Origin of the sequence: Coprococcus sp. AM11-30B, assembly GCF_027674365.1 — a bacterium.
Taxonomy (GTDB): Bacteria; Bacillota; Clostridia; order Lachnospirales; family Lachnospiraceae; genus Allocoprococcus; species Allocoprococcus comes.
This window is the reverse complement of sequence record NZ_JAQDVB010000004.1, coordinates 57,932-115,602: the sequence shown is the minus strand read 5'-3', so window position 1 is coordinate 115,602 and position 57,671 is coordinate 57,932. Positions and strand designations below refer to the sequence as shown.

The 57,671-nt window shown below is 42.5% G+C and carries 60 protein-coding genes and 2 pseudogenes (2 of these 62 running past the window's edge); 59 read left to right on the top strand and 3 right to left on the bottom strand.

The window, feature by feature from the left end:
* The 25 genes and pseudogenes from PGU50_RS03470 to PGU50_RS03350 all read left to right on the top strand — a co-directional run.
* A protein-coding gene (locus PGU50_RS03470; protein ID WP_118217743.1) for a hypothetical protein crosses the window boundary here: on the top strand, positions 1-671 show its 3' portion. It extends 91 nt beyond the left edge of the window; only the last 671 of its 762 coding nucleotides appear in the window; the start codon falls outside the window, past its left edge; its stop codon occupies positions 669-671.
* Between the two features lie 47 nt (positions 672-718).
* On the top strand, positions 719-1,618 hold the full coding sequence (locus PGU50_RS03465; RefSeq protein ID WP_022219915.1) for a MurR/RpiR family transcriptional regulator: 900 nt from the start codon (positions 719-721) through the stop codon (positions 1,616-1,618).
* Positions 1,615-2,847 (top strand): NAD(P)/FAD-dependent oxidoreductase, encoded by a 1,233-nt coding sequence (locus PGU50_RS03460; protein ID WP_118217744.1) that lies wholly within the window; start codon positions 1,615-1,617, stop codon positions 2,845-2,847. Before PGU50_RS03465 ends, PGU50_RS03460 begins: the two co-directional genes overlap by 4 nt.
* 168 nt (positions 2,848-3,015) lie before the next feature.
* On the top strand, positions 3,016-3,672 hold the full coding sequence (cmk, locus tag PGU50_RS03455) for a (d)CMP kinase (RefSeq protein ID WP_055247106.1): 657 nt from the start codon (positions 3,016-3,018) through the stop codon (positions 3,670-3,672).
* A 282-nt stretch (positions 3,673-3,954) separates the two neighbouring features.
* Positions 3,955-5,376 (top strand): sugar transferase, encoded by a 1,422-nt coding sequence (locus tag PGU50_RS03450; protein ID WP_118217745.1) that lies wholly within the window; start codon positions 3,955-3,957, stop codon positions 5,374-5,376.
* 605 nt (positions 5,377-5,981) lie between these two features.
* Positions 5,982-7,103 (top strand): glycosyltransferase family 4 protein, encoded by a 1,122-nt coding sequence (locus PGU50_RS03445; protein WP_118217746.1) that lies wholly within the window; start codon positions 5,982-5,984, stop codon positions 7,101-7,103.
* Between the two features lie 20 nt (positions 7,104-7,123).
* Positions 7,124-7,246, top strand: a pseudogene (locus tag PGU50_RS03440) (sugar phosphate nucleotidyltransferase); the annotation flags it as partial.
* 129 nt (positions 7,247-7,375) lie between these two features.
* Entirely contained in the window at positions 7,376-8,107 is a 732-nt protein-coding gene (locus tag PGU50_RS03435; protein ID WP_207662825.1) for a CDP-alcohol phosphatidyltransferase family protein, read from the top strand.
* Between the two features lie 17 nt (positions 8,108-8,124).
* Complete coding sequence (locus PGU50_RS03430; protein WP_118217747.1) at positions 8,125-8,850, top strand: IspD/TarI family cytidylyltransferase; 726 nt, start codon at positions 8,125-8,127, stop codon at positions 8,848-8,850.
* A 10-nt stretch (positions 8,851-8,860) separates the two neighbouring features.
* Complete coding sequence (locus PGU50_RS03425; protein ID WP_118217748.1) at positions 8,861-9,916, top strand: NAD-dependent epimerase/dehydratase family protein; 1,056 nt, start codon at positions 8,861-8,863, stop codon at positions 9,914-9,916.
* A gap of 25 nt (positions 9,917-9,941) precedes the next feature.
* Positions 9,942-11,135 carry a glycosyltransferase gene (locus tag PGU50_RS03420; RefSeq protein WP_118217749.1) on the top strand — a complete coding sequence of 398 codons (1,194 nt, stop codon included), beginning with the start codon at positions 9,942-9,944 and terminating at the stop codon, positions 11,133-11,135.
* A gap of 7 nt (positions 11,136-11,142) precedes the next feature.
* Entirely contained in the window at positions 11,143-12,048 is a 906-nt protein-coding gene (locus tag PGU50_RS03415) for a glycosyltransferase (RefSeq protein ID WP_118217750.1), read from the top strand.
* Positions 12,049-12,068: 20 nt separating this feature from the next.
* Entirely contained in the window at positions 12,069-13,322 is a 1,254-nt protein-coding gene (locus PGU50_RS03410) for an O-antigen ligase family protein (protein ID WP_182450921.1), read from the top strand.
* Between the two features lie 68 nt (positions 13,323-13,390).
* Positions 13,391-14,620 (top strand): polysaccharide pyruvyl transferase family protein, encoded by a 1,230-nt coding sequence (locus PGU50_RS03405; RefSeq protein ID WP_118217752.1) that lies wholly within the window; start codon positions 13,391-13,393, stop codon positions 14,618-14,620.
* Positions 14,613-15,593: a nitroreductase family protein gene (locus PGU50_RS03400; RefSeq protein WP_118217753.1), complete on the top strand. Its 981-nt coding sequence runs from the start codon at positions 14,613-14,615 to the stop codon at positions 15,591-15,593. The genes PGU50_RS03405 and PGU50_RS03400 overlap by 8 nt, the downstream gene beginning before the upstream one ends.
* A gap of 18 nt (positions 15,594-15,611) precedes the next feature.
* Positions 15,612-17,015, top strand: coding sequence for a lipopolysaccharide biosynthesis protein (locus tag PGU50_RS03395; RefSeq protein WP_118217754.1), 1,404 nt, complete (start codon positions 15,612-15,614; stop codon positions 17,013-17,015).
* Positions 17,016-17,092: 77 nt separating this feature from the next.
* On the top strand, positions 17,093-17,326 hold the full coding sequence (locus PGU50_RS03390) for a hypothetical protein (RefSeq protein ID WP_270246129.1): 234 nt from the start codon (positions 17,093-17,095) through the stop codon (positions 17,324-17,326).
* A gap of 52 nt (positions 17,327-17,378) precedes the next feature.
* Positions 17,379-18,320 carry an acyltransferase family protein gene (locus tag PGU50_RS03385; RefSeq protein ID WP_270246128.1) on the top strand — a complete coding sequence of 314 codons (942 nt, stop codon included), beginning with the start codon at positions 17,379-17,381 and terminating at the stop codon, positions 18,318-18,320.
* A 40-nt stretch (positions 18,321-18,360) separates the two neighbouring features.
* A pseudogene (locus tag PGU50_RS03380) lies at positions 18,361-19,047 on the top strand (phosphoglucosamine mutase); the annotation flags it as partial.
* 219 nt (positions 19,048-19,266) lie between these two features.
* Complete coding sequence (locus PGU50_RS03375; protein WP_118217756.1) at positions 19,267-20,169, top strand: sugar phosphate nucleotidyltransferase; 903 nt, start codon at positions 19,267-19,269, stop codon at positions 20,167-20,169.
* 131 nt (positions 20,170-20,300) lie between these two features.
* Positions 20,301-21,233 carry a hypothetical protein gene (locus PGU50_RS03370; RefSeq protein WP_118217757.1) on the top strand — a complete coding sequence of 311 codons (933 nt, stop codon included), beginning with the start codon at positions 20,301-20,303 and terminating at the stop codon, positions 21,231-21,233.
* Between the two features lie 64 nt (positions 21,234-21,297).
* Positions 21,298-21,627 (top strand): hypothetical protein, encoded by a 330-nt coding sequence (locus PGU50_RS03365; protein ID WP_118217758.1) that lies wholly within the window; start codon positions 21,298-21,300, stop codon positions 21,625-21,627.
* 141 nt (positions 21,628-21,768) lie between these two features.
* Positions 21,769-22,152: an SMU1112c/YaeR family gloxylase I-like metalloprotein gene (gene gloA2 / locus PGU50_RS03360; protein WP_118217759.1), complete on the top strand. Its 384-nt coding sequence runs from the start codon at positions 21,769-21,771 to the stop codon at positions 22,150-22,152.
* A gap of 1 nt (position 22,153) precedes the next feature.
* Positions 22,154-22,924 carry a hypothetical protein gene (locus tag PGU50_RS03355; RefSeq protein ID WP_243034349.1) on the top strand — a complete coding sequence of 257 codons (771 nt, stop codon included), beginning with the start codon at positions 22,154-22,156 and terminating at the stop codon, positions 22,922-22,924.
* Between the two features lie 111 nt (positions 22,925-23,035).
* The gene (locus tag PGU50_RS03350) at positions 23,036-23,359 is read left to right on the top strand and encodes a hypothetical protein (RefSeq protein WP_147357692.1); all 324 of its coding nucleotides are present in this window, start codon (positions 23,036-23,038) and stop codon (positions 23,357-23,359) included.
* A gap of 59 nt (positions 23,360-23,418) precedes the next feature.
* On the opposite strand, the gene PGU50_RS03345 is transcribed toward PGU50_RS03350, so the two are convergent.
* Both PGU50_RS03345 and PGU50_RS18105 read right to left on the bottom strand, forming a co-directional pair.
* On the bottom strand, positions 23,419-23,610 hold the full coding sequence (locus PGU50_RS03345; RefSeq protein ID WP_055247149.1) for a DUF6219 family protein: 192 nt from the start codon (positions 23,608-23,610) through the stop codon (positions 23,419-23,421).
* A gap of 57 nt (positions 23,611-23,667) precedes the next feature.
* Positions 23,668-23,847, bottom strand: a complete 180-nt coding sequence (locus PGU50_RS18105; RefSeq protein WP_334294844.1) for a Fic family protein — start codon at positions 23,845-23,847, stop codon at positions 23,668-23,670.
* A gap of 734 nt (positions 23,848-24,581) precedes the next feature.
* Here PGU50_RS18105 and PGU50_RS03340 point away from each other — a divergent pair.
* The 22 genes from PGU50_RS03340 to greA all read left to right on the top strand — a co-directional run bounded on the left by PGU50_RS03340 (position 24,582) and on the right by greA (position 44,431).
* Entirely contained in the window at positions 24,582-25,979 is a 1,398-nt protein-coding gene (locus tag PGU50_RS03340) for an ATP-binding protein (protein WP_118217762.1), read from the top strand.
* Between the two features lie 103 nt (positions 25,980-26,082).
* Positions 26,083-26,325, top strand: coding sequence for a hypothetical protein (locus tag PGU50_RS03335; protein ID WP_182450933.1), 243 nt, complete (start codon positions 26,083-26,085; stop codon positions 26,323-26,325).
* A 271-nt stretch (positions 26,326-26,596) separates the two neighbouring features.
* Positions 26,597-27,343 carry an IS1096 element passenger TnpR family protein gene (locus tag PGU50_RS03330; protein ID WP_182450923.1) on the top strand — a complete coding sequence of 249 codons (747 nt, stop codon included), beginning with the start codon at positions 26,597-26,599 and terminating at the stop codon, positions 27,341-27,343.
* A 172-nt stretch (positions 27,344-27,515) separates the two neighbouring features.
* The gene (locus PGU50_RS03325) at positions 27,516-28,379 is read left to right on the top strand and encodes a glycoside hydrolase family 25 protein (protein ID WP_118217764.1); all 864 of its coding nucleotides are present in this window, start codon (positions 27,516-27,518) and stop codon (positions 28,377-28,379) included.
* Positions 28,380-28,475: 96 nt separating this feature from the next.
* Complete coding sequence (locus tag PGU50_RS03320) at positions 28,476-29,993, top strand: Y-family DNA polymerase (RefSeq protein WP_117556634.1); 1,518 nt, start codon at positions 28,476-28,478, stop codon at positions 29,991-29,993.
* A complete protein-coding gene (locus PGU50_RS03315; protein WP_270246127.1) occupies positions 29,990-30,409 on the top strand; it encodes a hypothetical protein in 420 nt (139 codons plus the stop codon). The genes PGU50_RS03320 and PGU50_RS03315 overlap by 4 nt, the downstream gene beginning before the upstream one ends.
* A 73-nt stretch (positions 30,410-30,482) precedes the next feature.
* Positions 30,483-31,529, top strand: a complete 1,047-nt coding sequence (hydE, locus tag PGU50_RS03310; RefSeq protein ID WP_270246126.1) for a [FeFe] hydrogenase H-cluster radical SAM maturase HydE — start codon at positions 30,483-30,485, stop codon at positions 31,527-31,529.
* A gap of 666 nt (positions 31,530-32,195) precedes the next feature.
* Positions 32,196-33,626: a DUF512 domain-containing protein gene (locus tag PGU50_RS03305; protein ID WP_118217766.1), complete on the top strand. Its 1,431-nt coding sequence runs from the start codon at positions 32,196-32,198 to the stop codon at positions 33,624-33,626.
* Between the two features lies 1 nt (position 33,627).
* Positions 33,628-34,302, top strand: a complete 675-nt coding sequence (locus PGU50_RS03300) for a YoaK family protein (RefSeq protein WP_055158490.1) — start codon at positions 33,628-33,630, stop codon at positions 34,300-34,302.
* Positions 34,293-34,967: a tRNA (N6-threonylcarbamoyladenosine(37)-N6)-methyltransferase TrmO gene (gene tsaA, locus PGU50_RS03295; protein WP_118217767.1), complete on the top strand. Its 675-nt coding sequence runs from the start codon at positions 34,293-34,295 to the stop codon at positions 34,965-34,967. Before PGU50_RS03300 ends, tsaA begins: the two co-directional genes overlap by 10 nt.
* On the top strand, positions 34,964-35,899 hold the full coding sequence (locus tag PGU50_RS03290; protein WP_270246125.1) for a tRNA dihydrouridine synthase: 936 nt from the start codon (positions 34,964-34,966) through the stop codon (positions 35,897-35,899). The genes tsaA and PGU50_RS03290 overlap by 4 nt, the downstream gene beginning before the upstream one ends.
* 313 nt (positions 35,900-36,212) lie before the next feature.
* Positions 36,213-36,734, top strand: a complete 522-nt coding sequence (locus PGU50_RS03285; protein WP_118217770.1) for a CarD family transcriptional regulator — start codon at positions 36,213-36,215, stop codon at positions 36,732-36,734.
* A 42-nt stretch (positions 36,735-36,776) separates the two neighbouring features.
* The gene (locus tag PGU50_RS03280; RefSeq protein WP_270203066.1) at positions 36,777-36,908 is read left to right on the top strand and encodes a hypothetical protein; all 132 of its coding nucleotides are present in this window, start codon (positions 36,777-36,779) and stop codon (positions 36,906-36,908) included.
* A gap of 2 nt (positions 36,909-36,910) precedes the next feature.
* Entirely contained in the window at positions 36,911-37,639 is a 729-nt protein-coding gene (locus PGU50_RS03275) for an amino acid kinase family protein (protein WP_008372369.1), read from the top strand.
* Positions 37,640-37,650: 11 nt separating this feature from the next.
* Positions 37,651-38,571, top strand: a complete 921-nt coding sequence (locus PGU50_RS03270) for a DMT family transporter (RefSeq protein ID WP_270246124.1) — start codon at positions 37,651-37,653, stop codon at positions 38,569-38,571.
* A 167-nt stretch (positions 38,572-38,738) separates the two neighbouring features.
* Complete coding sequence (pyrH, locus tag PGU50_RS03265) at positions 38,739-39,434, top strand: UMP kinase (RefSeq protein WP_117834527.1); 696 nt, start codon at positions 38,739-38,741, stop codon at positions 39,432-39,434.
* A 27-nt stretch (positions 39,435-39,461) separates the two neighbouring features.
* Complete coding sequence (gene frr / locus PGU50_RS03260; RefSeq protein ID WP_008372365.1) at positions 39,462-40,013, top strand: ribosome recycling factor; 552 nt, start codon at positions 39,462-39,464, stop codon at positions 40,011-40,013.
* A gap of 90 nt (positions 40,014-40,103) precedes the next feature.
* Positions 40,104-40,823 carry an isoprenyl transferase gene (locus PGU50_RS03255; protein ID WP_055248260.1) on the top strand — a complete coding sequence of 240 codons (720 nt, stop codon included), beginning with the start codon at positions 40,104-40,106 and terminating at the stop codon, positions 40,821-40,823.
* Entirely contained in the window at positions 40,816-41,613 is a 798-nt protein-coding gene (locus PGU50_RS03250) for a phosphatidate cytidylyltransferase (RefSeq protein ID WP_008372362.1), read from the top strand. Before PGU50_RS03255 ends, PGU50_RS03250 begins: the two co-directional genes overlap by 8 nt.
* Before the next feature lie 18 nt (positions 41,614-41,631).
* Positions 41,632-42,777 (top strand): 1-deoxy-D-xylulose-5-phosphate reductoisomerase, encoded by a 1,146-nt coding sequence (locus PGU50_RS03245; protein WP_118199430.1) that lies wholly within the window; start codon positions 41,632-41,634, stop codon positions 42,775-42,777.
* 3 nt (positions 42,778-42,780) lie between these two features.
* Positions 42,781-43,809, top strand: coding sequence for an RIP metalloprotease RseP (gene rseP, locus PGU50_RS03240; protein WP_055248262.1), 1,029 nt, complete (start codon positions 42,781-42,783; stop codon positions 43,807-43,809).
* Positions 43,810-43,927: 118 nt separating this feature from the next.
* Complete coding sequence (gene greA / locus PGU50_RS03235) at positions 43,928-44,431, top strand: transcription elongation factor GreA (protein ID WP_008372359.1); 504 nt, start codon at positions 43,928-43,930, stop codon at positions 44,429-44,431.
* Positions 44,432-44,488: 57 nt separating this feature from the next.
* On the opposite strand, the gene PGU50_RS03230 is transcribed toward greA, so the two are convergent.
* Complete coding sequence (locus tag PGU50_RS03230; protein ID WP_118199431.1) at positions 44,489-45,211, bottom strand: hypothetical protein; 723 nt, start codon at positions 45,209-45,211, stop codon at positions 44,489-44,491.
* 387 nt (positions 45,212-45,598) lie between these two features.
* On the opposite strand from PGU50_RS03230, the gene PGU50_RS03225 reads away from it, so the two are divergent.
* The 12 genes from PGU50_RS03225 to PGU50_RS03170 form a co-directional block, all read left to right on the top strand.
* Positions 45,599-46,354, top strand: a complete 756-nt coding sequence (locus tag PGU50_RS03225) for a nucleotide-binding protein (protein WP_118199432.1) — start codon at positions 45,599-45,601, stop codon at positions 46,352-46,354.
* A 5-nt stretch (positions 46,355-46,359) separates the two neighbouring features.
* Positions 46,360-47,640, top strand: coding sequence for a nitrogenase component 1 (locus PGU50_RS03220; protein ID WP_173825065.1), 1,281 nt, complete (start codon positions 46,360-46,362; stop codon positions 47,638-47,640).
* A 1-nt stretch (position 47,641) separates the two neighbouring features.
* A complete protein-coding gene (locus tag PGU50_RS03215) occupies positions 47,642-48,682 on the top strand; it encodes a nitrogenase component 1 (protein WP_118199434.1) in 1,041 nt (346 codons plus the stop codon).
* A complete protein-coding gene (gene hypF, locus PGU50_RS03210) occupies positions 48,683-51,013 on the top strand; it encodes a carbamoyltransferase HypF (protein WP_270246123.1) in 2,331 nt (776 codons plus the stop codon).
* Between the two features lie 113 nt (positions 51,014-51,126).
* Positions 51,127-51,336 (top strand): HypC/HybG/HupF family hydrogenase formation chaperone, encoded by a 210-nt coding sequence (locus PGU50_RS03205; RefSeq protein ID WP_118199436.1) that lies wholly within the window; start codon positions 51,127-51,129, stop codon positions 51,334-51,336.
* On the top strand, positions 51,336-52,388 hold the full coding sequence (hypD, locus tag PGU50_RS03200; RefSeq protein ID WP_022220583.1) for a hydrogenase formation protein HypD: 1,053 nt from the start codon (positions 51,336-51,338) through the stop codon (positions 52,386-52,388). Before PGU50_RS03205 ends, hypD begins: the two co-directional genes overlap by 1 nt.
* Positions 52,389-52,488: 100 nt before the next feature.
* Positions 52,489-53,508, top strand: coding sequence for a hydrogenase expression/formation protein HypE (gene hypE, locus PGU50_RS03195; protein ID WP_243263129.1), 1,020 nt, complete (start codon positions 52,489-52,491; stop codon positions 53,506-53,508).
* Between the two features lie 52 nt (positions 53,509-53,560).
* Positions 53,561-53,833: a TM1266 family iron-only hydrogenase system putative regulator gene (locus PGU50_RS03190; protein WP_008372338.1), complete on the top strand. Its 273-nt coding sequence runs from the start codon at positions 53,561-53,563 to the stop codon at positions 53,831-53,833.
* Positions 53,830-54,597 (top strand): nucleotide-binding protein, encoded by a 768-nt coding sequence (locus tag PGU50_RS03185; protein WP_118199438.1) that lies wholly within the window; start codon positions 53,830-53,832, stop codon positions 54,595-54,597. The genes PGU50_RS03190 and PGU50_RS03185 overlap by 4 nt, the downstream gene beginning before the upstream one ends.
* Entirely contained in the window at positions 54,591-55,931 is a 1,341-nt protein-coding gene (locus PGU50_RS03180) for a nitrogenase component 1 (protein WP_270246122.1), read from the top strand. Before PGU50_RS03185 ends, PGU50_RS03180 begins: the two co-directional genes overlap by 7 nt.
* Positions 55,928-57,043, top strand: a complete 1,116-nt coding sequence (locus PGU50_RS03175; protein WP_270246121.1) for a nitrogenase component 1 — start codon at positions 55,928-55,930, stop codon at positions 57,041-57,043. Before PGU50_RS03180 ends, PGU50_RS03175 begins: the two co-directional genes overlap by 4 nt.
* A gap of 309 nt (positions 57,044-57,352) precedes the next feature.
* On the top strand, positions 57,353-57,671 hold the 5' portion of the coding sequence (locus PGU50_RS03170) for a type II secretion system protein (protein ID WP_270246120.1). Its footprint extends 9,488 nt past the window's final position; only the first 319 of its 9,807 coding nucleotides appear in the window; it begins with the start codon at positions 57,353-57,355; its stop codon lies off the right edge, out of view.

The window sequence follows — 57,671 nt, the reverse complement described above, 5'->3', positions numbered from 1 at the left end:
AATGCGAGCTTGTGCCGATTACGTTTCCGGCAGGAGAAAATATTTACATGTTGTGGAAACAATTAAAGAAGGACGAGTTTGAGACCGATGTAATTGAAGTACTAAGGGAGTCGAATAAAGAGGCGAAAAAAGTACTGGAAGGTTTTGAACGAAATGATTTTATGGAAATATATTTGTTTTTTGATTATGATGGCCATAATAATAATCTGAAAGCGAAAGAAAAAGATGTAGATATTCTGGAAGAAATGTTAAATACATTTAATGAAGAGACAGATTTGGGAAAGCTGTATATTAATTATCCAATGGTGGAGTCGTTAAGGGATCAATACGCATTTGAAGAAGAAAAATGTTATCGCAGATGTATGCTTGATATTGATGATATCAAAAAATATAAGAAAACAGTTCATGAAATAAAAAAATATCAGGATTTCAGACATTTATCGAAAAATGACTGGTATGATTTATGCCGAAACAGTTTACGCAAACTAAACTGTATTATAAAAGGAAGATATGAATTGCCTGAAAGAAATGATTTATTTAATGAGCTGACTCAGGACAGATTATATGATTTTCAAAAGACTAAATTTATAAAAAATGGAAAAATAGGAATTATCAATAGTTTTCCATTGTTTATTTATGAATATTTTAGAGAGTCTATATGGGAAGCTTAACAGGGGACGAGGAATCGTCCCTTGTCAAATGATACTGGAGGCAAATTGTGAGCACAAAAAATGAGTTACTGATTAGAATTGATGAGAAATATCCGAAGTTCAGCAAGGGACAGAAGCGACTTGCGGATTACATCAAAGAAAATTATGATAAAGCAGCCTTCCTGACGGCTGCAAAGATGGGAGAGGCAGTCGGTGTCAGCGAATCAACGGTTGTCCGTTTCGCAACACAGCTTGGATATAAAGGCTATCCCGAATTCCAGAAAGCACTGGGAGAACTGGTGCGTACCAAGCTGAATTCTATCCAGCGTATGGAAGTGACCTACGGACGGATCGACCGGAGCGAGATCCTGGCGACGGTTCTGCAGTCTGATATCGAGAAGATCAAGCAGACATTGGAATCCGTGGACAATCATGCATTTGAGCTGGCGGTGGATACGATCCTTGCGGCAAAAAAGGTTTATGTGATCGGAATCCGAAGCTGCGCACCGCTGGCAAAATTCCTGACTTTCTATCTGAATCTGATCTGTGAGGATGTGGTAGAGGTCGATACCAACAGTTCCAGCGAGATTTTTGAGCAGCTGATCCGGATCGGGGAAGAAGATGTGATCATCGGGATCAGTTTTCCGCGATATTCCATGCGTACATTAAAAGCACTGGAATTTGCCAGCAACCGGAAAGCAAAGGTAATAACCTTGACCGACAGTGTGAATTCACCGATGAATCTCTATTCCTCCTGCAATCTGATCGCCAAGAGTGATATGGCATCTATCGTAGATTCCCTGGTTGCACCGCTCAGTGTGATCAATGCACTGGTGGTTGCACTCTGTATGAAGAAGCAGGATGATGTCATCGAGACGCTGGAGACACTGGAGGACATCTGGGACGAATATCAGGTTTATTCCAGAGATGAACTGGAGCCTGTAGAAGATGAGGTAAGGATCAAATGAGTAAAGTACTGATCGTAGGGGGCGGAGCTGCCGGTATGTTCGCATCGATCTTTGCGGCGAAAAATGGCAATGAAGTCCACGTATTTGAGAAAAATGAAAAACTTGGAAAGAAGCTTTTTATCACGGGAAAAGGCAGATGCAACGTCACCAATGCTTGTGATGTAGAAGAGCTTTTCCAAAATATGGTATCCAATGAGAAATTCATGTACAGCAGTTTTTACGGATTTACCAACCAGGATGTGATGGATTTCTTTGAAAATGCAGGATTGCGTCTGAAGACAGAGCGTGGCAACCGTGTATTTCCGCAGTCGGATCATTCTTCGGATGTTATCCGCACACTGGAGCTGGAAATGAAGCGAAATGGAGTACACATCCATCTTTATTCCAATGTAGAAAAGGTTGTGGCAGAGGATGGAAGATTTTCCTATCTTGTCATGGCAGATGGAAGCAAAGAAGAAGGGGATGCCTGCATTATCGCAACCGGTGGTGTCAGCTATCAGACAACAGGTTCCACCGGAGATGGCTATCGCTTTGCAGAAGCGATGGGACACAAGATCACCGATCCTGCACCTTCCCTGGTTCCGATGAATGTCAGAGAAGAGTACATTCCGGCACTGATGGGGCTTTCCCTCCGGAATGTCCAGGCAACGGTCTATGACGGAAAGAAAGAGCTGTACAGTGATTTCGGAGAAATGTTATTCACCCACTTTGGAGTAAGCGGACCACTGATCATCAGTGCGAGTGCCTATGTAGGTAAAATCCTGCAGAAAAAGCATGAGTTAAAGCTGGTCATCGACCTGAAGCCGGCACTTTCCGAAGAGCAGCTGGATGCGAGAGTGCTGCGGGAATTTGATGCAAACCATAATAAACAGTTTAAAAATGCAGTTACCGGACTGTTTCCGGCAAAATTACTTCCGGTCATGATCCACTTAAGCGGCATTGATCCGGAGAAGAAGGTCAATGTGATCACAAAAGAAGAGCGGATGAATTTCGTCCATCTGATTAAACATTTTACTGTGACACTGACCGGGCTTCGGGATTTCAAAGAGGCAATTATTACACGGGGCGGTGTAAAAGTCAAAGAAGTCAATCCGTCTACGATGGAGTCAAAGCTGGTACAGGGACTGTATTTTGCAGGGGAAGTGCTGGATCTGGATGCACTGACTGGTGGATTCAATCTGCAGATCGCATGGTCGACTGCATATGCGGCAGGAAGTAATATCTGGTAGTTTTTGGATTATAGATATCGCACAGCAATCCAGAGATGGCGTAAACAGGAAATGATCCGGATGGAAGGTGAGAAAAGCTGAGGATGAGAATATCAGCGGAAAGCCGGAAAAGGAACCGTCAGATCTGGACAGGAACAGAAAATGTGAGTGAAACAGGGAGGATATAAAATGGGATATAATATCGCAATTGACGGACCGGCAGGTGCCGGAAAGAGCACGATCGCAAAACTGGTTGCAAAGGAACTGGGATTCATCTATGTAGATACCGGGGCAATGTACCGCGGACTTGCCGTACATTTTCTGAAAAAGGGGATCGTACCGGGAGAAGTAGAGAAGATCGAGGCAGCATGCGAGGATGCAAAGGTAGAGCTTGGTTATGAAAATGGTGTGCAGCAGGTCTATTTGAATGGAGAAAACATCACTTCACAGCTTCGTGAGGAAGCGGTTGGAAATATGGCATCCGTAAGCTCGGCAGTACCGGCAGTCCGTGCAAAGCTTCTGGATCTGCAGAGGAATCTTGCAAAAGAAAAAGATGTCGTTATGGACGGAAGAGATATCGGAACCAATGTACTTCCGAATGCGGATGTTAAAGTGTATCTGACTGCAAGTGTAGAATGCCGGGCAATGCGCCGGTTCAAAGAACTGGAAGGAAAAGGAGAAGCCTGTGATTTTGAACAGATCAGGCAGGATATCCAGGAAAGAGACGAGCGCGATATGACAAGAGAGATCGCACCGCTTAAGCAGGCTGAAGATGCAACGCTGATCGACAGCTCTGAGATGGGAATTGACGATGTGGTGAAAGCAATTATTGCACTGACAAAGTAGAAAATCTGTCAGAAATCAGATTGCAGCAGCAAAAAAAGATGATTATTGTATGGAAAGGTAAAAATCTATAATTGAAAATACAATAATCGATAAATAATTAAAAAGTCATTAGTTTTTAGGAAAAAAGTACACAAAACTAATGACTTTTTTGTGCGAAAAGTCGATAAAATGTTAAAAAAGAGAATTGTACATGGAGATTGCTTTACCTTTTATATGAAATATGTTATAAATGTTAGAGAAAACGAATTACGAAAGTAATGTTTAAGAGGGTCGGGTTTAATTATGTACAGAAAGAAAACATCCAGTTGGTTAAAACACTGGGATTTTATTTTGTTAGATTTAATATTGTTGGAAGTATCTTATTTACTTGCTCAGTGGTTACGTCATGGGACTGCATATTACAGGGAAGCACCGCTTTATCGGAATGTATTTTTTGCAATTGCGGCGATCGATCTGGTTGTTGGCCTGACGATGGGAAGCTACAGAGGAATCTTGAGGAGAGGATACTGGTTGGAGGCTAAGGCAGTCGCAAAGCACGCGATCATCGTGACCGTGTGTGTGATTGTCTATTTGTTTGCAATGAAAGAGTCGAGCAATTACTCACGAGTTGTCACATTTGCATTCCCAATCATATCGATCTGCGTATTATATATAGGAAGGATTTTGTTGAAAAAATGGCTTTCCAAGCACAGAGGCCCTGCATCAGGGAAAAGAGCGATCCTTCTGGTCGGTGGAAAAAAGAATTATAGAGAAATTGTGGAGGCATTTACCGGCAATCCCTACAGTGAGTTTCATGTAATGGGAATTGGAATTATTGATGCAAAAGAAAATGAAATTCCAAATTATCATGGATTCCCGGTATTTTGTGGAGAGAGTGCGATTGAAGATTTTGCGCAGTTGAACTGGGTGGATGAAGCACTTTTCAGCATTCCGACAGAGCTTGCGCTTCCGGATAAAATGATCAAAAATTTCGGTATCATGGGAATTACCATACATATCAAGCTGGCAAGAGTTGCGGATGATTCTTCCAACCAGATTGTGGAAAAGCTGGAAGGATATACGGTGCTTTCGACCAGCATCAATATGGTAAGCGCCGGTCAGCTGATCTTCAAAAGGACGATGGATATCTGCGGAGGACTGGTTGGAATGCTACTGACAGGTATCATTTTTATCTTTGTAGCACCAATCATTTATATTAAGTCACCGGGACCGATCTTCTTTAAGCAGGTGCGAATCGGAAAAAATGGCAAAAAATTCAACATTTACAAATTCCGAAGCATGTATATGGATGCAGAAGAGCGGAAGAAAGAGCTGATGGCGCAGAACGATATCAAAGATGGTATGATGTTCAAGATGGATAACGATCCGCGTATTATCAAAGGAATCGGAAACTTTATCCGTGATTACTCTCTGGATGAATTCCCGCAGTTCTGGAATGTGCTCAAAGGTGATATGAGCCTTGTGGGAACCAGACCGCCAACAGTGGACGAGTGGGAGAAATACGAGATGCATCACCGCTCCAGACTGGCATTCAAGCCGGGACTTACCGGTATGTGGCAAGTCAGCGGAAGAAGTAATATCACAGACTTTGAAGAAGTTGTAAGACTGGATACCGAGTATATTAAAAAGTGGAGTCCGGGGTTGGATATTAAGATTCTGTTTAAGACCGTGGCAGTTGTGCTTGGGAAGGTCGGATCGAAGTAGGATTGTTGTAAAAGGTCAATAAAAAGCATACGAAATGCTGAAAAGGCTACTTCTTTTAAGTATGTAGAGTGCAGAAATGTCTACTCAACAAAATCAGTTGAGGTCTGATGGTTGTATGGATGGTGGGAGATACATAGCAAAAATGCTGTTTTTCTCAATAACGTGAAGAAATTCCACTATTGGCAGTACAAAAAGTAAAACGAGGGTACATATAGAAACGCTAAGTGTTGAAGCGTTGAGCAAAGGTGGTTGCAATGATCATATCATACAAAAATAACGATGATATGATAAATTAAAACTAAGTGCTGATGTATTGCGTAAAGGTGCGAAGATGTTGACTTGAGGTTAATGGTTGAAAATGAACATCACACTACAAAGCAACACTTAGAAAAAAGATGATAACACTTCGGTTATAGAGGAATAGAGACGAGTGTACTCAACGGATGTTTTATGAAGTAGAAAACATGATTGCTGGGGTAATTGGATACGACAGCATAAGAAAACATTTAGCCGCGTGAGCGGTAAGAGGAAAAAGAAATACTATCTGCGATGAGCGGATGTGTGCATAGATTTGCGGAAGAAAAATGACGAGGAGTATTTGAGGGATGAGGAAGAATAAAATCAGAATACTGCATGTGGCGCAGGCCGCAGGTGGCGTGGATCGCTACATCCGAATGCTTCTCAAGTATTTGGACAAAGAAAAGTTCAAGAATATATTGGTTTGCTCACAGGATTTCCATGAAAAAGACTACAGAGGTTTGGTTGATTCTTTTGAACAAGTCGAGATGACGCGAGCCATTGGTGGCAATGACTTAAAGGCGATTAGAGAGGTTAGAGCACTGATAAAGAAATATAACCCCGATATCGTCTATGCTCATTCCAGCAAGGCGGGGGCTATTGCTCGTATTGCAGATATTGGTTTAAAGAACCACTGTGTATACAACCCACATGGCTGGGCGTTCAACATGCGCTGCTCGGCAAAGAAAAAAGCAATATACACAATGATAGAAAAAATTGCAGCACCGTTCTGCGATAAAATCATCTGCATTTCAGATGCAGAAAAACAGTCAGCACTGGATAAGAAAATATGCAAAGAGGATAAACTGCAAGTCATTTTTAACGGTGTGGATATCGAGGCCTATGAAAATGGAGCGCATGGTGCAGTAAAAAGGCAAGACCTGAACATTCCAGAAGATGCATTTGTTGTCGGTATGGTTGGGCGAATAAGTCAGCAAAAAGCACCAGATGTCTTTATTAAGATGGCAAAGCAGGTGAAAGATGAAGTTCCAAATGCACACTTTATTATCGTTGGTAATGGAAATCAGGAAGACGAAATCAGAAAGTATGCGAAGGACAATGGCTTTTCGGATAGTTTACATATTACTGGATGGGTTGATGATCCGATGAGTTATGTGGAGCTTTTCGATGTTGCATGTCTACTGAGTCGCTGGGAGGGCTTTGGACTGGCACTGCCTGAGTATATGATAGCAGGCAAGCCTATTGTAGCAAGCAGAGTGGATGCCATTCCGAATATAATCCGAGATGGAGAAAATGGCTTACTTGTTGAAGTGGATGACGATACTGGAGCAAGTAATGCTGTGTTGCGAATCTATCAAGAAGATGGATTGAAAGATAGATTGGTGACACAGGGATTTGAAGATGTGCATAACAGGTTTAACGCTCGGAGAGTTTCAGAAGAACACGGGAAACTGTTTGAGAGATTATAAATGACGGAGGAATAGATGTTATGAAAGGCATTATTTTAGCAGGTGGATCGGGCACTCGTCTATATCCATTAACGAAAGTAACGAGCAAGCAGCTCTTACCTATTTTTGATAAACCGATGATTTATTATCCGATGTCCGTTCTGAGATGATTTTCATATCTCAGAACAGTAGGATACACACCGAAAGAAAGTGCGGCACTGATTTTGAGAGAGGAAAATCAGAATTAGATAGATTGAAGACTACTTTTAAATTTTAAGGGAGAAATAATAAAAATGATTACACCTAAAGATATTGAAAATAAAACGATGAGTCCAGAAAAGAGAAAGTCAGCAAAAAATGACTATTTTGCTTTTTATATTGGAAGACCATTATCGTATATCTTGACTATTCCATTCTTGTATACAAGCATTTCTCCCAATACGGTTTCTTTGATTTCTATTATTCCGATAATTGTTGGATTTGTGCTCATGTGTATTGGAAGTACAAAGAAAGTCCTAATTGTTGGATGGTTGATGTTTTTTCTGTGGAATCTTCTAGATGGAGTCGATGGAAACATTGCAAGGTATAAAAAGCAATTTTCGAAGATGGGCAGTGTATATGATGCAATGAGCGGCTACATCGCTATGGTTTTATCCTTCTTTGGCTGGGGTGTGGCAGCAGCACACAATCCTGGATTATTCCAAAGTATTGTGCAGTTGCCGCCAGACTTCTATATTATTCTCGGAGCATTATCTGGAATATTTGTGATATTTCCTCGCTTCGTCATGCATAAAGCGATTACGACACTGGGCGATCAAGGTTCAATGAAATCTGTAAAAGACAAATCAGAATATGGTTTCGTTAAATTGGTTGCCCTGAATTTAACATCTATAGCAGGGTTCGTTCAGGTCTTAATGCTGATTGCGGTAATTTTCAATATTATGGATTTGTTTACCATAGGCTATTTCGTTTTGAACTTTATGGTTATGGTAGTTTCTTTAAAAAGTATTTTTAATGTGAAGTAAAAAGGAGATTAAGCAGTATGGCAAACATTGCAATTATTATCGCGGGTGGTTCAGGACATCGTATGGGGCAGGACATTCCAAAACAGTTTATTAATGTATATGATAAGCCGATTCTTATTTATACGTTAGAAAGTTTTCAGAAGCATCCTCAAATCGATGCTATTGAAGTAGTTTGTATTGACGGCTGGCATGATATTCTGTGGGCTTATGCTAAGCAATTTAATATTGATAAATTGAAATGGGTTGTTTCAGGCGGAAGCACGGGTCAAGAGTCTATTAGAAACGGTGTTTACAACTTGGAGGGAAAGGCAAATGCGGATGATACGATAATTATCCACGACGGCATTCGTCCTCTTGTTGAGCCGTCTGTACTTACAGATGTTATCAGTAAATGCAAGCAATATGGAAATGCTGTAACATCTATGCCGTACAATGAGCAGATCTTTGTTGTGGATAAGGAGAATGAAGCCACGACCACGCAGTATATCCCGCGTGAAACTCTGCGTCGTGTTTCCACACCGCAGGCTTACAAATTTGATTTACTGGATCGTAAATACCATGAAGCATTTGAAAAAGAAATCGGTATTTACGGATCGTCCTATACGAACACAATGATGGTTGAATTAGGAGAACGCCTTTACTTTGCAGCCGGATCCGATAAGAACATCAAATTGACGACTAAAGACGATCTTGAAATGTTCAAGGCTTACTTAAAGGCAGATAAAGACAGCTGGCTGAAATAAGGAGAGTACTATGATAGATAATTCAATTTATAGAGAAGACATTAAATATGTAGCTAGTTTGGAATTGCCATGGGAAAAACTGGACAATAAGAGCATTTTAATTACTGGAGCCAGCGGTTTGATTGGCAGCTTTTTGATTGATGTTTTAATGGAAAAAAACCTGCATGGATTGAATTGCAAGGTATATGCATTGGGACGGAATCTTGACAAGGCAAAGAATAGATTTGAGAGGTACTGGGCATCACCTCTTTTTGAATTTGTGTCACATGATATCAATGAGCCGCTCGAGTTGGATAATGCTGATAGGGTAGATTTTGTGGTTCATCTCGCAAGTAATACGCATCCAGTGGCATATGCAACAGACCCGATTGGAACTGTGACTGCAAATATTATCGGAACAAATAATCTTCTGAAATTTGCGGTAAAACATCATGCAGAACGTTTTGCATTCGCATCCTCAAATGAAATTTATGGAGAAAACAGAGGAGATGTAGAATTCTTCGACGAGAGGTACTGTGGCTACATTGATTCGAATACACTGAGAGCTGGTTATCCAGAAAGTAAACGTTGTGGTGAAGCTCTATGTCAAGCATATAAAAAGCAGGAAAATTTGGATGTCGTTATTCCTAGGTTTACCCGCTCTTATGGTCCAACTATGTTAAAAACTGATACAAAAGCAATTTCACAGTTTATTAAAAAGGCAGTGGACGGCGAAAACATTGTTTTGAAGAGTACTGGAACACAGTACTACTCTTACACCTATGTGGCAGATGCAGTGGCAGGATTTTTAACAGTTATTCTGAAGGGTGAAAGTGGTGAGGCCTACAACATTGCGGATGAAGCGTCTGATATTATGTTGAAAGATCTTGCAAAGATTATTGCTGATTTTGCGGGTAAAGAGGTTGTATTTGAATTGCCTGACGAAACCGAAAAAGCTGGATACAGTAAGGCAACAAAGGCTAGACTTGATGGTTCTAAACTGAAAAAACTTGGTTGGACAGCTAGATATGATATTAAACAAGGCCTGGAAAGAACTATGAAAATGCTGACTGAAATAAGCGAGTAAAAAATGTTTAATGTGAGGAATAGTAATGAATTTATTGTTTATACAGGGTGGATCTAGGTGGAAATATGATTCAGAAGGAACACTTTATACAGACCCAAATTTTAATTCGCAGATTTGGAGCCGATATAAAGGATACTGTGACGAGTTAACTGTAGTATTGCGTAGAGAGGATCGAATTTACACAAAGGAAGAAGCGCGGATAAAATTTAATGAAATTGGTAATTCAATTGATCACTGTGTGGCACTCCCTGATATGTATAGACCTCTTTCAAATGCATTGTCGTGTCAAAAGAGAATGTTGGCAAAAAGAACCATTGAATCTGAAGTGAAAAAAGCAGACAAAGTGATTATTCGATCCTTAGGAAATATCTATACTAATACGGCGTTAAAATACGCACAAAAGTATCATAAGCCGTATTTGGTTGAGGTTACTGGTTTTGCATGGGAATCATTGTGGTATCATAGCTTGCACGGAAAATTTGTTGCAGGATTCAAAGAAAATCAATATAAGCGATTAATGAAAAATGTAAAGTATGGCGTGTATGTGACAAATGAAGCCTTACAAAAAAGATATCCATGCAAAGGAGAAATGTTGGGATGCTCTGATGTTGAGCTTATGCCTTCAGACGATAAATTGCTTGAAAATCGTATTCTGAAAATACAAAAGCATACAGGCAGGATTGTGCTAGGAACAGCTGCTTTTTTGGATGTTGGCTGGAAGGGGCAGGAGTATGTTATTCGTGCCATGGGAGAGTTAAAAAATAGAGGGCTAAATAATTTCAAGTATGAAATGATTGGAAATGGATCAGGAGATAAACTGAGAAAGTTAATCGCTGAATTGCATCTGGAAGATTGTGTTTCTATCTTGGGAGCGAAGCCGCACAGTGAAGTTTTTTCATGGCTTGATTCAATCGATATTTATGTGCAGCCTAGTTTTATGGAAGGTTTGTGCAGATCTATTGTGGAGGCAATGAGTAGAGCATGCCCAGTGATTTGCACGAATGTTGGCGGAAACTATGAATTAGTTTCAGATGAGTGCCTGTTTGAAAAAGCTGATTATGTTAGACTTGCTGACATACTCGAAAAAATGATGAAACCAGAACTGCAAATTGAAGAAGCAAAACGGAATTTTGAGAAATCAAAAGAGTATAACAAAGAAGACTTAAATAAGAAGAGAGATGCTTTTTATCGAAACTTTATTGAGTCTGGAGTAGAGTGAGGATGTTATGATTTCATTAGTGATGACAACATATAATGGATTAAAGTATATTTCTGAACAGCTTGAGTCAATAAAAAATCAAACAGTGTTACCGGATGAGGTTTTAATCTACGATGACAGATCCACTGATGGAACATATGAGTATGTGCAGGAGTATATCAAAACAAACAAATTAGACAAATGGAATGTCGTAAGAAACAAAGAGAATAAAGGGTATTCTTTGAATTTTAGCGATGCAATGAAAGAATCGCATGGAGATATAGTCTTTCTTTGCGATCAAGATGATATATGGCATTTAGATAAAATTAAGGTAATGTCAGAAATAATGAATTCGCACCCGGAAATTCAACTGCTAGCATCTAATGTTCACCCATTTTATGATGGGGAACATCCACAAAAAGTTAATTTTGAGAAATTTTATGGACAATTGGTAAAGATTAATCGTATTGGAAGTTGGATAAAACCAGCAAGACCTGGATGTTCAATGTGCTTTCGTAGATGTTTGCTAGAGAATTATGATGATGTGTGGTTTGAAAATTATGCACATGATTGCCTTTTATGGGGAAAAGCTGTTTTGTCTGAAACTGCATATATATATAATGAAGACACTATAGAATTTAGACGGCATGATAAGAACGCATCTAGTAGAGGTGGAGGAAGTCTAAAATATAGACTGGAAGGACTAAATACCGAAATTGATATAATTTCAAGGATGCTTCTTTTTTGCAAAAAAGATATACGACATGAAAAATATATAAGCTTTTTAAGTGAGCAATTAGTGGTGTATAAAAAAAGAAAAAATATATTAGAAACCAAAAATGTGATTCGGGCTTTCCTTGCTTTCCCATATATAAAATATTATGGCCGGAGTAGATTTTGGATGACGGATATTTTCTATTGTTTAAAGAGATGAAATTTGACTGGAGGTATTTTATGATTAAAAAAACACAGATAAATGAAAGTTTGCTTCTGTATTGCATAATATATTTGTGTTCTTTTAATTTTTGGGATACAAAGTTTGGAATGGTTTTTAAATATTTTTTTTTCTGCGTAATACTTATTGGATTGATCGGCTACGGAAAGAGGTTATTAGTAAATAAGGGAAAAATACAGACAACTGCAAAAGACAGTGTGATTCTGTACATGTTTTGTATTGAATTATTTTTGATTCAAGTAATAAATGTTGAAAATAGTAGCCAAAGAAATCTTGCTTTTTATCAGTATGTTTTTTTTATGATGATGATACCATCTATTCTGTATTTATTGGAATACTGTGAAATTAGGAAAATACTAAATTTATTCAAGACTATTGGAGTGGTTCTCTCTATATTTGCCATATACGAGGTGTTTTCTGGCTCATATATTATTCAAAATGAATATTTAGGAATAATGTATAATGGTTCGCGTGTGATAAGAGCAATGGTATTTTCAGGGTCATTCCTTACATTTGGAACAATAATGGCAATGATTTCGGTTGTTTCGTTTTATGATTTTTATACAAATACAAGCAAACTTAATCTAATTTGTTTGATTATAAATGTAGTTGGGTTGCTTATGTCTTCATCAAGAGGACCATTAGTAGCGTTTGTCATAAGTGCAATAGTTATTTATGTTTATATTGGCGGAAGAGTGAATCTTTTAAAGGTTTTTAAAGTTATATTGATAATGTTTATCATTGGAATGTTGTTAGCGATTTTGGGAACTACCTTGAGTAGAAATAATTCGACTATTGCTTTTTATTTGAATAGACTACAATCCATTTTTGACTGGTCTGAGAATAGTGCATCTAATACGGGTAGAATAGATTGCTGGCTTTATTCCATAGAAAAATTTAAGGAGAAGACAAATTGGATATTCGGAATTGGACCGGCCGCAACAGGTGCTAGAGCAAAGGCGAATTGGGGAGGATTTGTCACAGAGAGTGGGTTACTTAAGAGATTTCTTGAATTAGGAGCTGTTGTAGCGGTTGTATACTACATGTTCTTTTTTAGTACAGTACATGCTGGATTGCGAAAAGCCCGTAAAGAAGGCAATCAATATATTGCTCTAGCTTTGGGCATTGTAATATGTATTCTTATTGAAGATACTATTTTACAGATTACAGAAGAGTTGAGTGTCACTTTCTTGCTTTGGATGTTTATATGCATACTGTTAAGAAAAGAGAAACAAAATGACGAGAGGATATGAGGCAGAGTTAGATTCCTTATCCAATAGAAAGTAAAGAAAAGACAGTTGACTATAGAGGAGGTAATATTGTGAATATACTTGTTATTCATTCACATAACGCAAATAGAGGAGATGAAGCTGCTGTTAAAGCAATGGTTGACGAACTCCTTATAAAATATCCGGGAGCCACGATTACGATTTCTAATAATGGATTTACACCATATCCTGGTATGCCGGAAAATGTAATCCAAATTGATCGCTTTCCGAAGCTTGAATCGAGAATGGCGCAATTGGAATTTTTCATTGTTCTGTTGTTTAAAGGGAAGTTTGCATTTACAAAAGAAGCAAGAAAATTTATTCGTGCATTAAAAGAAGCGGATGTTGTCTTACATGCACCAGGAGGTCCATCCATTGGCGATACATATTTTAAAGCGGAAAAACTGTATTTATGGCGTTTGAATTTAATCCGTCGAATGGGGATTCCATATATTTTTTATGCTCCATCAATGGGACCTTTTAATTGCGCATCTAGAAATAAACTTAGAAAAGAAGTGATTTCTGGTGCAGAAAGAATTGTTTTACGAGATCCTATTTCGGTAAAATATGTTAAGGACTTTTTGCCGGGTGTTGAGGTTGAACAGGCGTTGGACTCAGCATTACAGCATGATATTGATATTGATAAAAACGAAACGAAATACAATAACTATCCAGAGCTCAAAAATTTTATTGAGAACCACGAAAAATGTATAGGCATCACAATAACGGATTTAAAGTGGCATCCAGTACATAAAAATGAAAAGATAATAGAACAGATTCCAACAGCATTCAAGGTATTTATAACTCAAAAAGTCAAAGAAGGATATGGCGTTATTTTTATTCCACAGCTATATGGTAACTTGAATGATACAAAGGTCATGAATGATTACATGTTAGACTCTGATACGTTTATGATTGATGCTTTTTCGGAAGAACGAGATACTTACTTTCAGCAATATGTTATTGGCAAGTTATACGCTGTAGTCGGTATGAGATATCATAGTAATATTTTTTCGGCAAAAATGGGAATCCCATTTGTATCAGTATCGTATGAGCAAAAAATGAAGGGATTTATGCAATCTATAGGTTTGAGTGAGTACTGTATTGATTTGAATGAGTTGTCAGAGAAAACATTATTTGCAAAGTTTGGGCAACTGGAAGCAAATCATGATGCTTATAAAAATAGGTTGAAAAATATTCATTCGGATATGAAGCAACAGGCGTATAAAACAACGGAAATTGTAGTTAATTTCTTGCAAGAAAAAGGAGCAACAAATGCCTGAATTAAAGAAAAAAATTAAATTCATCATTGATAGATTTTCGATGATATATGAATTTTGGCGTGATTACTGTAATTATAGGAGATGGAATTATAATAATCCTAAAGTCGTTACAAGAGCAGCACAGGAATCGAAAATACTGCGTCAGACCCATATGATTGAAAAAGGTATGTCACTGTCAGAACCACGTAAAGGCTTCGGACAGCAAAAGATTGCAGTGCTTTTTGAAATGATGGATCAATACTTGAAAATGGGATACCCTTCCGATGGTATGCCATTTCAAGATGCAATTATTGTCTTGAATGCTTATGTTGACATGCAAAAAGGACTTGGCTATGAAAATGCTGCTATGGTGGAAAAACTGAAAACATATGATACATATCGGATTGATGGTCTTACAGCAGGCATCAAGTATGATACACGAGCAAATCTAATGAGTAATATAGACAAGCCTTTTCCAGAGTTTTTTTATAGTCGACATTCAATGCGGCAGTTTGAAAGTAAATCCCTTATCATTGAAGATGTGGAAAAAGCTATTAAAATCGCGCAAAAAGCTCCAACTGCATGTAATCGGCAAGCTAGTAAAGTTTATTTGTATAAGGATAAGGCAACAAATGATGCTCTAGGAGAATTGATTGCAGGAAATACTGGTTTTCAGCAAGAGGTACCAAATTATCTTGTTGTTACGGCAGACGTCTCTGCGTTTTATGACACGTTTGAGAGAAATCAAGTATATGTTGAAGCCGGACTGTTTTCAATGGCTCTTGTTGAGGCATTACATTATTATGGAATTGGAAGTTGTATTCTCCAAAATGGCGAATACTATAAGAAAAATAAAAAATTCAAGGAAATTTGCAAAAATATTCCGGAGAACGAGCGTATTATTTTGTTTGTTGCAACTGGATATTATAAAAATGAATTTTCCTATGCGATGTCACTACGAAAGAATGTTGAGGATGTGTTTATTGTAAAATAAGAAGGAACATTTGTTAATATGGTAGATAGAAATAAAGAACTAGCTATAAATACAGTTATACTTGGAATTGGACAGCTAATTCCTAAATTTTTGGCAATTGTGTTGTTGCCGCTGTTAACATCATACTTAACAACAGAAGAATATGGAAATTACGATCTGATTTTAAGCATTGCGAGTTTATTGATTCCGGTTGTAACCATGCAAATACAGCAAGCAGTATTTCGTTACTTGCTTGCATCGAAGAGCGCTGAAAATAAAACGCTTTATGTGACAGGGTCGCTGGTTTATATTGGCATATCGTCTGTAGTATGTTATCCGATTGTGTATTTGATTTTGAGACTATTCAAAATCGATTCATTATCGGCAGTTTTAATTTGTTTGCTTTTTTTAAGCGAAGCTCTTTATTCACTTTTGGGGCAAATCGTTCGTGGTTTAGGATACAATGCTAAATATTCTGTAAGTGTTGTGGTTTATTCAGCGGTCAATCTTGCTGCAACAGCCGTTATGCTGATGGGATTTCATTTGGGTCTTCAAGGGGTGATTATATCTCTAACAATAGGCTACTTGAGTTCAGATCTCTATATGGTATTCGTATCTGGTATGCTTGCCTATTTTAAACTGGACGAGTTTTCCAGAAAGGCGCTTAAGGAACTGCTTGATTTTTCAATGCCTATTGTTCCTAGTTCTATTGCATTATGGGTTGTAAACCTGTCAGATCGTTTGATTATCATTAACTTTATGGGCGCGGCGGCAAATGGAATCTATGCTGTTGCCAATAAAATACCTTCGTTATATAGTACTGCGTACGGTATTTTTAATTTGGCGTGGACAGAAACCGCTTCAAAAGTTTCTGATGATGGGGATCCCGCTGAATATTACACAAAACTCTTTTCTGGTTTATTTAAGTTTTTGATTGGAGTTATGTTAGCTTTGATAGCAGCGACCCCTATTATTTTTAAAGTGCTGGTTAAAGGCGATTATGGAACTGCTTTTTTTCAGGTGCCAATATTGTACTTTGGAATATTCTTTAATAGTCTTGTTAATTTTTACAGTGGAATCTATATTGCATTAAAAAGAACAAAACAGGTGGGATATTCATCGGTTGCCGGTGCTGCAATCAATGCATTAATTAATATTTTTCTTATTGGGAAAATTGGGCTGTACGCTGCATCCATTTCAACTGCGGTATCTTTTTTGGTGATTGCGGTTTATAGAGCAGTTGATCTTAATAAGGTTATTGAAATCAAATATAATAAAAGAGAAATTGTAATTGGAATGAGTTGTTTCCTTGTAGCTGCAGTTTGTTTGAATCAGTCTAATATGCTAACAATAGCGACTTGTTTTCTTTTTGCCATTGTTTATAATATTACTCAAAATATTCAAATTATTAAAAAAATTGTGCGTAAATTTTTAAAGAAGTGACTACTGAGAAAAAAGGACTGCGAAATTTGTAATGTGAAATATAAACTGTTGACATAAAGTGAAAGAGGAATAAAATCTTGAGAGCAGAGCAGAGCAGAGCAGAGCAGAGCAGAGCAGAGCAGAGCAGAGCAGAGCAGAGCAGAGCAGAGCAGAGCAGAGCAGAGCAGAGCAGAGCAGAGCAGAGCAGAGCAGAGCAGAGCAGAGCAGAGCAGAGCAGAGCAGAGCAGAGCAGAGCAGAGCAGAGCAGAGCAGAGCAGAGCAGAGCAGAGCAGAGCAGAGCAGAGCAGAGCAGAGCAGAGCAGAGCAATTGATGTTGTAAAGTTCTTGATGGCTATATGTGTTGTTGCTATACACACAGAACCCATGATAGGAGTGGTAGGATGGAAAAAAGATTTGTATGATACGGTTGTTGCGTTATCGGTTCCTTTCTTTTTTACATCTACAGGGTATTTAGTGTTCGGAAGCCTGCTTGTACCGTATGAATGCGTTTTCAACCAAAATAAATTGAAAAGACAAATAAATAAATTTTTGAAGACTTACCTGTTATGGAGTTTCATATATTTGCCTTTAGCTATATATGGATTTGTAGTTGTTGAGAAGTGTGGCATTGTCAAGGCGTTAGTTCTATATATTAGAAATATCCTGCTTCAAGGACAAAACTATTTTTCATATCCTTTGTGGTATCTGCTTGCGGCCTTGTATGCTTCAATGGCTTTTTATTTTGTTGTTAAAAAGGGATTCCCAAAAAAAGACGTTTTTCTTGCAATTATTGTATCATTTATAGCTACTAAGGGCACTAACTTTTTAATAGAAAGCCAAGATTCTCTACAAGGAACCTTGAAAACTGCTGCTTTTCTTCTGCAAAAGACTATTGCTGATGGAAGAGTGTTTTCAGGGATATATGCCATGCTTATAGGAGCTCTTATCAGGAAATATAAGGAAAAGATTGATTTGATTGGAAAACAGTATCTTATTCTATGTTTCATTGTTTTGTTTACGACAGATGTGTTTTTTGATAATACTTTCTTAAGAGTAGCTGTTTGTGTGTCTTTTTTTTGCTGGATTCAGAGTCTGAAATTCAAATTTGTAAAAGCTGAATGCGGACTATACTTGAGACGATTGAGTGCTGTTTTGTTTTACACTCATATGATTTTCTTCTTTATATTTGGCATGCTTGTTGGTAAAGAACCTGCATATGGATTAACCGGATTTATAGTTAGCCTAGTGGCTGCGATAGTGTTTGGAATATTTGTTAATAGAGAAAAAAAGATAAATAACGGTATCATTCGGTTTCTGTTTGGGTGAAACTATATGAACAATTGAACAATAAAAAGGTAAACTAAAAATGTCAAAATACTTTGGAACAGACGGCTTCCGTGGTGAAGCTGGTATTACACTAACAGCAGATCATGCCTATAAGGTTGGGCGTTTTCTGGGGTGGTATTACAATGCGCTGCGTGAGCGTAATGGTGACAGTAATCCTGCTCGTATCGTCATCGGCAAGGATACTCGCCGCAGTTCTTATATGTTTGAGTACAGTCTGGTTGCTGGTCTGACCGCTTCTGGTGCAGATGCTTATCTGCTCCACGTCACCACCACGCCGTCTGTGGCTTACATTGCTCGTGTAGATGATTTCGACTGCGGCATTATGATTTCTGCCAGCCACAATCCGTATTATGATAACGGTATCAAGCTGATCGACTGCTATGGTGAGAAGATGCCGGAGGAGACTCTGTTGCTGGTAGAGGATTACATTGACGGCAAGCTTCATGTTTTCGATAAGGACTGGCCGGAGCTGCCTTTTGCTCACCGTGAGCATATCGGCTGCACTGTGGACTATGTAGCAGGACGTAACCGCTACATGGGTTATCTGATTTCTCTGGGCGTTTATTCTTTCAGAGGAGTTAAGGTTGGTTTGGACTGTGCTAACGGCAGTTCTTGGAATATCGCAAAGTCCGTGTTCGATGCTCTTGGTGCAGATACTTATGTTATCAACAACCAGCCCAACGGTCTGAACATCAATAACAATGCATAGACCATATTGAGGTCAGACCCTATGAAATACCGATAAAATGAGTGAACATATCCTAAAAGTTTTCTAAAGAAAGTATAATATGAATTTTCAGCGGGTACTTGAGTCAGAACCTATGAATATAGCTGGTCGGAACAAATAATCATAAGATAAATATACGAATCTGTATGTATTAAGGGATACCCAGTTAAAGCAATGTAAGCACAGTAAGGAGAGAGTATGAAAACAACATTACTTATCATGGCGGCCGGAATCGGCAGCCGATTTGGAACAGGAATAAAGCAGTTGGAACCGGTCGATGATGCTGACCATATTATCATGGACTACTCAATCCATGATGCGATTGAGGCTGGATTCAATCATGTAGTATTTATCATCCGTAAGGATATTGAGAAGGAGTTTAAAGATGTTATTGGTGACCGCATTGCCTCCATTTGCTCTTCTCATAATGTAACTGTTGACTATGCTTTCCAGGATATCAACGATATTCCGGGAGAACTTCCGGAAGGCCGTATAAAGCCGTGGGGAACCGGACAGGCCGTGCTTGCAGCGAAGAAGGTAATCAAGACCCCGTTCATTGTAATCAATGCAGATGATTACTATGGCAAGGAAGGCTTTAAGGCTGTCCATGAATATCTTGTGAATGGCGGCAAGTCCTGTATGGCAGGCTTTGTGCTGAAGAACACCCTGTCTGATAATGGCGGTGTGACCCGTGGTATCTGCAAGATGGACGAGGATAACAACTTGACTGAGGTTGTGGAGACCAAGAACATCGTGAAGACTGCAGGTGGAGCAGAGGCAGACGGCATAGTTGTGGATGTGAACTCTCTGGTATCCATGAATATGTGGGGCTTGACTCCTGATTTTCTGGATGTGCTGGAAAATGGTTTCAAGGAGTTTTTCGAGAAAGAAGTACCGAGCAATCCTCAGAAAGCCGAGTATCTGATCCCAATCTTCATCGGTGAGCTGCTGGAGCAGGGAAAGATGTCCGTAAAGGTCCTGAAGACCAACGACACCTGGTACGGCATGACCTACCATGAGGATGTCGCAACAGTAAAGGACAGCTTCAAGAAAATGTTGGCGGATGGCGTGTATAAGGCTGATCTATTTGCAGACTTGTGATATAATGGGAGCGGTAGCTCCCCACGCTGCTCGTAATAATCACACACCTCTCCGTGGTGAGCAGCAGGCAACGATCTTATGATCGGCTGAGATGTGAGAAAAGAAATCTGTTAGATTGGAGGGATTTCGTAATGACAAGTCTTGAAATGAGAAATTTGATATTTGAAGCTCTTGCAGAAAAAAATCCAGAAAAGACTCCTTGGAAAAAGACATTTGAAATGTACGGCTATAGGGGAACTGTTTCAGCTCTGCGAGCATTAGTCGAGTATATCGGCATTGAACATGGCGTGATAGAAAAAGTGGTAGAAATCCCGACAATGGCATGGGGAGTTCCGGGTGAATATCCATATTATCTGAGCAATACAAATTTAGATAATGATAATCTGGATTTGTTTAATGAAGAAGCTCATTTGATGACATATCATAATATTTTATCTCCTGGTGCAATTGGTGGTTACGGAGATAGCCTTCCATATTTTCATGTTACGAAATATGGATTGAAATGTATAGAAGAACGCGATATTTTTCCATATGACCCAGATGCCTATATGCAGAAGATTTCTTCGATTTCATCTATTAATGAATGGGAAAAATTCTATATTGAACAAAGTTTAAAATGCTATAATGCAGATGCGTTTGAATCAGCACTTATTATGCTTGGATTGGCTGGTGAGTATTTGGCAACGCAACTTATAGAAAAAATGGAAAGCTTTCTTGCTAATAAAGAACCGACATTACAAGCAACTTATGTAAATGCTTTACAGGGGAAGAATGTGGTTTCGCAGCGGTATGCGGAATATGAAAACATATTGCTAGAAGTTCTTAAGTTGAAAGATGCGACTACAAATCAGATTAAATATCCGACAGTGAAGGGTTTGTCGCCTTCGCTTGATAATGCGGCAAAGGCAATATATGCTACATATTTAAGATTAACTCGCAATGAACTGGCACACCCGTCTGGATTAAAAGTAGACAGAGTGCAATGCCTTTCTTTGATGACAAGCTATATCAAATACTGTGAGACACAGCATAAATATTTGGATTTTTATACTGCGAATTCATGATATTGCCCGTCCCCCAACACAGTGCTATACTTAAACCACTATAAAAGGAAAGAGGTTATCACCTATGCCCAGAACAAAAGGCAGCAAAAACCGTCCCAAAACTACCCGTACCGACTACGCATCTCAGATCGCGGAGAAGCAGGAATCTATCACTTCCCTGACTGCTGAGATTTCATCCATCACCGCAAACATTGACACTTTGAAGGCTGATCTGAAAGAGAAGAAGACTGCTCTGAAGAAGGCCGAAAAAGAAGTGGCATCCCTGGAATCGAAGAAGGCAAAGGCAGATGCTAAGGCCGCTGAAGAAGCGAAGAAGACCGAAGCAGAGGCTGTGCTGAAGAGGCTGCTGGCAAGCGGGATGAGTGCGGATGAGATTCTCGAAAAACTGAAATAAACAAGAACCCAAGAAAAAAATAAATGCCGTGTGGACAAACTGAACTCCAGGAGTTTACACGGTATTTTTTGAAGGCTGTCATATAGCTTGTGATGGAAATAAAAGAAGGACAAAATTAAAAGAAATGGAGTGTGATATAAAATGAACTTATCAAAAATACATCATATTGCAATCATCGTATCTGACTACGAAGCTGCAAAGGATTTCTATGTGAACAAGCTGGGATTCTCTGTTATCAGAGAGAACTACCGTCCAGAGCGTAAGGACTGGAAGCTAGATCTGCGTGTTAACGAACACACAGAGCTGGAGATTTTTGCAGAAGAAAACCCACCGAAGCGTGTGAACCGCCCGGAGGCCTGTGGGCTGCGTCATCTTGCATTTTGTGTGGAGAGCGTGGAGCAGACAGTGAATGAGTTGGCAGAGGTAGGAATTGAATGTGAACCAATTCGTGTGGATGATTACACCGGCAAGAAGATGACTTTCTTCCATGACCCGGACGGACTGCCGTTGGAGCTGCATGAATAAAATGAAGAAAACAAGAAAACCAGGCGGTGGCCGGAAGAAGTTGAAGCCAGAGTACGATGCCGGGAAAAATCTGAAAGAGCAGATGGAAAGTGCTGTGGCACTTTATGATTCTGAGATGTCCTTGCAGGCCATCGGCGAAGAACTGGGATTAAATCCAATCAAAGTAAGAAAGCTGCTCATCACGGCCGGTGTGTATGAATCTGAAGTGGCAGAGAAGGTGCAAGGTACCTTTCAAGAATACCGTGAAACACAAGACTACAAAACCTCCATACTCTCAACATCCTCTACTCTTCAACTCTCCAAAGCCTCCGTTACCTCGTACCTGCCATATCAGAAAGGCGTGTATTTTCCAAGTACAGAGAAAGAAAAAATCAGTGTTGGAGCAGAGCGGCAGCGGAGATACAGAGCGATGAAGCGGTGGAGGGCTGATCCGACAGAAGAGAACTTCTGGGGAGTGGTTCTGGCCTATGCCGGTGTGAAATTCAAAACCTACTCCGGGTTGCCATTTACTTATGAGGTGAGGAAAGGAAGAAGCGGCGAGTACACGAAAGAGCTGTGGATCGACCGCCGGGAGAAGAGTAAAAGTTTAGCGTGGAGTTCAGTGCTGCTGGCGCTGAAGAATATTAAAGGAGAAGTGGTAGACCGCCCGAAAGCTTTGGGCGATATCCGGGGAGTGACCTACATATACGGAATGTTCTATCGATTCGGGCTGATCGATGTGCCGGACAAGGTAAAGGAGAAGATGGGCCGTCCAAAAGACCGCAAAAAATAGGTTGCTATGTACAGAAGTGTGCGGTAATATGTGCCATAACTGAGGATGTGAATCTCAGTTGGGAAGGATGGTAGCATTATAGAAAAACTGAAGGAAATGCTGGAGGAGTATTTGAAGAAAACAGAGCCGGAGTATTACCCGCCGGTAGAGAACCTGCTGGATCTGATCTACGAGCATTACACGGAGAACAACCCAGTAGAGAAAAACACAGATGCCGGGAAAGCAGCAAAGGCCAAGGAAAAAGAACTGGAAGAGTGGCTGCGTAGCTTGAACGGAATGAATAGACTCGTAGATGACTATGTTGGAGATAAGATTCCGCTATGGGAAAAGATCATGGACCGGCAGGGGACGGTGTGCTGTGCATGGGAGAAGACCGCTTTTGAGGAAGGCCTGAAAGTCGGAATTCGGCTCATGATGGAAGCGTATAGTTTGTGATGGAAATAAAGTGAACTTCTGGAGTTCAAAAAAGCCCTCGCTTGTTGCGGCGTGTGTTCTTATTTTTCAGGCTTTTCAGCTTTTTTCTTCTTCGGTGCAATTTTGTGGCCTGAGTAGATTGCCATGCCCATGCAGACCAGAGAGCCACAAGCAAAATACTTGTGAGCCTGCATCAGTTTCTTGCAGCCTGTGTAGAAGCACCCTGCCATGCAGGCAAGTGCGCCGAGTGACCAATATTTATGTGCTTTCATTTTGTGTGTCCTCCTATATGTTTAGATTTCTCCGTGGTGGTGTGCCGCGGAGTTTATTTATGTCTTGACGTACTTTTGTAGTCGGCTGTTTGGCTTGTCTGGAATAGTCATTTTCAGTTTTCCAGAAGCTAAGAGTGGTTTTAAATATTTATCATTAAAGTTGTTTCTTCCGGTGAGACCAAGATATGCTTGAATCTCTTTCCTGGAACGTGGAATAGAACAAAAGTCAAGTATCACTGCAACCTTATCATCCTGTACGGTCGAGTTTGTGACTTGCCCTCTGACTTGCTCTGCCTACTGATGCGCGGCAAGCAGAGTGAGAATTACCTGAATAAGCCAACGCATTCTCTCATCGAACTTAGTATGCAGAAAATTGTCAACGAGTGTATCCGTTTGGTGTACCACGCTTTGATATTGTGATTTGACCCGATTGTCAAATCCATCAATTTCTGTGGTGTCATCAAAAGGGAGATTTAATCCGTGTGAAACCTTACATGCACGATAGTCTGATGTATTGCCACCAAAAGTCTTTCCGACTGAAGGCTGCTGGAAGGATGGTACGATAAGTTGAATAAGTGCTTCAAGTGGGCAATGCCGTTGGATGTTGTTGGTACACACCGTCTGGATCATAACAGCGACAGCCGCGAACAGAGCCACAGCGATTTCAGCCTGAGCAACGATGGTACGGACTGGGAGAATAAAGCACCCCGCTCTTTTTGCTGCGCTGTGTACAGCTCGGTATCAGCATCGCCGACCTCGACCTGCCGACCATCGGGTTGGTCAACGATATGTTCACGGAACGGCAGAATGACGACTATTCGTACAAAGAGCTGGCAAGTCAGTCGGACTTCGATTGATTCTAAAGGTTCGACTTATTTTACTTGACTTTGTAGACTATCTGATTTATTATACTCGTAAAGAAGTAACTTACGAGTTACTAACTCACGAGTATAATTATTGGAGGTGAGCAGATGAGTCAATTCTATTGCCGTGAGGATGAGCTGCGGAAACTGAATAAACGGTACGCAGGTGATAAGTTTGAGTGCATTGTCATCTACGGCAGACGGCGTGTTGGTAAAACGGCACTGATCAACGAGTTCTGCAAAGATAAGCCTACCATTTTCTTTTCTGCATTGAACACGACAGGAAAGGGAAATCTGGAAGCTCTCTCAAAGTCGATTATGAGTTTTGAGCGGCCGGATATGGAGACTGCACCGGAGTTCAGGTCCTATGATGCAGCTTTGGATGAGCTGACAGCACTTTCAAAGGAAAAGAGGATTGTCTTTGTCATTGATGAGTATCCTTATCTTGCAAAAGCAAAACCAGCTATTTCAGCGATGCTGCAGCACATCATCGATCACAAATGGACAGAGTCCAAGATGTACCTGATTCTTTGCGGCTCCTCTATGAGCTTCATGGAGAGTCAGGTGCTTGGCAAAGAAAGTCCGTTGTATGGCAGACGTACTGGTCAGTTTAAGATTGAGCCGCTAGACTATAAAGAAACCGCTGTGTTCCACCCAAATCTGTCTGCAGAAGACAATTCCCTGATTTATGGAATCACGGGAGGAGTTCCCCACTATATCAATAAGTTGGATGTGCGAGATAGTGTGGATGAAGCTCTGTTGGATAATTTCTTTGACCGCTCCAGCTATCTGTATGAGGAACCGGGAAACTTACTGAAGCAGGAACTCCGGGAGCCGGCTATTTATAATGCAATCATTAAAGCGATTGCAGAAGGTGCTTCCCGAATGAACGATATCAAGATGAAGGTCGGCGAGGAAAACTCGGTCGTATCGAAGTACCTGAAAACGCTGATCGACCTTGGCATTGCTAAGAAAGAAACACCGATTACAGAAAAACCGGGTAAGAAAACCATCTATCTGCTGGCTGATAACTTCTTCCGTTTCTGGTATCGGTTTGTGCCAATCAATATGAGTGCCATTGACTCTGGCAGAATTGCAAAGACCTATCCACACGCTGTAAAACAGTATCTTCCTGATTACATGGGTCTAATTTATGAGAAGATGTGTCAGGATTACCTGCTCTATTATTCGGATAGCCTTCCTATTGAGCTGAGTGAAATCGGCCAGTGGTGGGGGACAGACCCGAAGAAGAAAAAGCAGATACAGATTGATATCGTTGGAACTCCTGTTGAGGGCAAAGACTATATCATCGGTTCATGCAAATACCGGAATGAGAAAATCGGTGTGGATGAACTCGATTTGATTCGGGATTATGCCTCAGTTTTTGGAAAGGGCAACAACTATCACTACTATATCTTCTCGAAAGGCGGATTCACAGATGGACTTCTTCAGGCACAAGAGCGAGGTGAAGTTCGGCTGATAACGTTGGAAGACCTTTACAAGTAAAAATTCTAATCAACCTTGCTGGTGAAAGCTGGCAGGGTATTTTTATCCCCATTTTTAGTCTGTCTGCTCCGTGCAGATGGGCTTTTCTTATGCCTGTGAGGAGGTGGTTACGCAAATAGCATCCAGAATCCAGGGCATCACCGTTGAAATCGGCGGCGATACCACAAAGCTCTCCAAAGCACTGGAAAGTGTAAACAAGTCAATCGAGGGGACGCAGTCCGGACTGAAGGATGTCAACAAACTCCTGAAACTGGACCCTTCCAATGAGAAGCCTGAACGATATCCTTGCGGACTGCCGTGTGGAACTGCACGAATAATCATGGGAATTGTTCTCTCCAATCTATAGCAGATTCTCTAGACTTAAATCCAATCAAAATAAGAAAACTGCTCATCACGACAGGTGTGTACTTCCCAAGTACAGCAGCCAAATTATTCTGCTGTTCAAGCAAAGGTAAACGAACTTTTACATTAGTAACCTGATAGAAACAAAAGAGTGACAAACACATCAGAAAGCCTTACAATATAGGAAACACAGTTATCTTGGAACTATCAAAACAGTAATTTGGATTATAAATTACAGTAATATGGGTTACAAAAGTTGTGAAGGAGAACATCAAATGGGAAAAAGTACGAGAGGCTATTGTAAATATTGCGGTAAAGAATATACCAGAACAGGCATGGTAAAACATTTGCAAACGTGTAAGAAAAGAGTTGATTTATACGAAAAGGCAACAGAAACAGAGAAGTATTTTGAACTGCTGTTATATGGAGCGTACAACAAAGATTACTGGCTTAATATACAGATCAAAGAGAATGCAACATTGGATGATCTGGATCAGTTTATCCGTGATATCTGGGTAGAATGCTGTGGACATTTAAGTGCGTTTGAGATTAATGGCGTAAGCTATGAAAAGGAACCAGATGATGATTTTTGCTGGGATGAACCGGCAGAAAGTACGGAACACAAATTAAAAGAAATACTTGAATCGGATATGTTGTTTGGATATGAGTATGATTTTGGATCTACTACGGAACTTGCGATCAAAGTATTGAATTATTATAATGCACCAAAGCAGAGTAAAAAAGTGGTGATATTATCCAGAAACAATCCACCGGAATTTCAGTGTTCGATTTGTGGGGAACACAGAGCATCCTGGATAAATGCTGTGGATATTTATGGTGAAGAACCATTTTGGTGTGACGAGTGCGCAGACAAGCTTGAAGAGGGCGAATTTGATGAAGAAATTGACAGTGAAGAGGTGTGGTTACTTCCAGTTACGAATTCGCCAAGGATGGGAGTCTGCGGATATGAAGGAAGCAGTGTGTATCCGGAGCAGTTTGAACCGGATGAAATAGTTGGATAAATGAAAGTATGACAGGATGGCTTGATAAACAATAACATGAGATGTTTTGAAATAAAAAAATTGCACTTGCAGGTTTGAAGAGAAAAGAGATAAATAATAACCTTTTGTGGAGCAATACACAGTTTACATTTTAGAATCTGTGGAAAATATAACGAAGAAAAATGGAGAATAGATGAAAAAAGTAAGATGGATTATTTTCGGAATGTTAGTAGCTTTGCTTGCAGGATGTTCTGGAAAGAAAACAGCAGAAACTTCTGCGGATGCAAAAAATGCGGAAAGTACAGATGAGAAAAATACGCTTGATTTTGTAGATGCACACGGAGAGCGTTATACGGTGGAAATCAATGAAGCAGTTGCGAAGAATCCGTATGATAAAGCACTTTTTGTAAAAAATGAAAATAAGATGAGTTATGAGGATAAAAAATATACTTCAAGGCTTGGCGTAGACGTATCTGTTTTTCAGGGAGATATTGACTGGGAGCAGGTGAAAGCAGCAGGCTATGAGTTCGCAATTTTGCGGATCGGATATCGTGGCTATGGTGAAGAAGGTACGTTAAATGCAGACGAGAAGTTTGAACAGAATCTGGAAAATGCCCGAAAAGCTGGAATAGATGTGGGTGTTTATTTTTTCTCGCAGGCGGTAAATGAAGAAGAGGCAAAGGAAGAGGCTGATTTTGTCCTGGAACATTTGAAAGGGCAGGAGCTTCAGATGCCGGTTGTGTACGATCCAGAGCATATTCTGGAAGACGAAGCACGGACGGATGATGTAACGGGAGAACAATTTACACAAAATGCGAAGGTATTTTGTAAAGAAATAGAAGAAGCGGGATATGATGCCATGATTTACAGCAATATGCTGTGGGAAGCGTATGAACTGGATCTGGAAAAGCTGTTGGATTATCCGGTTTGGTATGCAGATTATGAAGAACTTCCGCAGACGCCGTATAGGTTCAGTATGTGGCAGTATTCCAGTACAGGAAGCGTGCCGGGGATTGAAGGAAATGTGGATCTGAATATCCAACTGCTTAAAAAATAAAAAATCTATAGTTGTAATCTTGTGGTCGGCGAAAAAATATAGTATAATTGAAAAAGAACATATGTTCTCTTGCGAAAATGTTAGGAGGTGCAGCGAATGCCGGAGCAGACACGCAGTTATGTAGCAATTGATCTGAAATCTTTCTATGCTTCGGTGGAGTGCAAGGAACGGAATTTGGATCCGCTTACGACGAATCTGGTTGTAGCCGATCCGGAGAGGACAACGAAGACGATCTGTCTTGCTGTTTCTCCTGCGCTGAAAGCATATGGGATTCCGGGAAGGGCAAGACTTTTTGAGGTTGTCCGGAAGGTGAAGGAGATCAACGGCGAGCGAAAGCGGAAAAATGGAGGACATGAATTTACCGGGCAATCCTGTGACACCGGGGAATTAAAGGCAGACCAGAGCTTTGCACTGGATTATATCACGGCGGTTCCGAGGATGGCACTCTATATGAAGTACAGCACCCGGATTTATGACATTTACCTGAAGTATGTTGCACCGGAAGACATACATGTCTATTCAATCGATGAGGTTTTTATGGATGTTACCGATTATCTGCATACTTACCGGCTGACACCGGAAGAACTTGCAGGAAAGATAATGCGGGAAATCTATGAGCAGACCGGGATTACGGCGACAGCTGGAATTGGTACGAATCTGTATCTGGCAAAGATTGCGATGGATATCATGGCAAAGCATAGCGAACCGGATGAGAATGGTTTCCGGTTTGCAAGTCTGGATGAGATGAGTTATCGCAGATCTTTGTGGAATCACAGACCGCTTACGGATTTTTGGCGTGTGGGAAGAGGCTATGCGAAAAAGCTGGAACAATGTGGACTGTATACCATGGGAGATATTGCCAGATGTTCGGTTGGAAAAGAGAATGAATTTTATAACGAAGAGCTTTTGTATAAAATGTTCGGTGTGAATGCAGAACTTCTGATCGATCATGCCTGGGGCTGGGAACCGTGTACGATTGCAGATGTAAAAGCGTATCAGCCGGAGCATAACAGTGTTGGTGCAGGACAGGTACTACATTGCCCGTATGATGCCCAAAAGGCGAAAATTGTGGTTAAAGAGATGCTGGACCTTTTGACACTTGATCTTGTAGAAAAGCATCTGGTTACGGATCAGATCGTGCTGACTGTCGGATATGATATCGAGAATCTGACAAGTGGAAAAGGTTATACAGGGGAGGTGACAGTGGACCGGTATGGAAGAAAGATTCCAAAGCATGCACATGGAACAGCGAATCTACGAGAGTATACAGCTTCTGCGAGAATGATAACGGATGCGGTGATGAAACTGTATGATCGGATTGTGAATCCGCATTTGATGGTGCGGCGGATTTCGATGGCGGCGAATCACGTATTGGATGAAAAGAAAGCGGCAGATAAGACAGAATTTCGGCAACTGGATCTGTTTACTGATTTTACCGGAGGTAATGAAAAGAAGCAGCAGGATGAGAAGGTTGAACGGGAGAAGAAGATGCAGGAGGCAGTGCTTTCGATTAAGAAGAAGTATGGGAAGAATGCAATTCTGAAGGGACTTAATTTTCAGGAAGGAGCCACTACCAAAGCGCGGAATGAGCAGATCGGAGGACATAAGGCATGACAGGATACGAGGATATCATTCATTTACCGCATCATGTATCGGTCAGACATCCGCAGATGTCAAGGCAGGACAGAGCGGCGCAGTTTGCCCCGTTTGCAGCGCTGACCGGACATAAAGATGCAATCAGGGAGACCGAAAGACTGACCGGGCGGAAACGCAGACTCAGTGAGGATTGCAGACAGATATTGGATCTGTATTTACGGGAAGTATGCCAGAGTCAGGAACCACGGGAAGTGGATTTTGAATATTTTGTACCGGATCAGAAAAAGGAAGGTGGCTCTTACCAGAAGAAGTCCGGTTGTATCCGGAGGATTGACACCTATCTGAATGAAATCGTACTGCAGAGTGGAGACAGGATTCCACTTGATGAAATCGTAGACATTGATGGAGTGATTGCCGCAGCTGACGAAGTGTGATAGAATAAATTTTATAATTTCATGGACAAATGCCCATAAATTCAGAAAAGATACAGAAAACCAGGCAGGGAGAATGGAAAGAATGAAACCAGTTTACGAAAGATTCATCGAAAATCCGGATTTTACGAAACCGGATTTTGTCGAATTGATAAAATGCGCAGAAGATCCGGAGGCAGTCCGGAAATTGAAAGAGGAAGCAGTCCGTATCCGGGAGATTTATTACGGGAAAAAGGTATTTACCAGAGGGCTGATCGAATATACCAATTATTGTAAGAATGACTGCTATTACTGCGGAATCCGCAAGAGTAATACGAATGCAAAGCGCTACCGTCTGACAGAGGATGAGATTATGGCATGCTGTGAGAATGGGTATGAGCTTGGATTCCGGACGTTTGTGCTACAGGGCGGAGAAGATGCTTATTATACGGATGACCGGATGGTAGAGATTATTAAAAAAATCAAGGAAGCATATCCGGAATGTGCACTGACTTTGTCTATCGGAGAGAAGTCTTATGAGAGTTACAAAAGATTTCGGGAAGCTGGAGCAGACCGGTATCTGCTTCGCCATGAAACGGCGAATGAGGAGCATTACCGGAAACTGCATCCGGAGAAGATGAGCCTTGCCGTTCGTAAGAATTGTCTGTATGATCTGAAGAAGCTTGGTTATCAGGTGGGGGCTGGCATGATGGTTGGTTCACCTTATCAGACGACAGAGGATCTTGCAGAGGATCTGGTATTTCTGAAGGAATTGCAGCCGGAGATGGTGGGAATCGGACCGTTTATCCCACACCACGATACGCAGTTTGCAAAAGAACCGGCAGGAAGTGTCGAGATGACACTGTTTTTGCTCGCTGTGATCCGAATCCTGCTGCCGAAGGTACTTCTTCCGGCAACAACAGCACTTGGTACGATGGATCCACTCGGCAGGGAAAAAGGTCTGCAGGCCGGGGCGAATGTTGTGATGCCGAACCTTTCACCGGTAAAGAACCGGAAGCAGTATGAGCTGTATGACAACAAGATCTGTACCGGTGAAGAGGCAGCAGAATGTCGCGGATGTATGGGGAGACGAGTAGCAAGTGTTGGATATGAGCTGGTGACAGAGCGTGGTGATGCAGTGTAGAATCGAACGGATTTTCTGTAAAAAATCACTAAAATCCTGTTTCTGATTTTAAACAGATATTACAAAGAAGAAAATTTATTTTGAAAAATTAAAAGGAATTCGGAGAAAGAAAACATTTTTCGATACATTTCAGTGGATTTCGCAAGCTGTCAAACTGGTATTTTCAGTAGCAAAAGAATCTCCCTTTTTACCACTAGGAAAGTACACCGCAGATATGCTACTATATAGAAGTCGACAATACTTATACGCGTAAGAACAGGAGGAACTTGATTTAGCCGTTTCTAATAAAAGACCGCAAGCCTTTCTTGTAACATGCGGTATCAGAAATAGAATATTTTATTTTGAAGCATATGGAAATTGTATATAGATAACCATATATACAAACCGGACACCGGGGAATGGAACCGTAAAAGGTTTCGTTCCCCGGTGTTTTGTTGGAGAATGAAAGGTATCGTTTGAATTTATGGGTGAATTTTTGTTTCAGGCTTCTGTTTCAGGCTTCTGAATTTTATCCCTATCGAAATTTTCAGTTTTATGGTATGATGAAAAAGTATGTAATCATTGCAGAAAAAGTCGTTTATGATAAAAATATGAGGATTACATGAAAGAGGAAGCTAGCCTGGAAAAGGTTTTGTTTCCGATTCCGAATTTTGGGAGGAATATAATTTGAGTAAGAAAAATGAGTATCAGGGACATTTGATCCGTGAGGTTTACCCGGATTCAATTGCCGAGGCGATGGAGATCGAGCCGGGAGATGTCCTTCTACGAATAAACAACCAGAAAATAGAGGACGTTTTTGATTATCGTTACATGATCAAGGATGAGTATGTAGAAGTGCTGATCCGCAAGCCGGACGGGGAAGAATGGCTTCTGGAGATCGAGAAAGAGTATGATGATGACCTTGGCGTAGAATTTGAAAATGGTCTGATGAGTGACTACCGTTCCTGTAGCAACAAGTGTATTTTCTGTTTTATCGACCAGATGCCGCCGGGAATGCGTGAGACTTTGTATTTTAAAGATGATGATTCCCGTCTGTCTTTCCTGCAGGGCAATTATATTACCCTGACGAATATGAAGCAGAAGGATGTGGACCGTATTATCGAGATGCAGCTTGCGCCGATCAATATTTCTGTGCAGACAACGAACCCGGAACTGCGCTGCAAGATGCTCCACAATCGTTTCGCCGGAGAAAAGCTGAAATTCCTGGATGATCTGTATGCCGGACATGTGGAGATGAATGGGCAGATCGTACTGTGCAAGGGAGTTAATGATAAGGATGAGCTGAAGCGTTCTATCGAAGATCTGATGAAGTATCTGCCGTTTATGCGGAGTGTGTCAGTGGTTCCGGCAGGACTTTCCAAATACAGGGAGGGACTTTATCCACTGGAGCTTTTTGATAAAGAAGAAGCGGAAGAGGTCATTGATCTGATCGAGAGCTATCAGAAGAAGGCGTATGACGAGTTTGGACTTCATTTTATCCATGCAAGTGACGAGTGGTATATCCTTGCAGAGCGGGATTTCCCAGAGGAAGGACGTTATGACGGATATATCCAGCTGGAAAATGGTGTTGGCATGATGCGGCTTCTACGGGATGAATTTTACCATGCCTTTGAAGAGCTTCAGGAAAGTGAAGAATATCCAAAGTTAAAAGAAGGAATCGCACGGACATTTACCATTGCGACTGCAAAGCTTGCGTATCCGACAATTCAGGAATTTGCAGACAAGATCACGGAAGCATTTCCAAAAGTAAAGATCACGGTTACCTGCATTCGTAATGATTTCTTTGGTGAGACGATCACCGTATCCGGTCTGATTACCGGACAGGATCTGGTGGCACAGTTAAAAGAGAGAAAAGAAGCAGGAGAGGATCTGGGAGATACTCTGCAGATTCCGATCAATATGCTGCGAAGCGGAGAAGAGGTCTTTCTGGATGATCTGACGGTGCAGGACGTGGAAGCGGCACTTGGCATGACGGTGAAGGCAGTGGAGTCCGGTGGTAAGGATTTTCTTGACGCGGCACTGAATTTGGATTATCATACAGAACGAAACAATGAGAATTTTGTATACATCAAAGCATACGACAGAGAGGATGAGTAACTTGAAATTTTCAAAACAGATGTCAGAATCAATTAAACTTGGTGTGATTCTTGCGATTGCCGGTGGATTTATGGATGCCTATTCCTATATGTGCAGAGGAAAAGTATTTGCCAATGCACAAACCGGAAATATTCTGCTTCTTGGAATCAATATTTCAGAGAGAAACTGGCATATGGCACTCCACTATCTGGTTCCGGTGCTGGCATTTGCCATTGGAATCGCCCTTGCGGATCTGGTGAAAATACGGACGAAAAATCTGACACTTCTGCACTGGAGACAGATTTCGGTATTCTGTGAGGCAGTGATCCTGCTGAGTGTCAGCTTTATCCCACAGGATTTTAATCTGGTGGCGAATGCACTCACGTCCCTTGCGTGTGGGATTCAGGTGGAAAGCTTCCGCAAAATCCATGGAAACGGAATTGCAACCACCATGTGCATCGGAAACTTACGAAGTGCGACCCAGCATATGTGCAGTTATGCGAACACGAAGGATAAAGAGTATATCAAGAAAGGACTTTTGTACTATGGAATCATCTTCTTCTTTGTGATCGGTGCAGTTATCGGAAATGCCTGTGTGGAAATGTTTGCTGAAAAGGCACTTCTGATCGCTTCTGCAATTCTGGCAGTTGCTTTTGTGATGATGTTTGTTGATGGAGAAAAAGAACAATGCAAATAAAGCAGATCGCGTATATAAGATCTGATTTTGTGGAGAAATTCGGGATTCCGCGACAGAGTAATCTTGCGGATACCCGGGCAGAAATCCATTTTCTGCCGGAATATCAGAATGCGGATGCACTGCGGGAAATCGAGGCGTATGATTATCTGTGGCTGATCTGGGAATTTTCGGAATCTATCCGGGATACCTGGAGCCCGACGGTACGTCCACCGCGGCTTGGTGGTAACAGACGGGTGGGAGTTTTTGCCACCCGTTCTCCATTTCGCCCGAATCCGATCGGACTTTCTTCAGTAAAGCTTATTGGGGTGGAATTCCGGGAAAAAGAAGGCCCGGTGCTGATCGTGGAAGGTGCGGATCTTCTGGATATGACGCCGATCTACGATATCAAGCCCTACCTTCCATACGTGGATAGCCACCCGGAGGCAAAAGGCGGTTTCGCGGAAGAAAAGAAAGATTATAAATTGGATGTGAATTTCCCGGAAATGTATTTGGAACAGATTCCGGCTGAAAAAAGAGTAGCACTGATTCAGATCCTGGAGCAGGATCCGAGACCTTCTTATCAAAAGGATCCAGTCCGGATTTACGGCATGTCTTACGCGGGAATGGAAATTCATTTCCGGGTAGACAAAGAAACACTTTATGTGACGGAGGTAGAAAGGTCATGAAAATCTATCTGGCGCCAATGGAGGGCATTACAGGTGAGGTATACCGCAGGGCGTATCACACCTTTTTTGAACCAGTGGATAAATATTTTACACCATTTTTAAATCCAAACCCGAAAGGCAAATTCAGCAGACAGGAATGGAATGAGATCCTTCCGGAAAATAATGAGGGCATGTATACCGTTCCGCAGATCCTGACCAACCGCGCCGAGGATTTCATCCGCCTGGCCCGGCAGTTGAAAGAATTCGGATATGAAGAAGTCAATCTGAATCTCGGCTGCCCCTCCAAAACAGTCGTCAACCGGAAAAGGGGATCCGGTTTTTTGTTTTATCCCGATGAACTGAATCATTTCCTTGCCGAAGTTTTCGATCAACTCGATATGAAAATCTCTATCAAAACAAGAAGCGGTAAATATGATCAGGAAGAGTTCGAAGAGCTTCTGGATATCTATAACCAATATCCTCTGGAAGAACTGATCCTTCATCCAAGAGTCCAGCAGGATTACTACAAAAACAAACCCGACTGGACCACTTTTGCCTACGCCTGCCGGAACAGCAAAAATCCTCTGGTCTATAATGGAGACATTTTTTGTGCGGAAAATTACCAAATCTTCCATCAGAAATTTCCCGAAACAGAATGCATCATGCTCGGAAGAGGAATTCTGATGAACCCATTTCTTCCGGCAGTTATAAAAGGGAAATCTACATTTGACACCAAGAAGATTGCTACATTCTGCGATCATCTTCTTGATGCCTATATCGAAAAATCTCCAGAAGAAAAAAACGCAGTAGTCAAAATGAAAGAACTCTGGTGGTATCTTGGAAAAAACTTTAAAAACAGTGAAGAATATCTGACGCAAATCCGCAAAAGCCAGAACATCCGGGAATACCGGATGGCGGTTGAATGTTTATTGAAAGAGTGCCCATATGAATAAAGCATATCTTCAAGAAACACCTTCCACCTGGAACAACGGTCAAGCGCCTCTCCCCAGGTTTTATCAATTTCTCGTACTGTGGAAAAAGAGTAAATTTTAGTCGAGTGTCTAAGTCCCAAAAAGAATGGGGCAGGACTCTTTTTGGGACGCATCTTGCGACAAAATCCCCCTATTTTCTAGTAAAATTGCATAAAACCACAGGCGTTAGCTTTGACTAAGATTCACAAAAATCTGAAAAACATTAGAATTTAAACTAATTTTCTGATAAAATAAAGAAGTAGAGATTCGGCAAGTTTAAGAAAGAAGGAAGAGAATGTACGAAGTAGGAGATTTGATTGTTTATGGCCGGACAGGAATTTGTGAAGTGACTGAAATTACGACGCTGAAAATGGACGGAGTGCCGAAGGACAAACTGTATTATATTCTGCGACCGGTACGTGAAAAGCATGGAAAAGTATTTACACCGGTAGACAATGAGAAGATTGTCATGAGAAAAGTCATTTCCAAAGAAGAAGCAGAAGAATTGATCCGTGAGATTCCACAGATCGAAGGACTCTGGATCGGAAGCGAGAAGCAGAGAGAGGAAAAGTACAAGGAATGCATGAAAAGCTGCAAATGTGCAGAATGGGTGCGGATCATCAAGACACTTTATCAGCGGAAGATGTCCCGCCTGAAGCAGGGAAAGAAGATCACGGCGACTGACGAACGTTATCTGAGGATGGCAGAAGGCAACCTGTATTCGGAGCTATCCATAGCACTTGGGATTCCGGAGAGCGGAATGGAAGCCTATATCACGAATCAAATGAATGAGACAGAGGAACCGGTACTTTGCTGATGCAAGGAACCGGTTCTTCCGGGTATAATGGATGTGAAAAAAATGGTGGTAGCAGCGAAAAAGGGTGATTTTACAGAACATTTGCCACTTTCTGTTTTTTGTGAAAAATGGGTTCTTCAAATAGAGATCATTCTATGCTATACTGTTTTAGATAAAACAAAAAATGAGGTGTAATCATGGATAAAGAATTAGAACTTGTGGAGCATAAAGCTTCAATCCTGATAGATGCATTACCATATATCAGAGACTTTAATCAGAAGACAGTAGTTATCGAGTACGGATGTGCCGAGTGGCTCAGCGGAGTGGAAGAGCAGAGACTGATGCAGGATATCGTTCTTTTAAAGAGCGTTGGTATGCGTCCGATTGTGGTACATGCTACCCGTATGGGACTGGACAAATTCCGTGAAAATAAGCGGATTGCCAAGCTCCTTGAACTCTGTGGAGTTAAGGCAATTGGTATCTGCGGCGTGGATACAGAGACGATTGGTCTGATGCTGGACAATGATTATATTCCGGTCATCGTGCCAAATGATATCGACAACGAAAGCGAATATATTGATCCAAGAGAGACTGCACTTGAGATTGCAGAGAAGATGCAGGCGGACAAGCTGGTTTATCTGTCAAAATATCCTGGAATCTACAAAGACGAAGAGAGAAAAGATATTTATTATAAGATTACCGTCCCGGAAGTAGAAAAACTGCGCAAAGAACGTAATTTCCCGAAAGAATTTGACGAGATCATCGGCTATGGTCTTCAGGCATCAAAAAATGGTGTCAACCGTGTACATATTCTGGACGGAAGAATCCGTCACGTTCTTCTAATCGAATTCTTCAGTGTAAACGGAGCCGGAACGATCTTCATTGAAACAGAAGCAAAATTATATCTTCACGAACTTGGCAAATAGGAGACGGCTCGATGAAGAAAATGACAGGAAAGAATACACTGATGCTCTTTTTGACCGCATTTATCTGGGGAACAGCTTTTGTAGCACAGAGCGTGGGGATGGATTATATCGGGCCCTTTACATTTACCTGTGTACGCTCTTTGATCGGTGGGATTTTTCTGATTCCATGTATCTGTTTCCTGGACAAATGGCGTGCGAAAAATGACGGAGCAGAAAGACAGAAAAAAACAGATAGGAAAGAAGAAAAAAAGAATGTCATCCTGGGTGGAATCTGTTGTGGACTGGCACTTTGTGTGGCAAGTAACCTGCAGCAGATCGGAATACAGTACACAACGGTAGGAAAAGCCGGATTTATTACAGCACTTTATATCGTGCTTGTGCCGATCTTTGGAATTTTTCTGAAAAAGAAAGCCGGAGTGAGAATCTGGATAAGCGTGGCAATTTCTGTCGCAGGCTTGTATTTGCTGTGTATTACCGATAAGCTGGTACTTGCAAAAGGAGACATTCTGGTACTGCTATGTGCGGTTGTATTTACCATCCACATTCTGGTGATCGATTATTTTTCACCAAAAGCAGACGGTGTGCGGATCGCCTGCACCCAGTTCTTTATAACCGGAGTTTTGTCGGCAATTCCAATGTTTTTATTTGAAACACCACGGCTGTCAGATATTTTCGCAGCAGCAGTACCGGTACTTTATGCCGGAGTTCTCTCAAGTGGTGTAGCCTATACCCTCCAGATCGTGGCACAAAAAGATGCCGATCCAACCGTGGCATCCCTGATCCTCAGTCTGGAGTCCGTATTCTCTGTCCTCGGAGGCTGGGTGATATTAGGTCAGAAACTAAGTATCCGAGAAATAGCAGGATGCATTCTGATGTTCAGTGCCATCATCCTCGCCCAGTTGCCAGGAAAGCTAGAAAATAAAGAAGCATAGTTCCAATCATTTGCACATTCTGCGTCAATTCCTCCAATTCTACAAAATTTTGCGCTACCCACCCTCAATGTAATAAACTTAGAACTTCCATTTTAAACCCAGGTATGCTATACTAAATCCAGGTATGCGAAAGTATCTTAAAAACCAAGAGACAGGAGCAAAGACAGATGAAAAGAGTTCTTTTAAAATTAAGCGGAGAAGCACTTGCAGGAGAAAAAAAGACAGGTTTTGATGAGGCAACATGCATTGGCGTTGCAAAGCAGGTAAAGCAGATCGTAGATCAGGGAATCCAGGTTGCAATCGTAACCGGAGGCGGTAATTTCTGGAGAGGAAGAACCAGTGAGACGATCGACCGTACCAAAGCTGACCAGATTGGAATGCTTGCAACGGTGATGAACTGCATCTATGTATCCGATATTTTCAGACATGTAGGCATGAAGACAGAGGTTTTCACTCCATTTGTCTGTGGAGCATTCACTTCCCTGTTTTCAAAAGATGCAGCAGTGGAAGCACTGAACGAAGGAAAAGTAATCTTTTTCGCAGGTGGCACAGGACATCCGTATTTTTCAACAGATACAGGAGCTGTTCTCCGTGCAATTGAGATTGAAGCAGATGCAATGCTTCTTGCAAAAGCAATTGACGGAATCTATGACAGCGATCCGAAGGTGAATCCGGAAGCGAAGAAGTATGATGAGATTTCTATTCAGGAGATCATCGATAAGAAGCTTATGGCAGTAGATCTGACCGCATCGATCATGTGCCTTGAGAATAAGATGCCGATGCTGGTATTCGGACTGAACGAAGAGAACAGTATCGTAGAGACAATGAGCGGTAATTTCAACGGAACAAAGGTGACTGTATAAGCAGCACCCATTAAGGGAGGATAACATATGAACGAAAAATTAAAAATATACGATGAAAAGATGCAGAAAACCATTCATGCACTGGATACAGAGCTTGCTTCTATCCGTGCAGGACGTGCAAACCCGAATATTCTGAACAAATTAACGGTAGAATATTATGGAACACCGACACCAATCCAGCAGGTAGCGAACATTTCTGTTCCGGAAGCACGTATGATTCAGATTCAGCCATGGGAAAAGAAGATCATCAAAGATATTGAGAAAGCAATCCTGATGTCTGATATCGGAATCAATCCAACAAACGATGGTACTGTTATCCGTCTGGTATTCCCGGAACTGACAGAGGAACGAAGAAAAGAACTGGTGAAAGATGTTAAGAAAAAAGGAGAAGCATCCAAGGTTGCAGTCCGTAACATCCGCCGTGATGGAAATGATGCATTCAAGAAGCTGAAAGGCACAGACGTTTCAGAGGATGAAATTCAGGATCTTGAAGATCAGATCCAGAAGCTGACTGACAAATACATCAAGGAAGTTGATGCAGCAGTCGATGCAAAGTCAAAAGAAGTTATGACAGTATAAGAAGGAAAGATAAGGGGCGGCGAGATGTTTGGCGCCTCTTTTCCTTTTTTATATCAGCAAATTTAGTATCAATCAAGAGAGGGTTAAAAGATGAATGTACCGCAGCATATAGCCATTATCCTTGACGGTAACGGACGATGGGCGAAAGCAAAGGGAATGCCGAGAAACTACGGGCATGCGCAGGGCAGCAAGAATGTGGAAAAGATCTGTGAGGCTGCTTATAAGATGGGTGTCAAATATCTGACGGTCTATGCGTTTTCCACAGAGAACTGGAGTCGACCGAAGAGTGAAGTGGATGCACTGATGAAGCTTCTTCGTAACTATATGAAAACCTGTTTGAAGACGGCGGAAAAGAACCGGATGCGTGTCCGTGTGATCGGAGATAAGACAGGTCTGGATGAAGATATCCGTACCAGAATTAAGGAACTGGAAGAGGCATCAAAAAATAATGACGGACTGAATTTCCAGATTGCGATCAATTATGGAAGCAGAGATGAGATGATCCGTGCCATGCGAAAAATGACAAAAGACTGTGCAGATGGCAGATTTGCACCGGAAGAGATTACAGAAGAACTGTTTGAAGGATATCTGGATACACATGGGATTCCGGATCCGGATCTTCTGATCCGTACCAGCGGAGAACTCAGGCTTTCCAATTATTTGTTATGGCAGCTTGCTTATACAGAATTTTATTTTACAGATGTTCCGTGGCCGGATTTTTCAAAAGAAGAATTAGAAAAAGCAATTGAGCAATATAATAGCAGAGACAGAAGATACGGCGGAATCAAGGAGGACGAAGAAAATGTTTAAGACAAGATTACTCAGCGGAATTGTACTGGTTATCATTGCATTTGCAACGATCTTCCTTGGTGGGGATGTATTGTTTGCAACACTTCTGATCATCAGTCTGATCGGAGTTTCCGAGCTTTACAAGGTTGTAAAGATTGAGAAAGCACCACTCGGAATCGTAGGCTATATAGGTGTAGTTGCATATTATTTTCTGATCCGTGCACAGAAAAAAGAAGATCTGATGATGTTTGCAATCATTTTGCTGATCCTTGTAATGGCAGTTTATGTATTTGCCTTTCCGAAATATGTGTCTGAACAGGTAATGACTGCGTACTTTGGCGTATTTTATGTGGCGATTATGTTATCCTATATTTATCAGACACGTCTGTTGAAAGACGGACTTTTCCTCGTGGGACTTGTATTTTTATGTTCTTGGGGATGTGATACCTGTGCGTACTGTGTGGGTGTACTGATCGGAAAGCATAAGATGGCACCGAAGCTCAGCCCGAAGAAATCCATAGAGGGCGGAATCGGTGGACTTGCAGGCGCAGCACTTCTCGGCGCACTTTACGCTCTTGCGATCAATAAATGGGGTGGTGCTTCGGCAGGAGTCGGCGAATATGCGCTGATCTGTTTTGTTGGTGGAATCATTTCCATGATCGGGGATCTTGCAGCATCTGCGATCAAGAGAAATCATGAGATCAAGGATTACGGAAAACTGATTCCGGGACACGGTGGAATCCTGGACCGTTTCGACAGTGTGATCTTCACGGCTCCGGTGATTTATTATCTGGCAGTTGCACTGATGTAATCTGACAGGAGGTATCAAATGAAAAAAATAGCAATATTAGGTTCAACAGGTTCGATAGGAACCCAGACACTTGAGGTGATCCGTGAGAACAAAGATATCGAAGTGACAGGGCTTGCGGCAGGGACAAATGTGGATCTTCTGGAAAAACAGATCCGGGAATTCCAGCCAAAACTTGTGGCAATGTGGACAGAAGAGAAGGCAAAGGAACTGAAAAGCCGGATCCGGGATCTGGATGTAAAGGTTGTTTCCGGAATGGATGGACTTCTGGAGATTGCCACGATGGAGGAAAGTGAGATCCTTGTAACGGCGATCGTGGGTATGATCGGCATCCGTCCGACAATTGCAGCGATCAAAGCCGGAAAGGATATTGCCCTTGCAAATAAAGAGACACTGGTTACGGCAGGGCATATCATTATGCCGCTTGCAAAGGAATGTGGTGTGAAGATCCTTCCGGTGGACAGTGAACACAGTGCCATTTTCCAGTCTCTGCAGGGAAGCCATGGAAAGAATGAATTGAAGAAGATCCTGCTTACGGCATCCGGTGGCCCGTTCCGTGGAAAGAAGCAGGAGGATCTTCTGAATATCCGTGTGGAAGATGCTTTAAAGCATCCGAACTGGGCGATGGGACGTAAGATTACGATCGATTCTTCGACCATGGTCAATAAAGGACTGGAAGTGATGGAAGCCAGATGGCTTTTTGATGTGGATATTGATGATGTGCAGGTGGTTGTACAGCCGCAGAGTGTGATCCATTCTATGGTAGAGTATGTGGACGGAGCCGTGATCGCACAGCTTGGTACTCCGGATATGAAGCTGCCGATCCAGTATGCACTTTATTATCCGGAAAGAAGATTTCTTCCGGGAGAACGTGTGGATTTCTGGAGTATCGGACACCTTGATTTTGAAAAGCCGGATATGGATACCTTCTACGGGCTTGCACTTGCTTACGAGGCAGGGCGATGCGGTGGAACACTTCCAACGGTATTTAACGCAGCAAATGAACTTGCAGTCAGCCAGTTCCTGAACCGGGAGATTAAATATCTGGAAATTACAGAGATTATCGAAGACTGCATGAAAGCACATAAGACAATTGCGAATCCGACTGTGGAACAGATTCTGGACACAGAGCAGGAAACGTATGACAGAATCAGAAGCAGGAGGTAGCAAATGGGAATCGTACTGGCGATTTTACTTTTTGGATTCATCGTATTTTTCCATGAACTGGGACATTTTCTTCTGGCGAGGATTAATGGAATCAATGTGTATGAATTCTGGATCGGAATGGGGCCGACACTGGCACACAAAAAGATCGGAAATACAGACTACTGTCTGAAAATACTGCCGATCGGCGGTGCGTGTGTGATGGGGGAAGATGAGAAAGAGGATCTGTCAGAGGGAAGCTTCAACAGCAAATCGCCGTGGCGCAGGATCTCGGTCATTGCCGCAGGTCCGGTATTTAATTTTATTCTTGCCTTTATTGGTGCATTCATTATTATTTGCTTTGTCGGTGTAGACAAACCGGTCATAGGAACAGTAAATGCAGGAACGCCTGCAGCTGAGGCAGGGCTTCAGGCAGGGGATGAGATTGTAAAGATCAATGATAAGAACATCCATATTTTCAAGGATATTTCTACTTACAATCAGTTTCATCAGGGACAGACGATGAAGATTGTATACAAAAGAAATGGCGAAAAGAATACGGTTTCCGTTACCCCGGAGAAGAATGACAGTGGATATTATCTGATTGGAATTACGAGCAGCAATTATGTTAAGACCAATGTATTTGAGACTGCCGCATACAGTGCGTATAATGTTAAATACTGGATCAATTTGACGATTGACAGTTTGAAACAGCTTGTGACAGGACGGATCGGAGTGGATCAGTTATCTGGACCGGTGGGCGTTGTGAGCGCGGTGGATACCACGTATAAGGAAAGCAAATCTGGTGGAGCACTGCTGATTTTCCTGAATCTTCTGCAGATGACGATCCTGCTTTCAGCGAACCTTGGAGTGATGAATTTACTTCCTCTTCCGGCACTGGATGGAGGCCGTCTGGTATTTCTGATCGTGGAAGTGATCCGCGGAAAGCGGGTGCCTCCGGAAAAAGAAGGGTATGTACATCTGGCAGGAATGGCACTTCTTCTTTGCCTGATGGTATTTGTGATGTATAATGATATCCGGAGAATCTTCTTTTAGGGATATTGGAAAATTTTACGAAGCACTTCGATTGGCTACAATTGAGGTGCTTTGTGTTAGGTGCATCAGTGGATGCATATTTTGATGGAAATTATTTTACAGAAAGAAGGATGGAAAGATGCGTGAGCAGCTTACAGAAAGTGATGTAAAGAAAATTGAAGAGGAAATCCAACATCGCAAGCATGTGATCCGTAAGGAAGCCATTGAAGCGGTCAAGGAAGCGCGTGCGCAGGGAGACTTAAGTGAGAACTTTGAATACCATGCAGCAAAAAAATATAAGAACCAGAATGAAAGCCGGATCCGGTATTTGGAAAGAATGCTGAAAAATGCGGAGATTGTATCCGATACTTCCGAAGAAGGTGTTGCCGGAATCAATAATCGTGTGACCGTATATTTTCCGGAGGATGACGAGGAAGAAACCTATAAGCTGGTTACTTCGATTCGTGGAAATTCAATTCATAATTATATCAGTACCGAATCTCCGATCGGAAAGGCAATCTTCGGGCATAAAGCAGGAGAGACTGTGAAGGTGAAGGTTAGCGATGATTATTCGTATGAGCTTGTGATACGGAAGATTGAAGATACGACGGATGATGAGGAGGATAAGATCCGGGCGTTTTAGTTTGAAGGTGGGGGCAGAGTATGTGAGCAAGGGAGCAGAAATTTCCCAAAAGCAATGTCAATGAGAAGAATAAAAACGGATCATGAGATTCCAGGCTCCATACAAAATCCCAGCCCCTGATATAGTCGCAAGGATATAGACCAGAATTGCAGAATTATTTCCGTAGAGTTCACCGATTTTCAAAAAGAAAATCTGTTCCATCCGGTAATCTGGATTAATGTAGAAAAGATTAATTTCACCAAAGGGATCCAGAATGTGGTTCAGATATTCTGCGATGAGAGCAAACAGAATATAGAGCAAAGTGATGCGGGAAAAAGAAGGCAGCAGACGGCGTGAAGAAGCGTCAGTCGGCTGTCTTTTAATATTTTTTGAACAGGAAAGAGGAGTCATTGGTACAGATTTCTGTACCAGAAATATACCGGACAGGATTCCTGTGACAATTAGTAAAATATGCCAGAGATAGGAGTGAACTGTCAGGATCAGAAGCGGATAATGCATTCCACTGGTATCGAAAAAAACGGCAATTCCACCGAGAAGATTATAGGTGGAAAGGAAGCCGAGGATGGTATTTCTGGCAGGTTCTGTGTGAAAAAATGGGTAGAGAACCAGCAGATACATCGGGAGGCTGCAGAGCTGGAATGGGAAGTACCACAGGTTGTAGTGCCCATTATTCATGACGAAGGTCAGGAGTAATTGTTTCAGGATTTCGCTGGTAAGCAGAAAAATGCCGATGAAGAATAAAACTTTTTCTATACAGTGTAGTGAAAATTTTTTTATCATATGGGCTCCTCAAAATTTTGTTTTATAGGTGTAGTATACGCTGCAATAAAGTTTGTTACAAGATTTTATGGGGAATTTGACCAGTTATTCATAGAAAAGTTCTGAAAAAATATAGAAAAATACCATGATAAAACATAGTTAGAATTGACTGACCTATAGGCGTGGAGATATAATTAAAAATAATGATGCAGACGGAGTGGAAGATTCCTATCTGAATGCTGAATGGAGATAATTTTATACAAGAGACTTTGACGGCAAGGTAGATCCGAGCGGGAAACAGTTGGTGATATACGAAGATGTATAGTGGGACTCGTCTACCGTTTTGGGAGACGGGTTTTTTGTGTATACGATAAATTGTCTGCTTGGTTATAGAAAGGAAAAAGGATTATGTTAAAGGTTGCAATTTATGGAAAGGGCGGTATTGGAAAGTCTACGATTACGTCCAACCTGGCGGCAGCATTTGCGGCGATGGGAAAGAAAGTAATCCAGATTGGATGTGATCCGAAAGCAGATTCTACGATCAATCTGCTTGGCGGCGAGCCGCTCAGACCGGTGATGAATTATATGAGAGAAGAGGATGAAGAACCGGAGGAGCTTTCAGATATTGCAAAAGAAGGCTATGGTGGTGTGCTCTGCATTGAAACAGGTGGACCGACACCGGGACTTGGATGCGCGGGGCGCGGGATTATTGCCACATTCCAGCTGTTAGAAGATTTGCAGTTATTTGAAACATATAAGCCGGATGTTGTACTTTATGACGTTCTTGGTGACGTGGTATGCGGTGGCTTTGCAGCACCGATTCGGGAAGGGTACGCCGAAAAGGTTCTGATCGTAACTTCCGGAGAAAAGATGGCACTTTATGCAGCAAATAATATTTCAAGTGCGGTGAGGAATTTTGAGGACAGAAGCTATGCCAGAGTATTCGGTATTGTACTGAACCACAGGAATGTGGAAAATGAGACGGAAAAAGTACAGGCATTTTCCGAAAAAAGCGGGATCCCGATCGTCGGGGAAATCCCGAGAAGTGATGAGATCATCCGCTATGAGGATCAGGGAATGACGGTGATCGAAGGGGACAAAGATTCCGCGATCAGTAAGAAATTTTTTGATCTGGCAGAGTTATTACTGAAGAGTGAGGAATAGAAGGTATGGCAAAAGAAGCATATTATTGTACCGTAAAAGAATTAAATAAACTGGGAAGAGATGCGATTCCGGCACAGCTCCGGTCGAATACACACCTGATCTACAGCTCACCGGCAACGCTTGCATTTAACTCACCGGGAGCAGAAGGATTCGGAGTAAAAAGAGCGGGACTTGCTGTGCCGGATTCGATCATGCTGATCGTGGCACCGGGCTGCTGTGGACGAAATACTTCGCTTATCAGTTCCATGAGGGAATATGATAACCGTTTTTTCTATCTGATGATGGACGAGACCGATATCGTAACGGGACGTCATTTGAAAAAGATTCCGAAGGCAGTAGAAGAAATCTGCAATTGCTGTGAAAAGAGACCGTCCGTTGTGATGATCTGTATTACCTGTGTAGATGCTCTTCTTGGGACGGACATGGAGCGTGTGTGCAGAAAAGCGGAAGAAAGAGCCGGACTTCCGGTTCGACCATGCTACATGTACGCGCTGACAAGAGAAGGAAGAAAGCCGCCGATGGTACATGTACGTCAGTCTTTATATTCCCTTCTGGAGCCAAAGAAGAAAAAAGGAAATGTGGTGAACCTGCTTGGATTTTTCTCGCCGCTGATCGATGAGTGTGAGCTGTATGATCTTTTGCACAGCGCAGGAGTTAAGACCATCCATGAAATCTCCAGATGCAAGGACTATGAGGAATATCAGACCATGTCTGAGGCAAATTTTAATCTGGTACTTCACCCGGAAGCCAGATTTGCGGCAGAGGATTTTCATAACCGTCTGCAGATTCCGTTTATTGAACTCAGGAGACTCTACCAGACAGACAAGATCGCCAGCCAGTATCAGGCATTTGGGAAAGTGCTTGGGGTGACATTTTCTGATGAAGTTTATCGTGAAAAAGCGGAAGAAACCGTGGCGAAATTCAAAGAGAAACGGCCGGAGGCAAGCTTTGCGATTGGGGAATGCATGAACGGAGATCCATTTGAAATGGCACTTGCGATGATCAAATATGGATTTAAGGTGCCGGAAATCTATGGAACACTGACAGCAGAGAACTTTATTTACCTGAACCAGTTATCCCAGCTCAGCCCGGAGACGAAGGTATTTTCCAATATGGAACCGACCATGCTGTACTACGATCCGGAAAAGAGCGGCGTGAATATGACCATTGGAAAGGATGCGGGATACTATCATCCGGATCAGCCGAATGTGATCTGGAATCAGGACAGACAGCCTTATGGTTATGCAGGTGTGACACGGTTGTTTGAAACCCTTTTGGAGGTGTAGCATGAGAGGACTTAGAAAATATCTGACACCATTTGCACCGGATCAGTCGGGTGCAGTGTCTGTGTTATATGAACTTGGCGGAATCATCGTCATCTGCGACGCGGGAGGATGCACAGGAAATGTCTGCGGTTTTGATGAGCCGAGATGGTTTGAACGGAAAAGTGCAGTATTCAGCGCAGGACTTCGTGATATGGATGCAATCCTTGGAAGAGATGACCGTCTGGTCGCAAAGCTGGTCGATGCAGCTGATAAGATTGATGCGAATTTTGCGGCGATTGTCGGCACTCCGGTTCCGGCTGTGATCGGAACGGATTACCAGGCACTGAAAAGAATGTGTGAAAAAAAGACCGACCTTCCGATTCTTGCCATTGATACCGACGGAATGGAGCTTTACGATAAAGGGGAAGAAAAAGCGTATCTTGCATTATTTACTGCATTTGCAAAGGAAAAATATGAGGTATGCAAAGAAAAAGTCGGTATCCTTGGAATGACGCCACAGGATGTAAGCGATCTGAAAGCAGCAGATAAAGTAAGAGAGGAACTGAAAAAAGAAGGAAAAGAAGCCATTTGCTATGGAATGGGCGATGGGCTTGAGGCAGTAGAAAGGGCATCGGAAGCTGGCAAAAATATTGTTGTATCTGCGGCAGCACTGGAAGCAGCCAAATATTTGGAAAAGACCTTTGGTACGCCGTATGAGATCGGTTATCCGGCAGCAGGTGAGTTGGTTCCGAATCTGGACTATCAGGGAAAGAAGATCCTTGTGGTACACCAGCAGGTGATGGCGGAAGCAATCCGGCAGGAAATTCTTAAAAGAGAGAATTTGGCAGAGGTGCAGACAGCAACCTGGTTTATGAGGAAAAAAGAGCTTGCCTGTCCGCAGGATGTGTCGTTGCGTGAGGAAGATGATTATATCGATCTTGTGAAAAATGGTGGATTTGATATCATTTTCGCAGATGCATGTATGGAAAAAATGGTTCCGGATTTTCAGGGAATCTTCGTAAATACAAGACATTTTGCAGTGTCAGGGAGACTGTGTGAATAGATGAAAAATGAAGTGACAAAACAGATCCGCGTCTATGGGATCGTGCAAGGCGTAGGATTTCGTCCGACTGTGAGCAGGCATGCGGCTACGCATCAGATCCGGGGCAGCGTGTCCAATAAAGGTCCGTATGTGGAAATCTTTGCGCAGGGACCGGAAGCGGCAGTGGATGGATTTATCTCGGATATTGAGAATAAGCCGCCGAAGCGGGCAGCAATTTTGAAAATGAATATTGAGCCGGTAGAAGAAGCAGAAGACTTTACGGAGTTTGCGATCATTGAAAGTGAAAAGACGAAAGGTGAGATTTTTGTCTCACCGGATATTGCAATTTGTGATGAATGCAAGGAAGAAATGTTTGATCCGAAAAACCGTAGATATCTGCATCCATTTATCAACTGTACCTGCTGTGGACCAAGACTTACGATCCTGGATGCCCTTCCGTATGACCGGGAGCGCACCAGCATGAAAGAATTTCCGATGTGTCCGGATTGCGCAAAAGAATATTATGATCCGGCAACCCGGAGATACGATGCACAGCCAGTCTGTTGTAACGAGTGTGGTCCGGAGGTTTACCTGATCGGCAGAGAAGAACGCGGAAGAGACGCAATCATTTACACCAGACGAACCATTGCAGAAGGCGGAATTGTGGCGATTAAGGGGATTGGAGGTTTCCACCTGTGCTGCGATGCGACTAATGAAGAGGCGGTGAAGCGCCTCAGAGAACTGAAAAAACGTCCGGCGAAACCATTTGCAGTTATGGCAAAAGATCTGAAATCTGTGAAAAGAGAATGCTTGGTTAGTGAAGAACAGGAAAAAATTCTGACCGGACATCAAAAACCGATCCTGCTTCTGGACAAAAAAGAAGATGGTGAAGAAACACTTTGCGAAAGTATTGCACCTGGTAATCCAAAGGTTGGAGTAATGTTGCCGTATGCACCGGTACAGCTTCTTCTCTTTACCTATGATGATGGAATCCGGATGCCGTCTTTTTTGGTTATGACCAGTGGAAATACATCCGGTGCACCGATCTGCAGGGAGGACAAAGAAGCGATTCAGGAGCTTTCCCGTCTGTGCGACTGTATGCTTTCCCACAACCGGAAAATCCGGATCCGTGCCGATGATTCAGTGATGGATTTTTATAAAAACGAGCCATATATGATCCGCAGATCCAGAGGCTATGCGCCACTTCCGACCATGGTTCAGATGTCGTGGAAAGGGCAGGTACTTGCCACTGGAGGAGAACTGAAAAATACATTCTGTATCGGTGTGGACGGCAGATTTTACCCATCCCCTTATGTGGGAGATCTGGAAGATCTGCGCACCGTGGAAGCTTTAAAAGAAACGATCGGCAGAATGGAAACACTTCTGGAGGTAGAACCAAAGGTTGTGGCATGCGATCTGCATCCGAAATACAATGCGACAGTTGTTGCGGAAGAACTTGGACTTCCGGTTCTGAAGATACAGCACCATTTTGCACATATTCTGTCCTGTATGGCAGAAAATGACTGCGAAGATCCGGTGATCGGAGTTTCCTTTGACGGAACCGGCTATGGAACGGATGGAACCATCTGGGGTGGAGAAATTCTTCGGTGTGATTACGATGGATTTGAAAGACTTGGCAGCATTAAGCCATTCTGGCAGGTAGGTGGAGATCTTTCTGCAAAAGAAGGCTGGCGAATTGCCGGTTCTCTTCTCTATGAAGAATTGCAGGATAAAGAAAAAACGGTCGAATGGATGAAGAAACTGGAGCTTTGCACCGAACCGGAGGCAAAAGTACTGGTGACAATGACCGGACGACACCTGAATGCTGTTCAATCTACCAGTGCCGGCCGTCTCTTTGATGGAGTCAGTGCTATCCTCGGAATCCGGAAAAAATCCACTTTCGAGGGAGAAGCATCTACGGCATTAGAGTTCGCAGCAGAAGCTTACGAAAAAACAATGCAGCATCCATACGAACCCCTCATGCTTAAGCCATTTACAGAAACGGCAGAAGACCGCCTGATTCTAAATACCGGCGAATTAGTCAAAAACCTCGCAAAAAAACGTCTTGCCGGGGAAGATGCCGGACAACTTGCATACGAGTTCCACCAGGAACTTGCAAGACAGATCATATCCGCAGCCCTCACAGCAAGTCATCAGACCGGAATCCGGAAAGTTGCCCTAAGCGGTGGAGTTTTCCAGAACCGCTTACTACTACGGCTGGTAGAAGAAGGTCTGGTTAAGCACGGTCTCATCACCCTGCACCATCACCTCATTCCACCAAATGACGGAGGATTGTCACTTGGTCAGGCAGCCTACGCAATGGCATATTTACAGAAGCATGAGATAAAATAAAACCAGACTTTATAGATTTAGAAAATTAAAATCAGACATAAAAAATTTTAAACAAAGTTAATCTAAAGCTATTAGAACTTACAAATAAAAGAGGAAAAGGAGGAATTACCCACATGTGTGTTGGATTATCAGCAAAAGTTGTAAAAATCAGTAACGGAACCGCCGTCGTTGACGCAGGCGGTGCAAAAAGAGAGGTTTCATCCAAGCTCCTGGAGAATCTGGAACCAGGTGATTACGTCATGGTCCACGCCGGAGTTGCGATCGCAAAGATCACCGATGAAGATGAAAGCGAGACCGGTCAGCTTATGGAGGAACTGCTGTAATGGAAGAACAAAAGAAACGAACAGCCAGAGAGATCATAGAAAATTATGACGGACCGGCAGTGCGGATCATGGAAGTATGCGGAACCCATACCCATGAAATTTTCCGTCTGGGGATCCGAAAACTTTTGCCAAAGCAGGTAGAACTGATCTCAGGACCGGGATGCCCGGTCTGCGTAACACCGGTCAGCTTTATTGATGAAGCAATTTATCTGGCGTTGGAGAAGCAGGTGACGATCTGTACATTTGGTGATCTGGTCCGCGTACCGGGAAGTCAGATGAGCCTTGCCGGAGCAAGAGAAAAAGGAGCAAAGATCCATATCGTTTATTCACCGGCAGATGCGGAAAAATATGCGAAAGATCATCCGGAAGAACAGGTGACATTTTTATCCGTTGGGTTTGAGACAACGACACCTGCAGGATGCCTTTCGGTTAAACAGGCAAAGGAAGATGGAATTTCCAATTATTCTCTTCTGGTTGCCAATAAGACCATGCCGGGAGCCTACGAGGCACTCAAAGGCAGTGCGGATGTATTTTTATATCCGGGACACGTCAATGCAATCACGGGGACCGAACTTTGTGAGGAACTGGTAAAAGAAGGAGTCAGCGGTGTGGTAGCAGGATTTACGGCAAAAGAACTGCTCACAGCACTTGCGGTCGCACTGGTACGCTTCCAGGAAGGAAAGCCGTTCTTCGTAAACTGCTATCCGAGAGTTGTCACCAGAGAAGGAAGCCGTGAGGCACAGAGGCTGGTGAATGAACTGATGGAAGGATGCGACAGCGAGTGGAGAGGTCTTGGAATCATTCCGGGATCCGGTATGCAGCTGAGAGAAGAATGGGAAGCATACGATGCCAGAAAGAAATACAATATGCCAAAGATCGAAGGAAAAGCAAATCCGGCATGCCGCTGCGGAGATGTACTGCAGGGAAAATGCAAACCGTCCGACTGCAAGGTGTTTGGCAAGGTATGTACACCGCAGCACCCGGTAGGAGCCTGCATGGTATCCGGCGAGGGCGCATGCTCGGCTTACTATATGTATGATACCAGGGGATAAAAGTGCGGAACAATCCGGTATCAGGGAAACGAAGGAATGGAACACCGGAACAATCCGGTATCATATATACGGAAACGATTAGGAGAGAAGGAAGTTAAAAATGGAAAATAAAATGGACAACCAGACAGTAACTATGGCACACGGAGCCGGCGGAAAGCAGACTTCAGAGCTGATCGATAAAGTATTTGCAGCACATTTTGCCAATCCGGATCTGACTGCGGATGATGCGGCAGTTCTTACACCACCAGTCGGAAAGATGGCAGTATCTACGGATGGATTTATTGTATCTCCGGCATTCTTCCCAGGAGGAAATATCGGAAAGCTTTCCATCTGCGGAACAGTTAATGACCTTGCATGTATGGGAGCAAAACCACTTTATCTGACTTGTGCATTTGTAATTGAAGAAGGATTTCCGATGGAAAAACTGGAAGAGATTGCAGCAGCAATGGAGAAAACGGCAAAAGAAGCCGGTGTCCGTATTGTATCCGGAGATACCAAGGTAGCAGGAAAGGGACAGGTAGACGGTGTATTTATCACAACAACTGGAATGGGACAGATCGAGGACGGCGTAAAAGTCGGAGGAGAACTGGCACAGCCGGGAGACGCAATCATTGTGACCGGAGATGTGGGACGCCATGGTTGTACGATCCTTCTTGCAAGAGAAGACTTCGGAATCGAAGCGGATGTGACCAGTGACTGTGCACCACTATGGCATACTGTAGAAGAAGTGATAAATGCAACACATGATCTGCATGTCATCCGTGATGCGACAAGAGGTGGAGTTGGAACAGTACTTTATGAGATTGCGGGACAGAGTAATGTTGGAATCCGTCTGGATGCTGAAAAAGTTCCGGTTGCACCGGAAGTGAAGGGAGTCTGCGGAATGCTTGGACTGGAGCCACTTTACCTTGCATGTGAAGGAAGAATGGTCATTATGGCACCAAAAGCAGAGGCAGAAAAGATTGTAGAAGTACTGCACAAATGTCCGTATTCACAGAATGCGGCAATTATCGGAGAAGTAACTGCAGAGCAGCCGGGGAAAGTAGTCATGACTACAGAAATCGGAACGCAGGCACTTCTTCCACAGCCGGGCGGAGAATTGCTGCCACGTATCTGCTAAACAATCTGAAATGCGGAATCGGTGATATTTCAAAAAAGAAAGGAGACTTTTCATGGACACCAGAGTAGCAGTCATTTCAATTATTGTGGAGAATCCTGCCGCGATTGAGGAACTGAACCATTACCTGCATGAAGCAGGAGAGTATATCATTGGAAGAATGGGAATTCCGTACCGGGAGAAGGGAATTAATATCATCAGCATCGCCATTGATGCACCGCAAGATATGATCAGTGCTTTGTCAGGGAAGATCGGGCGTCTGAATGGGGTATCCACAAAAACGGCGTACTCGAACGTCATTACGAAAGCGGAGGAAAAAGCGGAATGAAAAAGATAGCAGTGTACGGAAAAGGCGGGATCGGAAAATCCACAACTGTATCCAATCTTGCGGTGGCACTTGCCGAAAAAGGATACAAGGTCATGCAGATCGGCTGTGATCCGAAGGCGGATTCGACCATCCAGCTCCGACACGGAAAGGAGATTCCAACCGTACTGGAAATGTTCCAACAGAAGCAACAGAATCTAAAACTGGAAGATATGGTTACGGTTGGCTATGCAGGTGTGGTCTGTGTAGAAGCAGGTGGACCGACACCGGGACTTGGATGTGCAGGACGCGGGATTATCACCGCCCTTGAGAAGCTGGAAGAAACCGGTGCTTATGAGACCTACCAGCCGGATATCGTGTTATATGATGTACTTGGTGATGTAGTCTGCGGTGGCTTTTCCATGCCCATGCGAAAAGGCTATGCGGATCAGGTATTCATCATCACATCCGGTGAAAATATGGCGATCCATGCCGGAGCCAATATTGCAATGGCAGTAGAGAATTTCAAGAACCGGGGATATGCTTCCCTTGGCGGTATTATTTTAAATAAAAGAGAGGTTCCGAGAGAGGAAGAAAAGGTGCGGGAGCTTGCAGAGGATTTTCACACGCAGATCATTGGACGGCTTGACCGGAGCGAACTTGTGATGGAAGCAGAAGAAGCCGGCAAGGTTCTGCTGGAATACGCACCGGATTCTCAGATGGCAGAGGAATACCGGAAGCTGGCAGATCAGATCCTTGCAGTGTGCGGAGAGGAGAGACCATGTTAAAACGGGTAGGACATCCGGTGGATGAAAAAGGCGCGGCAGTAGTCATTAAGGATGCCACATTTCCGGTTCCATTTGCACAGGGACTTGAATTTAACTCGCCGGTTCACGGCAACTGGAACATCGTACATACCGGAATGCTGATGCCGGAGGCAAGACAGATCTATGTCTGTGCAGATAACTGCATGCGAGGTGTGGTGCTGACAGCGGCGGAAATGAATGCGGCTGACCGGTTTTCCTTTGTGATCGTAAAAGAAGAGAATCTGTTAAATGGAAATCTGGAGGACATCACCATCGAAGGCGTGACGGATGTGCTGAATAAGTTGGAAGAAAAACCGAAAGCAGTTCTTTTATTTACCGTCTGTCTGCATCATTTTCTGGGATGCGATCTGGAACGGGTGTATCAGGAACTGGAGGAGAGGTTCCCGAAGATTACGTTTATCCGCTGTTATATGGATCCGATCATGCAGAAGCATGGACCTACACCGGATCAGAAGCTGAGAAAGGCGATTTATGAACCACTTCCAAAGCGAAAAGCAGATGAGAAAGCCGTGAGTTTTCTCGGCAGTGATTTCGCACTGGAAAAAAATGCAGATTTGAAACGAATCGTCCGGGCACATCAGGGAATCTTCCGGGAACTGCCGGGATGTAAAAGCTGGGAAGACTATCTGGCACTTTCCGAAGGAAAACTTTTTGTATCTTCTTATCCACCATCTAAGTATGGTGCGGAAGTGCTTTCAGAGCGTCTGAAACGGCCATACCTGTATCTGCCGGGCAGCTTTGATTATAAAGAGATCACAGCACAGCTGGAAAATTTCTGCCAGGCAATGGGCTATGGAAAGCTGGAGAAAATGATTTCAGTAGAAGAGGAAATTGCTGCCTGTGAAAAGGCACTGGAAAAGGCGCATGAGGTGATCGGAGACACTGCGGTTGCCATTGATTATCTGTACCATCCGCGTCCACTGGGACTTGCAAAGCTTCTGCTTACTCATGGTTTCCGGGTAATACGGATCTATCTGGATTCCATCAGTCCGGAAGAAAAAGCAGAATTTGAGTGGCTGAAGGAGCATGCACCGGATCTGCAGTTGATTGCAACGATCCAGGTGAAAATGCGTGTGCTTCCGAGAACATCGGATGAAAAAATACTGGCGATCGGACAGAAGGCGGCATGGTTTACAGGAAGTCCGTATTTTGTCAATATGGTACAGGGCGGCGGTCTTTACGGATTTGACGGGATCCGCAGGACGGCAGAGCTTATGGCCGAAGCATTTATCGAAGAAAAAGACACGGAAGATTTGGTTGTGCGAAAAGGATGGGGGTGTGAAAGCTGTATATGAGACAATCTTATCGAATCATACCAATTTATACAGCGGATGTATCCGGTGTGTGTTCTGCACTTTATGAGCTTGGCGGCATGACAGTCATGCACGACCCGTCCGGATGCAATTCAACCTACAACACTCACGATGAGATCCGCTGGTACGATCAGGACAGTCTGATCTATATTTCCGGTCTGACAGAAATTGATGCGATCATGGGAAATGATGAAAAATTTCTGGATGATATCAAAGAGGCAGCAAGGGAGATGCATCCGAAATTTATTGCCCTTGCAGGATCCCCAATTCCGTATATGAATGGAACCGATTTTCCGGCACTGGCACAGGTACTGGAAGAAGAAACCGGGATTCTTGCATTTGCAGTACCGACGAACGGAATGCATGATTATGTGTATGGGGCAGGAATTGCATTAGAGGAGATCGCGAAAAGATTTACCGGGGAAAAGACAGGACGGATTCAGGCACGTACCGTCAATCTGCTTGGTGTGACACCGCTGGACTTTGGACCGGTATCTCATGTAGAGGTGCTGAAAGAGAACCTGAAAGCCTGTGGATGGAAGGTGCTGTCTACCTGGGCAATGGGAGATGAACTGGATGCATTTTTGCAGGCAGGAGAAGCAGAGGTGAATCTGGTGGTATCTTCGGTCGGGCTTCGTGCGGCGAAAGTGCTGGAAGAAAAGTTCGGAACCCCGTATGTGGTTGGAACGCCGATTGGTTCTTATACAGAGCGGATTGCGAAAGCACTGGAAGAAAAAGAGCAGATACCATATCGAAAGGATCGGATGCAGGGAAGAAAAGATCGGAAGGTGACTTTGGTCGGGGAACCTGTGATCATGGAATCCCTGGCGGCGGGAATCGAAGAAAAGTATGACTGTCGTGTGGAAGTGCTTTGTCCACTGGAAGAAACAGATGGCTTACTGGCAGATGGGGACAGATGGGCTTGCGGAGAAGAAGAGATGGAAGAGGCATTAAAAGATGCAGAGATCATTGTGGCAGATCCGTTATATAAACCGATCTGTCCGAAGAACTGTGAATTTTATGAGTTGCCGCATATTGCATTTTCCGGAAGAATTTATCTGAAAAAGCTTCCGGTGCTGGGAAAACTGGTCTAAGGACCGGATATGCGTGCCGAAGCAGCGGTTATGAAAAAAGAATATCTGTAAAAAGAGAAAATGCTTTTTGGAGAAAGATCTGAGAAGGATTTTCTTTTTTTATTCCATAGGAAATTGGCGGACCGTTTTTTGAAGGTTAAAATAGCAGAAGAACGTGACAAATGGCGGAGAAATGCAGAGTAACGAGGAAAAAGGTGAGAAAAATTACAAATAACATTAAAAATGATGCTGTTTTTTTGTAAAAGAACTGCTATAATTTACTATGTATAATTAGAGTTTGATGAATGAATATATAGCAGGTGTACGAATATGAGAAAAAACAGAAAAAAAGGATTTACAATGGTAGAGATGATGGTAGTACTCATCATCCTTTCAATCATTGCAGCAGTCGCAGTTCCGTTTTTTATCAATTACTGGCGGAAAGCGGAATTTAGAAAGAATGAGGAGAATGCCAAGACAGTCTATCTGGCGGCAGAGTCGAAGCTTACTTATTACCGGTCATCCGGTCAATGGGACAGTTTTAAAAAGCAGATTGAGAAAAAAGGGATCCAATATACGGGATCAGATTTGAACCTGAATGGAAAAATTTACGCGATCACGCTGAATGCAGATTCTTATGACAGCAAGA

Bases quoted from the DNA above. Each gene is read 5' to 3' on its own strand.
- PGU50_RS03365 (WP_118217758.1), top strand. From the start codon at position 21,298: ATGCCCAGAACAAAAGGCAGCAAAAACCGTCCCAAAACTACCCGTACC.
- PGU50_RS03375 (WP_118217756.1), top strand. From the start codon at position 19,267: ATGAAAACAACATTACTTATCATGGCGGCCGGAATCGGCAGCCGATTT.
- cmk (WP_055247106.1), top strand. From the start codon at position 3,016: ATGGGATATAATATCGCAATTGACGGACCGGCAGGTGCCGGAAAGAGC.
- PGU50_RS03215 (WP_118199434.1), top strand. From the start codon at position 47,642: ATGAGAGGACTTAGAAAATATCTGACACCATTTGCACCGGATCAGTCG.
- PGU50_RS03315 (WP_270246127.1), top strand. From the start codon at position 29,990: ATGACAGGATACGAGGATATCATTCATTTACCGCATCATGTATCGGTC.
- PGU50_RS03400 (WP_118217753.1), top strand. From the start codon at position 14,613: ATGCCTGAATTAAAGAAAAAAATTAAATTCATCATTGATAGATTTTCG.
- PGU50_RS03345 (WP_055247149.1), bottom strand. From the start codon at position 23,610: ATGAAAGCACATAAATATTGGTCACTCGGCGCACTTGCCTGCATGGCA.
- PGU50_RS03175 (WP_270246121.1), top strand. From the start codon at position 55,928: ATGAGACAATCTTATCGAATCATACCAATTTATACAGCGGATGTATCC.
- greA (WP_008372359.1), top strand. From the start codon at position 43,928: ATGCGTGAGCAGCTTACAGAAAGTGATGTAAAGAAAATTGAAGAGGAA.
- frr (WP_008372365.1), top strand. From the start codon at position 39,462: ATGAACGAAAAATTAAAAATATACGATGAAAAGATGCAGAAAACCATT.
- PGU50_RS03245 (WP_118199430.1), top strand. From the start codon at position 41,632: ATGAAAAAAATAGCAATATTAGGTTCAACAGGTTCGATAGGAACCCAG.
- hypD (WP_022220583.1), top strand. From the start codon at position 51,336: ATGGAAGAACAAAAGAAACGAACAGCCAGAGAGATCATAGAAAATTAT.
- PGU50_RS03275 (WP_008372369.1), top strand. From the start codon at position 36,911: ATGGATAAAGAATTAGAACTTGTGGAGCATAAAGCTTCAATCCTGATA.
- PGU50_RS03230 (WP_118199431.1), bottom strand. From the start codon at position 45,211: ATGATAAAAAAATTTTCACTACACTGTATAGAAAAAGTTTTATTCTTC.
- PGU50_RS03285 (WP_118217770.1), top strand. From the start codon at position 36,213: ATGTACGAAGTAGGAGATTTGATTGTTTATGGCCGGACAGGAATTTGT.
- PGU50_RS03355 (WP_243034349.1), top strand. From the start codon at position 22,154: ATGAAGAAAACAAGAAAACCAGGCGGTGGCCGGAAGAAGTTGAAGCCA.
- PGU50_RS03205 (WP_118199436.1), top strand. From the start codon at position 51,127: ATGTGTGTTGGATTATCAGCAAAAGTTGTAAAAATCAGTAACGGAACC.
- hypE (WP_243263129.1), top strand. From the start codon at position 52,489: ATGGAAAATAAAATGGACAACCAGACAGTAACTATGGCACACGGAGCC.
- PGU50_RS03255 (WP_055248260.1), top strand. From the start codon at position 40,104: ATGAATGTACCGCAGCATATAGCCATTATCCTTGACGGTAACGGACGA.
- PGU50_RS03280 (WP_270203066.1), top strand. From the start codon at position 36,777: ATGGTGGTAGCAGCGAAAAAGGGTGATTTTACAGAACATTTGCCACTT.
- rseP (WP_055248262.1), top strand. From the start codon at position 42,781: ATGGGAATCGTACTGGCGATTTTACTTTTTGGATTCATCGTATTTTTC.
- PGU50_RS03190 (WP_008372338.1), top strand. From the start codon at position 53,561: ATGGACACCAGAGTAGCAGTCATTTCAATTATTGTGGAGAATCCTGCC.
- PGU50_RS03385 (WP_270246128.1), top strand. From the start codon at position 17,379: ATGATAGGAGTGGTAGGATGGAAAAAAGATTTGTATGATACGGTTGTT.
- hydE (WP_270246126.1), top strand. From the start codon at position 30,483: ATGGAAAGAATGAAACCAGTTTACGAAAGATTCATCGAAAATCCGGAT.
- PGU50_RS03430 (WP_118217747.1), top strand. From the start codon at position 8,125: ATGGCAAACATTGCAATTATTATCGCGGGTGGTTCAGGACATCGTATG.
- PGU50_RS03370 (WP_118217757.1), top strand. From the start codon at position 20,301: ATGACAAGTCTTGAAATGAGAAATTTGATATTTGAAGCTCTTGCAGAA.
- PGU50_RS03290 (WP_270246125.1), top strand. From the start codon at position 34,964: ATGAAAATCTATCTGGCGCCAATGGAGGGCATTACAGGTGAGGTATAC.
- PGU50_RS03340 (WP_118217762.1), top strand. From the start codon at position 24,582: ATGAGTCAATTCTATTGCCGTGAGGATGAGCTGCGGAAACTGAATAAA.
- tsaA (WP_118217767.1), top strand. From the start codon at position 34,293: ATGCAAATAAAGCAGATCGCGTATATAAGATCTGATTTTGTGGAGAAA.
- PGU50_RS03180 (WP_270246122.1), top strand. From the start codon at position 54,591: ATGTTAAAACGGGTAGGACATCCGGTGGATGAAAAAGGCGCGGCAGTA.
- PGU50_RS03320 (WP_117556634.1), top strand. From the start codon at position 28,476: ATGCCGGAGCAGACACGCAGTTATGTAGCAATTGATCTGAAATCTTTC.
- PGU50_RS03415 (WP_118217750.1), top strand. From the start codon at position 11,143: ATGATTTCATTAGTGATGACAACATATAATGGATTAAAGTATATTTCT.
- PGU50_RS03450 (WP_118217745.1), top strand. From the start codon at position 3,955: ATGTACAGAAAGAAAACATCCAGTTGGTTAAAACACTGGGATTTTATT.
- PGU50_RS03225 (WP_118199432.1), top strand. From the start codon at position 45,599: ATGTTAAAGGTTGCAATTTATGGAAAGGGCGGTATTGGAAAGTCTACG.
- PGU50_RS03250 (WP_008372362.1), top strand. From the start codon at position 40,816: ATGTTTAAGACAAGATTACTCAGCGGAATTGTACTGGTTATCATTGCA.
- PGU50_RS03325 (WP_118217764.1), top strand. From the start codon at position 27,516: ATGAAAAAAGTAAGATGGATTATTTTCGGAATGTTAGTAGCTTTGCTT.
- PGU50_RS03445 (WP_118217746.1), top strand. From the start codon at position 5,982: ATGAGGAAGAATAAAATCAGAATACTGCATGTGGCGCAGGCCGCAGGT.
- pyrH (WP_117834527.1), top strand. From the start codon at position 38,739: ATGAAAAGAGTTCTTTTAAAATTAAGCGGAGAAGCACTTGCAGGAGAA.
- PGU50_RS03185 (WP_118199438.1), top strand. From the start codon at position 53,830: ATGAAAAAGATAGCAGTGTACGGAAAAGGCGGGATCGGAAAATCCACA.
- hypF (WP_270246123.1), top strand. From the start codon at position 48,683: ATGAAAAATGAAGTGACAAAACAGATCCGCGTCTATGGGATCGTGCAA.
- PGU50_RS03395 (WP_118217754.1), top strand. From the start codon at position 15,612: ATGGTAGATAGAAATAAAGAACTAGCTATAAATACAGTTATACTTGGA.
- PGU50_RS03220 (WP_173825065.1), top strand. From the start codon at position 46,360: ATGGCAAAAGAAGCATATTATTGTACCGTAAAAGAATTAAATAAACTG.
- PGU50_RS03460 (WP_118217744.1), top strand. From the start codon at position 1,615: ATGAGTAAAGTACTGATCGTAGGGGGCGGAGCTGCCGGTATGTTCGCA.
- PGU50_RS03420 (WP_118217749.1), top strand. From the start codon at position 9,942: ATGAATTTATTGTTTATACAGGGTGGATCTAGGTGGAAATATGATTCA.
- PGU50_RS03410 (WP_182450921.1), top strand. From the start codon at position 12,069: ATGATTAAAAAAACACAGATAAATGAAAGTTTGCTTCTGTATTGCATA.
- PGU50_RS03435 (WP_207662825.1), top strand. From the start codon at position 7,376: ATGATTACACCTAAAGATATTGAAAATAAAACGATGAGTCCAGAAAAG.
- PGU50_RS03270 (WP_270246124.1), top strand. From the start codon at position 37,651: ATGAAGAAAATGACAGGAAAGAATACACTGATGCTCTTTTTGACCGCA.
- PGU50_RS03330 (WP_182450923.1), top strand. From the start codon at position 26,597: ATGGGAAAAAGTACGAGAGGCTATTGTAAATATTGCGGTAAAGAATAT.
- gloA2 (WP_118217759.1), top strand. From the start codon at position 21,769: ATGAACTTATCAAAAATACATCATATTGCAATCATCGTATCTGACTAC.
- PGU50_RS03425 (WP_118217748.1), top strand. From the start codon at position 8,861: ATGATAGATAATTCAATTTATAGAGAAGACATTAAATATGTAGCTAGT.